This window comes from Luteimonas viscosa (assembly GCF_008244685.1).
GTDB lineage: Bacteria > Pseudomonadota > Gammaproteobacteria > Xanthomonadales > Xanthomonadaceae > Luteimonas > Luteimonas viscosa.
Window position 1 is genome coordinate 1310865 of record NZ_VTFT01000001.1, and the last position, 56760, is coordinate 1367624.

Annotated in this window: 49 protein-coding genes, 2 tRNA genes and 3 rRNA genes (2 of these 54 running past the window's edge); 19 read left to right on the top strand and 35 right to left on the bottom strand. The window is 68.6% G+C overall.

Annotation, left to right across the window (positions count from 1 at the left end):
* Window positions 1–89, bottom strand: the start of a protein-coding gene (locus FZO89_RS05935; protein ID WP_149102380.1) for a rod shape-determining protein. Its footprint begins 955 nt before the window's first position; 89 of the gene's 1044 nt are visible here — the first part of the coding sequence; its start codon is at window positions 87–89; its stop codon lies off the left edge, out of view.
* 210 nt (window positions 90–299) lie between these two features.
* Here FZO89_RS05935 and FZO89_RS05940 point away from each other — a divergent pair, with 210 nt between their 5' ends.
* A complete protein-coding gene (locus FZO89_RS05940; protein WP_149102381.1) occupies window positions 300–1232 on the top strand; it encodes a carbohydrate kinase family protein in 933 nt (310 codons plus the stop codon).
* A gap of 467 nt (window positions 1233–1699) precedes the next feature.
* On the opposite strand, the gene FZO89_RS05945 is transcribed toward FZO89_RS05940, so the two are convergent.
* The 6 genes from FZO89_RS05945 to FZO89_RS05970 form a co-directional block, all read right to left on the bottom strand.
* On the bottom strand, window positions 1700–2434 hold the full coding sequence (locus tag FZO89_RS05945; RefSeq protein WP_149102382.1) for a hypothetical protein: 735 nt from the start codon (window positions 2432–2434) through the stop codon (window positions 1700–1702).
* A gap of 202 nt (window positions 2435–2636) precedes the next feature.
* Window positions 2637–3602 (bottom strand): peptidoglycan-binding protein, encoded by a 966-nt coding sequence (locus FZO89_RS05950; RefSeq protein ID WP_149102383.1) that lies wholly within the window; start codon window positions 3600–3602, stop codon window positions 2637–2639.
* 212 nt (window positions 3603–3814) lie between these two features.
* A complete protein-coding gene (locus FZO89_RS05955; protein ID WP_262378544.1) occupies window positions 3815–4780 on the bottom strand; it encodes an alpha/beta fold hydrolase in 966 nt (321 codons plus the stop codon).
* Between the two features lie 9 nt (window positions 4781–4789).
* Window positions 4790–6805, bottom strand: a complete 2016-nt coding sequence (locus FZO89_RS05960) for a M1 family metallopeptidase (protein WP_149102384.1) — start codon at window positions 6803–6805, stop codon at window positions 4790–4792.
* Between the two features lie 74 nt (window positions 6806–6879).
* The gene (gene ubiE / locus FZO89_RS05965; RefSeq protein WP_149102385.1) at window positions 6880–7638 is read right to left on the bottom strand and encodes a bifunctional demethylmenaquinone methyltransferase/2-methoxy-6-polyprenyl-1,4-benzoquinol methylase UbiE; all 759 of its coding nucleotides are present in this window, start codon (window positions 7636–7638) and stop codon (window positions 6880–6882) included.
* Between the two features lie 66 nt (window positions 7639–7704).
* Window positions 7705–9189, bottom strand: a complete 1485-nt coding sequence (locus FZO89_RS05970) for a metallopeptidase domain-containing protein (protein ID WP_149102386.1) — start codon at window positions 9187–9189, stop codon at window positions 7705–7707.
* A gap of 136 nt (window positions 9190–9325) precedes the next feature.
* Here FZO89_RS05970 and FZO89_RS05975 point away from each other — a divergent pair, with 136 nt between their 5' ends.
* Both FZO89_RS05975 and FZO89_RS05980 read left to right on the top strand, forming a co-directional pair.
* Window positions 9326–9778, top strand: a complete 453-nt coding sequence (locus FZO89_RS05975; RefSeq protein WP_149102387.1) for a nucleoside deaminase — start codon at window positions 9326–9328, stop codon at window positions 9776–9778.
* A gap of 6 nt (window positions 9779–9784) precedes the next feature.
* Entirely contained in the window at window positions 9785–10609 is an 825-nt protein-coding gene (locus tag FZO89_RS05980; protein WP_149102388.1) for a D-hexose-6-phosphate mutarotase, read from the top strand.
* A 93-nt stretch (window positions 10610–10702) separates the two neighbouring features.
* Here FZO89_RS05980 and FZO89_RS05985 read toward each other — a convergent pair whose 3' ends face one another.
* From FZO89_RS05985 to FZO89_RS06060, 16 genes are all read right to left on the bottom strand, one after another.
* Window positions 10703–11137 (bottom strand): hypothetical protein, encoded by a 435-nt coding sequence (locus tag FZO89_RS05985; protein WP_149102389.1) that lies wholly within the window; start codon window positions 11135–11137, stop codon window positions 10703–10705.
* 138 nt (window positions 11138–11275) lie between these two features.
* A complete protein-coding gene (gene hslU / locus FZO89_RS05990; protein ID WP_484496927.1) occupies window positions 11276–12658 on the bottom strand; it encodes an ATP-dependent protease ATPase subunit HslU in 1383 nt (460 codons plus the stop codon).
* Window positions 12659–12810: 152 nt separating this feature from the next.
* Window positions 12811–13362: an ATP-dependent protease subunit HslV gene (gene hslV, locus FZO89_RS05995; protein ID WP_149102391.1), complete on the bottom strand. Its 552-nt coding sequence runs from the start codon at window positions 13360–13362 to the stop codon at window positions 12811–12813.
* Between the two features lie 85 nt (window positions 13363–13447).
* Window positions 13448–13912, bottom strand: coding sequence for a DUF1203 domain-containing protein (locus FZO89_RS06000; protein WP_149102392.1), 465 nt, complete (start codon window positions 13910–13912; stop codon window positions 13448–13450).
* A gap of 112 nt (window positions 13913–14024) precedes the next feature.
* On the bottom strand, window positions 14025–14903 hold the full coding sequence (gene xerC / locus FZO89_RS06005; RefSeq protein WP_149102393.1) for a tyrosine recombinase XerC: 879 nt from the start codon (window positions 14901–14903) through the stop codon (window positions 14025–14027).
* 99 nt (window positions 14904–15002) lie between these two features.
* Complete coding sequence (locus FZO89_RS06010; protein ID WP_149102394.1) at window positions 15003–15683, bottom strand: DUF484 family protein; 681 nt, start codon at window positions 15681–15683, stop codon at window positions 15003–15005.
* Window positions 15671–16486: a diaminopimelate epimerase gene (gene dapF / locus FZO89_RS06015; protein ID WP_149104065.1), complete on the bottom strand. Its 816-nt coding sequence runs from the start codon at window positions 16484–16486 to the stop codon at window positions 15671–15673. The genes FZO89_RS06010 and dapF overlap by 13 nt, the downstream gene beginning before the upstream one ends.
* 69 nt (window positions 16487–16555) lie before the next feature.
* Entirely contained in the window at window positions 16556–16837 is a 282-nt protein-coding gene (gene lptM, locus FZO89_RS06020; RefSeq protein WP_149102395.1) for an LPS translocon maturation chaperone LptM, read from the bottom strand.
* A 63-nt stretch (window positions 16838–16900) separates the two neighbouring features.
* Window positions 16901–17365, bottom strand: a complete 465-nt coding sequence (locus tag FZO89_RS06025; RefSeq protein WP_149102396.1) for a YbaN family protein — start codon at window positions 17363–17365, stop codon at window positions 16901–16903.
* 96 nt (window positions 17366–17461) lie between these two features.
* A complete protein-coding gene (locus tag FZO89_RS06030; RefSeq protein ID WP_149102397.1) occupies window positions 17462–19627 on the bottom strand; it encodes a S9 family peptidase in 2166 nt (721 codons plus the stop codon).
* Window positions 19628–19691: 64 nt separating this feature from the next.
* Window positions 19692–21809 carry a prolyl oligopeptidase family serine peptidase gene (locus FZO89_RS06035; protein ID WP_149102398.1) on the bottom strand — a complete coding sequence of 706 codons (2118 nt, stop codon included), beginning with the start codon at window positions 21807–21809 and terminating at the stop codon, window positions 19692–19694.
* A gap of 238 nt (window positions 21810–22047) precedes the next feature.
* Window positions 22048–22160: ribosomal RNA gene (gene rrf, locus FZO89_RS06040) — 5S ribosomal RNA — on the bottom strand.
* 146 nt (window positions 22161–22306) lie between these two features.
* Window positions 22307–25171, bottom strand: a 23S ribosomal RNA gene (locus FZO89_RS06045).
* 249 nt (window positions 25172–25420) lie between these two features.
* Window positions 25421–25496, bottom strand: a tRNA-Ala gene (locus FZO89_RS06050).
* A gap of 4 nt (window positions 25497–25500) precedes the next feature.
* Window positions 25501–25577 (bottom strand) — tRNA-Ile (locus FZO89_RS06055).
* A gap of 71 nt (window positions 25578–25648) precedes the next feature.
* Window positions 25649–27193, bottom strand: a 16S ribosomal RNA gene (locus FZO89_RS06060).
* The 16S, 23S and 5S rRNA genes sit together here with 2 tRNA genes alongside, the layout of an rRNA operon.
* Window positions 27194–27748: 555 nt before the next feature.
* Here FZO89_RS06060 and FZO89_RS06065 point away from each other — a divergent pair.
* Window positions 27749–28201 (top strand): DUF192 domain-containing protein, encoded by a 453-nt coding sequence (locus tag FZO89_RS06065; protein ID WP_149102399.1) that lies wholly within the window; start codon window positions 27749–27751, stop codon window positions 28199–28201.
* A 54-nt stretch (window positions 28202–28255) separates the two neighbouring features.
* A complete protein-coding gene (locus FZO89_RS06070) occupies window positions 28256–29101 on the top strand; it encodes a SirB1 family protein (RefSeq protein WP_149102400.1) in 846 nt (281 codons plus the stop codon).
* Between the two features lie 11 nt (window positions 29102–29112).
* Here FZO89_RS06070 and FZO89_RS06075 read toward each other — a convergent pair whose 3' ends face one another.
* Complete coding sequence (locus tag FZO89_RS06075) at window positions 29113–29292, bottom strand: rubredoxin (protein WP_149102401.1); 180 nt, start codon at window positions 29290–29292, stop codon at window positions 29113–29115.
* 78 nt (window positions 29293–29370) lie between these two features.
* Between FZO89_RS06075 and thiE the strand changes: the two genes are divergently transcribed.
* The 4 genes from thiE (at window position 29371) to FZO89_RS06095 (ending at window position 34419) form a co-directional block, all read left to right on the top strand.
* Window positions 29371–30024 carry a thiamine phosphate synthase gene (gene thiE / locus FZO89_RS06080; protein ID WP_149104066.1) on the top strand — a complete coding sequence of 218 codons (654 nt, stop codon included), beginning with the start codon at window positions 29371–29373 and terminating at the stop codon, window positions 30022–30024.
* A gap of 94 nt (window positions 30025–30118) precedes the next feature.
* Window positions 30119–31414 carry a glutamate-1-semialdehyde 2,1-aminomutase gene (gene hemL, locus FZO89_RS06085; protein WP_149102402.1) on the top strand — a complete coding sequence of 432 codons (1296 nt, stop codon included), beginning with the start codon at window positions 30119–30121 and terminating at the stop codon, window positions 31412–31414.
* A complete protein-coding gene (locus FZO89_RS06090; RefSeq protein ID WP_149102403.1) occupies window positions 31411–32025 on the top strand; it encodes an HAD-IA family hydrolase in 615 nt (204 codons plus the stop codon). Before hemL ends, FZO89_RS06090 begins: the two co-directional genes overlap by 4 nt.
* A 144-nt stretch (window positions 32026–32169) precedes the next feature.
* Window positions 32170–34419, top strand: coding sequence for a TonB-dependent receptor family protein (locus FZO89_RS06095; protein WP_149102404.1), 2250 nt, complete (start codon window positions 32170–32172; stop codon window positions 34417–34419).
* A 150-nt stretch (window positions 34420–34569) separates the two neighbouring features.
* Here the strand turns inward: FZO89_RS06095 and FZO89_RS06100 are convergent, their stop codons facing one another.
* The 7 genes from FZO89_RS06100 to FZO89_RS06130 all read right to left on the bottom strand — a co-directional run bounded on the left by FZO89_RS06100 (window position 34570) and on the right by FZO89_RS06130 (window position 40445).
* The gene (locus FZO89_RS06100; protein WP_149102405.1) at window positions 34570–35790 is read right to left on the bottom strand and encodes an acetylornithine transaminase; all 1221 of its coding nucleotides are present in this window, start codon (window positions 35788–35790) and stop codon (window positions 34570–34572) included.
* Window positions 35791–35885: 95 nt separating this feature from the next.
* The gene (locus tag FZO89_RS06105) at window positions 35886–36554 is read right to left on the bottom strand and encodes a hypothetical protein (RefSeq protein WP_149102406.1); all 669 of its coding nucleotides are present in this window, start codon (window positions 36552–36554) and stop codon (window positions 35886–35888) included.
* Between the two features lie 74 nt (window positions 36555–36628).
* On the bottom strand, window positions 36629–37726 hold the full coding sequence (locus FZO89_RS06110) for a FecR family protein (RefSeq protein ID WP_149102407.1): 1098 nt from the start codon (window positions 37724–37726) through the stop codon (window positions 36629–36631).
* Window positions 37723–38268: an RNA polymerase sigma factor gene (locus FZO89_RS06115; protein WP_149102408.1), complete on the bottom strand. Its 546-nt coding sequence runs from the start codon at window positions 38266–38268 to the stop codon at window positions 37723–37725. Before FZO89_RS06115 ends, FZO89_RS06110 begins: the two co-directional genes overlap by 4 nt.
* A 62-nt stretch (window positions 38269–38330) precedes the next feature.
* On the bottom strand, window positions 38331–38768 hold the full coding sequence (locus FZO89_RS06120) for a VOC family protein (RefSeq protein WP_149102409.1): 438 nt from the start codon (window positions 38766–38768) through the stop codon (window positions 38331–38333).
* 110 nt (window positions 38769–38878) lie between these two features.
* Window positions 38879–39697 (bottom strand): SDR family oxidoreductase, encoded by an 819-nt coding sequence (locus tag FZO89_RS06125; protein ID WP_149102410.1) that lies wholly within the window; start codon window positions 39695–39697, stop codon window positions 38879–38881.
* An 85-nt stretch (window positions 39698–39782) separates the two neighbouring features.
* Complete coding sequence (locus FZO89_RS06130; RefSeq protein WP_149102411.1) at window positions 39783–40445, bottom strand: protein kinase family protein; 663 nt, start codon at window positions 40443–40445, stop codon at window positions 39783–39785.
* A gap of 47 nt (window positions 40446–40492) precedes the next feature.
* Between FZO89_RS06130 and FZO89_RS06135 the strand changes: the two genes are divergently transcribed.
* Window positions 40493–42505, top strand: coding sequence for a bifunctional DedA family/phosphatase PAP2 family protein (locus FZO89_RS06135; RefSeq protein WP_149102412.1), 2013 nt, complete (start codon window positions 40493–40495; stop codon window positions 42503–42505).
* Here the strand turns inward: FZO89_RS06135 and FZO89_RS06140 are convergent.
* Complete coding sequence (locus FZO89_RS06140; RefSeq protein ID WP_149102413.1) at window positions 42488–43060, bottom strand: LON peptidase substrate-binding domain-containing protein; 573 nt, start codon at window positions 43058–43060, stop codon at window positions 42488–42490. The genes FZO89_RS06135 and FZO89_RS06140 overlap by 18 nt on opposite strands.
* Before the next feature lie 177 nt (window positions 43061–43237).
* Window positions 43238–44599, bottom strand: a complete 1362-nt coding sequence (gene mpl / locus FZO89_RS06145) for a UDP-N-acetylmuramate:L-alanyl-gamma-D-glutamyl-meso-diaminopimelate ligase (RefSeq protein ID WP_262378546.1) — start codon at window positions 44597–44599, stop codon at window positions 43238–43240.
* Window positions 44600–44730: 131 nt separating this feature from the next.
* Between mpl and FZO89_RS06150 the strand changes: the two genes are divergently transcribed.
* Window positions 44731–45237: a DUF411 domain-containing protein gene (locus FZO89_RS06150; protein ID WP_187471053.1), complete on the top strand. Its 507-nt coding sequence runs from the start codon at window positions 44731–44733 to the stop codon at window positions 45235–45237.
* A 111-nt stretch (window positions 45238–45348) separates the two neighbouring features.
* Here the strand turns inward: FZO89_RS06150 and FZO89_RS06155 are convergent, their stop codons facing one another.
* Window positions 45349–45927, bottom strand: a complete 579-nt coding sequence (locus FZO89_RS06155) for an adenylate kinase (protein WP_149102414.1) — start codon at window positions 45925–45927, stop codon at window positions 45349–45351.
* A 128-nt stretch (window positions 45928–46055) separates the two neighbouring features.
* Here FZO89_RS06155 and FZO89_RS06160 point away from each other — a divergent pair, with 128 nt between their 5' ends.
* Window positions 46056–47312, top strand: coding sequence for a 6-phosphofructokinase (locus FZO89_RS06160; protein WP_149102415.1), 1257 nt, complete (start codon window positions 46056–46058; stop codon window positions 47310–47312).
* A gap of 127 nt (window positions 47313–47439) precedes the next feature.
* Here FZO89_RS06160 and ilvD read toward each other — a convergent pair whose 3' ends face one another.
* On the bottom strand, window positions 47440–49281 hold the full coding sequence (gene ilvD / locus FZO89_RS06165) for a dihydroxy-acid dehydratase (RefSeq protein WP_149102416.1): 1842 nt from the start codon (window positions 49279–49281) through the stop codon (window positions 47440–47442).
* 372 nt (window positions 49282–49653) lie between these two features.
* On the opposite strand from ilvD, the gene ilvC reads away from it, so the two are divergent.
* From ilvC to leuB, 7 genes are all read left to right on the top strand, one after another.
* Complete coding sequence (gene ilvC / locus FZO89_RS06170) at window positions 49654–50646, top strand: ketol-acid reductoisomerase (RefSeq protein ID WP_149102417.1); 993 nt, start codon at window positions 49654–49656, stop codon at window positions 50644–50646.
* The gene (gene ilvG, locus FZO89_RS06175) at window positions 50646–52415 is read left to right on the top strand and encodes an acetolactate synthase 2 catalytic subunit (protein ID WP_149102418.1); all 1770 of its coding nucleotides are present in this window, start codon (window positions 50646–50648) and stop codon (window positions 52413–52415) included. The genes ilvC and ilvG overlap by 1 nt, the downstream gene beginning before the upstream one ends.
* A complete protein-coding gene (locus FZO89_RS06180) occupies window positions 52399–52635 on the top strand; it encodes an ACT domain-containing protein (protein ID WP_149102419.1) in 237 nt (78 codons plus the stop codon). The genes ilvG and FZO89_RS06180 overlap by 17 nt, the downstream gene beginning before the upstream one ends.
* Before the next feature lie 110 nt (window positions 52636–52745).
* Window positions 52746–53678, top strand: coding sequence for an aminotransferase class IV (locus FZO89_RS06185; RefSeq protein ID WP_149102420.1), 933 nt, complete (start codon window positions 52746–52748; stop codon window positions 53676–53678).
* On the top strand, window positions 53678–54793 hold the full coding sequence (locus tag FZO89_RS06190; RefSeq protein WP_149102421.1) for a threonine dehydratase: 1116 nt from the start codon (window positions 53678–53680) through the stop codon (window positions 54791–54793). The genes FZO89_RS06185 and FZO89_RS06190 overlap by 1 nt, the downstream gene beginning before the upstream one ends.
* Window positions 54790–56340, top strand: a complete 1551-nt coding sequence (locus FZO89_RS06195; protein ID WP_149102422.1) for a 2-isopropylmalate synthase — start codon at window positions 54790–54792, stop codon at window positions 56338–56340. Before FZO89_RS06190 ends, FZO89_RS06195 begins: the two co-directional genes overlap by 4 nt.
* A gap of 114 nt (window positions 56341–56454) precedes the next feature.
* Window positions 56455–56760, top strand: the beginning of a protein-coding gene (gene leuB, locus FZO89_RS06200; RefSeq protein WP_149102423.1) for a 3-isopropylmalate dehydrogenase. Its footprint extends 753 nt past the window's final position; 306 of the gene's 1059 nt are visible here — the first part of the coding sequence; its start codon is at window positions 56455–56457; its stop codon lies beyond the right edge, outside the window.

Consider the following 56760-nt stretch of genomic DNA (forward strand, 5'->3'; position numbering starts at 1 on the left):
CCCTGCCCGCGGACGAAGATGAGGGTATTGGCCGTGCCCAGGTCGATGGACAGGTCGTTGGAGAACATGCCGCGGAACTTCTTGAACATCGGGGGCCGGCGTCCGTCAGGGAATGTCACAGGGGCGGCTAGCCTAGCAAAAAAGCGCTTTCGCGCGGCTTTCGGCGCGAGGATCCGGATCCATCGAAGCTTCCCGTACAGCTCGCCGCGCCCCGGGCATGCGCGCCCGGCCCGGCGCCGCTGGCCTGCCTCCCTCGACCCGGCTACCCTAACCGCCATTTTGACTGCCCGAGACGCCCGATGTCGGCCCTGATCTGCGGTTCCCTGGCCTACGACACCATCATGGTGTTCCCCGACCAGTTCAAGAACCACATCCTCCCGGACAAGGTGCACATCCTCAACGTCTCGTTCCTGGTGCCGCGCATGCGCCGCGAGTTCGGCGGCTGCGCCGGCAACATCGCCTACAACCTCAAGCTGCTGGGTGGCGACCCGATCCCGATGGCCACCGTCGGCCAGGACTTCGGCCCCTACCGTGAATGGTTCGAGGAGCACGGCATCACGCTCGACCGGGTCAAGGTGATCGAAGAGCTGTTCACGCCGCAGGCCTTCATCACCACCGACCACGACAACAACCAGATCCCCGCCTTCCATCCGGGCGCGATGATGCGCAGCTACGAGAATCACGTACGCGACGTGCCGGGCGTCACCATCGGCATCGTCAGCCCCGACGGCTACGAGGGCATGCTGCAGAACGCCAAGGAGTTCGCCGAAGGCGGCATCCCCTTCATCTTCGACCCCGGCCAGGCGATGCCGCTGTTCAATGGCGAGGAACTGCGCGCCTTCATCGAGCAGGCCGACTACGTCACCGTGAACGACTACGAGTCCAACCTGCTGCAGGAGCGCACCGGCTGGACCGAAGCCGACATCGTGCAGCGGGTCAAGGCCTACATCACCACCCAGGGCCCGAAGGGCGCCGTGATCCACACCCCGGGCAAGACCTACACGGTGCCGCCGGCGCACGAGCGCCGCATCACCGACCCCACCGGCTGCGGCGACGCGTTCCGCGCCGGCCTGATCTTCGGCATCGAGAAGGGCTGCGACTGGATGACCATCGGCCGCATCGGCAACCTGATGGGGGCGCTGAAGGTCGAGCACCCCGGCACCCAGAACCAGCGCTTCGACTACGAAGAGTTCAGCGAGCAGTTCCGGCAGCAGTTCGGGTACGCGCTGTAGGAGCCCATCGCGCGATCGTCGACGTGAGCTTCGCGGACAATGCTTCGGATTCGCCGCGTGGCAGTTACTGATTCCTTTTCCTCGGGCCACCGTCGCAAGCGTAGACCCGAAGGCCGCCGCACAGGATGTGCGGCGTTTTCCGACCGAGCCATGGATCGCGAGTCGGAAAATCACGAAACAGAATCAGGTCGCGAGCTTGCACTTTTGCCAGGACGCGGCTTTTCTTTGGTTCGCTTCTTTGACTCGGCCCGAGGCCTCGCCCTTTGGCCAGCTTCGCTGTTCGCGTGCAAGGGGCGCACGCAGTGGCGCCTTCAAAAGAAACGAACCCGGCCGCCGCGGGCGGTCGGAACGCTTCTGATCTTCTGATCTCGAGTCGCAGCCCAATCCGGCTGCAAGCAAAACTGCAAGACTCTTTGACGCGGGGGAAGGTCGGGCGGGTGCGCCTGGCGATCGCATCCGTCGGGCGGTCAATCCCAGCCCGGCATCTTCCCCCGCTCCAGCCCCGCGACTTCGAACTCAGCGACCCTGTTGCCGACGTCGCGCGTCGGGAATTCGATGCGCAGCAGTTTGGCGTCCTTCGTCAGTCGCCACAGCGTCTTCTCGTCGTCGATGAACATGGCGATCGCCTCGTCCGTCTTCGGGCGGTTCGCGGCCATGCGCCGCGGTTCGGCATCGTCGACCGTCACGGTCACGCGGCAGCTTCCGTAGCAGGCCTTCGCGAAATCGCCAGCCGGCAGCACCAGATAACTGCTGCGGCCCCAGTCGGGATGGTCGCGGAAGATCAGGCGCACCGGTTTGGCGCCGCTGCCGTCCACGTCCAGCGGGTCCTTCGCGTAGATCGCCGCGGACAACTGGCGGCCGCCTGCCACGGGCTGGGTCTGGTACGCCCACAGCGCGGCGGCGCGGCGCGCCTCGTTCTCGGCATCGCCTTTCGCCCTCGCCTCCTCGTGCCTGGGGCGCACGCGATCGGCGGCCTCGGTGGTCGGCCACTTCGCCAGCAGGAGGTCGCCCTGGGCCTTGGCCAGGGCCCAGTTGCCGTCGGCGACCGCGGCCTCGAAGGCGCGCTCCGCCTCGGCGGCGGCCTGTTCGTTGGCGGCGGCAAGCGCAGCCGCCTGGGCGGCGGCCTCGGCCTCGCGGTCCTTGCACGCGGCCAGCAGGAGCATCGACAGCAGCAGGATCGCGGCGAGCGGGAACAGCTTCATGGCGCGGCATCTCCTCGAGCGGGGCCGGCGCGATGGAGGGATCGCGGCGGCGATGCCGGACAGTGTCGTGCGCGGCGCGCGGCGTCGCAACCGGGGCCGTCGAGCACCGATGTTCCGCGCGGGGAGGCCATCACGATCGCGTGGCCGTGAACCGCCCGGGCCGCGCCGGGACCTTGCGCCCCGAATGCCGAGCGGAACCGGATCAGTCGAGGTTGACGAAGCCGTCCGCGCGCAGGTTTTCGCTGTTCACGCGTTCGCGAAGCTGCGCGGTGCTGAGACCATGGTCCAGCTGGAAGTGCGGCCGGTCGACCAGGCCGGTCCAGCGTCCGCCCCACTCCAGCCCCATGGCCTCGCCGATCCGGCCGATCCCCTCCCAGTCGGTGTCCCAGCTGACGTTTCCGTCGGGACGCAGTTCGACCACGTCGAAGGCGAGCCCGTAGTTGTGGTAGCTCTGCCCGCCCCGCGCATTGGTCACGATCGGACCCGGATTGCCGTTGCGGCCCTGCGCGTAGAGCGCGTCCTGCTCGTCGAAGGAGCGGAAACCGTCGGTGACGCGCAGCTGGATGCCCAGTTCCTGCTCGACCCGCTGGACGAACTGCGAAGCCACCGCGCGCACCTCCGGGTGCAGGCCGTCGATGCGGCGGTCCGTCAGCGCGTCGCCGGTCGCCACCACGTCGCCGGTGACCGGCTCCACCGGACGGTCCGCGCTGCGTCCGAGCGCGCCCCAGGTATCGCGCCCGACGATGCCGTCGACATCGAGGTCGCGGCTGGCCTGGAAGGCACGCACCGCCTGTTCGGTGCGGGCGCCGAAGATGCCGTCGACCGTGCCCGGATCGAACCCGGCGCTGTGCAGCCCCTCCTGCAGCTGCGTCACCACGGGACCGCGGTCCGTGCGTTCGAGGGTCGGCGTCGGCCCTGCCGGATCGACGAAGGCCGGCGTCGGCGGCACGGCGCCCTCGGGCAGGTTCAGGGTCTGGCCCGGATAGATCACGTCCGGGTTGAGTACCTGCGGGTTGGCATCGCGTATCGCCTGCAGGCTGACGCCATGGTCGCGTGCGATGGTGGACAGCGTCTCGCGCTGCCGCACGGTGTGGCCATCGGCCTCATGGAGGAGGGGCTCGTGACCCTGGCCGGGGCCGTTGTCGGCGGAAACAGCGGTAAGCGCCATGTGGACTCCTTGTCGCGCATCGATCCGGACTCGACGTCCATTGATTCCATGGACGAAGCCGAGGTGCCACCCGGGCCTGACCCTTGCCCGGGTTCGCCCGGGGTTGCATGCGCCGGATCCCGGCTTCGGCCTGACGACGATCACGCAGACGGTGTGATAGGCCGCAAGCACCTCGTCGAAGACCGTGCGACGGCCCGCCGACGGTCGCGCGGTCAGGCGCGCGCCGTGCCTTCGACGAGCGCGACGATCGCGGCGGCGACCTCGTCGGGCTGCTCCATCAGCGTCATGTGTCCGCTCCGTGCCAGCAGGTGCCTGTGCGCGTGCGGGATGCGCTGCGCGTAGAGGTCCATTGCGCCGGGATCGATCACCCGGTCGTGCGCGCCCCAGACCAGCAGCGTCGGCTGCCGGATTGCGCCGGCTTCCTGCCAGGGCAGGAATCGCTCGTCGCTGCGACCGATGCGCTCGAGCACCGCCTGCTCGAACGCCGCCTCGCGCCGCCGCCACGCCACGTAGGCGCGCGAGGCCGGCCAGGGCAATGGCGGGCGTGACCGGGGATCGTGGAACACCACGCCGAGATAGCGTTCCAGGGACGCCGCGTCCGCGACCTCGAACGGATTGCGACCCTCGAGCACCTCGAGGCCGAAGGGATTCTCGGGGAATTCCACGCCCGCGGCGTCGAGCAGCACCAGTTCCGACACGCGCCGGGGATGGCGCGCAGCGACCAGGGCGGCGATGCCGCCGCCCATCGAGTGTCCCACCAGCACCACCGGGCCGCCGATGTGGTCGATGAACGCGGCGACGCGCTCCGCCTGCGCGGCGAATCCGTAGTCGCCGTCGGAGTCGCGCTCGCTGTCGCCCCAGCCCGGCAGGTCGGGCAGCACCAGCCGGTAGCGGCGACCGAAGCGCGCGCACAGCCGGTACCAGTTTTCCTTGCCGCCGGTGTAGCCGTGGATCATCAGCAGGGTCGGCGTAGCGGCGGTCGCGGCGGCGCGCTCGACCCAGCACCAGCGGATGCCGTCGATCGTCGCCTGCCGCGCCGTGAACCCCGCGGCGAGGCGTTCACGGACGAATTCGGCGCGGATCAGCCGGCGGGGATCGCGCCACGCTGCGATGCAGAGCAGCGCGGCCGCGAGCAGGCCGAGGATCGCAACCGCCAGCAGCAGCGATCCGATCGACACCGACCTGCGTCAGTTCGCGGGCGCAGCGGCGTCTTCGGCCGGCGGCGCCGACGCTGCATCGGGCGTCGCGGGCGCGGGCGTCGGAGACGGGGCGGGTTTCGCCTCGGCGATCACCTGCTCCACCGATGCCGTCGTGATCGGGTGGTAACCCGGGCGCGCCCGTGCGAACGCTTCCCTGGCGAGCGCCATTCCGGCCTCGGTCTCCACCAGTGCCTCGTACACCGGAATGATCAGCTTGCGCCGGCCGATCTTCTCGACGAACGCCGATGCCGCCTCGTTCGCGGGCACGTAGCCGCTGCGGATCGCCAGCGGGTACCAGCGCATCGCGATCTCGCCGTTGGCGGTGCCGGTGAAGCGGTAGGCGGCATCGAGCTGCTCCAGGTCGGCCACCGGTAGCGTCTCCGGCATGCCTTCGAGGAAATGCAGCCATTCCTGGGTGCTCCACGGGCCGGTGATCGAGGTCGGCGGCAACTGCTTGCTGCCACGCCAGCCCAGCCGCGCAGAATCGACGATCCCCAGCCGCGGCGACAGCACCTGCGGCGCGCTGGCCGGGATACCCGGCCCGTAGATCCATTCCTGGATCTCGGCATCGGTCACCTTGCCCGGGTTCGGATCGAACAGGTGCTCCTTCGCATACGCGAGGAAGGCCCCGGTGGGAATGCTCTGGAACGCGAAGTGGTCGAAGTAGCCGCGCAGGAACGGGTCGAACACCTCGCGCCCGAAGCGCTCCTCGAGAAACTGCAGGAACCACGCGCCCTTGTCGTAGGACACCTGGCTCAGCGCATCGTCGGCATCGATCTGCGTGCCCGGCCTGATCGCCAGCGCCTGGGTCGCCTCGGGCATCTCCCCGATTTCGCCCTTGAGCGCGTCGCGCGCGATCACCCACTCCATGTCGCTGAACTCCTCGCCGTAGAGCGCCTCCACGATGCGGTTCTCGACGTAGCTCGTCACGCCTTCGTTCATCCAGCCGTGCTTTGCGCTGGAGAAAGTCACCAGGTTGCCCGACCAGCTGTGCGCCAGCTCGTGCGCGATCAGCGACACCAGGGATTTGTCGCCGACGATCACCGTGGGCGTGATGAACGACAACCGCGGGTTTTCCATGCCGCCGAACGGGAACGACGGCGGCAGCACCAGCAGGTCGTAGCGCTCCCAGCGGTAGGGGCCGTACAGCGCCTCGGTGGTGGCGATCATCTTCTCGGTGTCGGCGAACTCGGCCACCGCGCGGTCTACCATCGTCGGCTCGGCCCACACGCCGCTGCGCGCCGAGATCGGCTTGAACACCAGGTCGCCGGCCGCGATCGCCATCAGGTAGGACGGGATACGCTGCGGCATCGAGAACGCGTAGTCGCCGTCGCGAGCGGCCTGCGGATCGTTGTCGGCGCTCATCAGCACCATCACGTCCGGACGCGAGCGCACCCTGGCGCTGTAGGTATAGCGCACCTGCGGCGTGTCTTGCAGCGGCACCCAGCTGCGTGCGTGGATCTGCTGCGACTGGCTGAACATGAAGGGCAGTTGCCCGCCTTCGGTCATGGCCGGGTCGAGCCACTGCAGGCCCGATGCCGCCGGCGAGGTGCGGTAGCGCACGCGTACCTTCGCCGGGCGCTGCGGCGTCTCGATGGTGAGCTTGCTGCCAAGGCTCGGATCGGCCTCCGCCAGGGCGAACTCGAGCGGCTGCCATGCGCCAGCCGCCTCGGCTTCGACCGCTTCGATCGCCAGGTCGCGGGTATCGAGCACCAGTTGCGTCGCGGCCTCGTCCTTCCACTGCAGCGTGTAGGTGGCGGTGCCGGCGAGCGTCCTCGCGTCGAAATCGAGGTCCAGGTCGAGCGCCAGGTCGTCGATCGCCACCCGGGACGGCTCTGCGTACGAATGTTCGTCGGTGTCGACCATGGCGTCCGGCCTGGGTGCGGGGGTATCCGCGGCTTGCGGATCGGCGGCTTCGCGATTGCAGCCGGCGGCCAGCAGGCACGACAGCAGGAGCGCAGCGAAGACGGGGAGGCGCGGAATGCGCGGGGAACGGTCGGGCATGGCCGGGGGGAGCCTCTGCGGAACGGGAACCCCGGATTGTAGCGCCTGCAACCGTTGCCGCTCCCCGGCGAGGGTCACGTCTTCCAGCCGTCGTGGATCGCGACGATCCCGCCCGACAGGTTGCGGTAGCGCGCGCGGGCGAACCCGGCCGCGTCCATCATCGCCTTCAGTGCCTCCTGCGGCGGATGCTTGCGGATCGACTCGGCGAGGTAGCGATAGCTCTCGCCGTCGTTCGCGAACAGCCTGCCCAGCCGCGGCAGCACGTTGAACGAGTGGAAGTCGTAGAGCGGCCTGAACCAGTCGGCCTTCACTTCCGAGAACTCGAGCACCCGCGCCTGCCCACCGACCTTGAGCACGCGCAGCATCTCGCGCAGCGCCGCGTCCTTGTCGGTGACGTTGCGCAGGCCGAACGCGATCGTGACCAGGTCGAAGCTGGCATCCGGGAACGGCAGCGCCTGCGCGTTGCACTGCACGTAGCGGAACCCGCGCACGTGGCCGCGGTCGGTCATGCGGTCGCGGCCGGTGCGCAGCATCTGTCCGTTGATGTCGCCCAGCACCAGTTCGCCGGACTCGCCGACGCGGTCGCGCAGCAACGCGGCGATGTCGCCGGTGCCGCCGGCGAGGTCGAGCACGCGGTCGCCCTTCTTCACCTGCGCGGTGGCGGCGAAGTATCGCTTCCAGACCCGATGGATGCCGAGGCTCATCAGATCGTTCATCAGGTCGTAGCTGCCGGCGACCGACGAGAACACTTCGCCGACCAGCTTCTGCTTCTCGCCGACCGGAACCTCGCGGTAGCCGAAATGGGTGGTGCCGGACTCGTCGGATGCGCTCATGCGCGCATTATCGCATCGCTGCGGGCAGGCCGCGTCACGGCGCTGCGATGCAGGTGCGCGCCACCCCTACCTGCTGCGTCGCGGCCCCCTGCCACCGGTCTGCCGCGGTCTGCCGCCGACGACCACGACGAAGCCGGTGGCGGTCTTCGATTCCACCAGGACGTTGAACAGGTGGTCGGGCGACGTCCAGGACTCCCCCACCTTGAACATCGAGCCCTCGTTGTCGGCGCGGTCTGCGGGCGGCGAGTCGCTGTCCTGGCTCTCGGCCTCGTAGCGGTAATCGCTGCCCACCTGGTGGATGATGATCGCGTCGCCGGCAAGCGCGCCTTCGTAGTCGCCGGTCGGGCGCCGCGCTTCGATGGTGTAGAACGTGCCACGATACGGATCCGGCGACTGCGGCGTCTGCAGCACCAGCATGCGGATGTTGTCCGCCAGGCCGTTGTCCTCTGTGGGCAGCGGCAGGCTGGCGTAGTCCACCGCCAGCCGCGTGCGTGCCGACCCGGCGGCGATCGTGCGCTTGTGCACGGCATCCACCCAGCCCAGGCGGTCGCGCTGCAGGATGTTGATGTGCTTCGGCCGCGCGCCGTAGGTCGTGTCCACGACCGCATTGCTCCAGCTGTCGCTCATCACGTCCCACGGGTTGTCGTAGGTGTCGTCGTCGCCGTCGGAATTGTCCGAGTGCGGCAGGCCGTAGCCGTGCCCCATCTCGTGCGCCAGCGGCGCGAGGTTGTTGAACGACCACGGCGGGTTCCACGTGCTCGACCAGCACCGGTCGGCGCCATCGAGCGTGGTGCAGCGGCCACCGCCCCAGGCGTAGCCATCGAGATTGGCGTTGAACATCAGGTTGATGCCGACGACCTGGCTGAAGTCGACCTCTGCATCGGCCGCGGCGGTGCAGTCGTTGAACAATGCGGTCAGGTCGGCCTCGTCCTCGCCGTCCTCACCGTCTTCTTCGGTCACGTAGTGCGAGCGCGGGTGCGGCAGCGCGAACCAGCCGTACGCATCGCTCCCGGTGAGCTGGATCCCGTCGTAGGAAACCTCGCGCCAGTAGTGCCCCAGTTCCCCTGCCCCCTCTCCGTACTGGTCGCGGAAGAACCCGACCGGCTTCTGTTCCTCGGCGATGTCGCTGAAACGGCAGGCCACCGTGACCCAGCGGGTTGCACCCAGCGTGGCCTTGGCCACGCCGTCCGACTTGCCGGTCAGGCCATGCGCGCGTGCGCTGTCGGGCGTATCGGCGGGCACGATCGCCTCGATCCTGCGACCGCCGGCCGACGACTTCGCGCCGGAGAACTGCACGGCCACCCGCCGGTTGGCGAGCGCGTACAGGTCGCCGGCGCCGCGGCGCGCCTGGTCCGGATCGAGCGGGATCCGCGCGCCGCCGTCCAGCACCAGGGCAGCCTGGAACTTCGCCGGCCCGCGCCTGTCGCCGGGCCCCGGCGCCGGATCGCCCCAGCGCAGTTCCAGCCCGCCCTGGACCACCTGCGCCTGCGCGGAGACGCTGGCCATCCAGCCGGCGAGCGCCAGCACCGCGATTGCGAATCGGATCCCCATCTGCCCCCCCGGCGCGTCGAGTGCCGTCCGCCCGATTCTGGGTCAGCCCGCGGAACGGGACAAGGCCGGGCGTCACGATCCGCGCAACGTCGGCGAAGCGCGATATCGTGCGTGCTTGCCGTCCGGAGAACCGAAGATGCCGACCCCCGACCACCGCGCCATGCTCGAAACCGCGATCGCCGAGGCGCGCCAGGGCCTGGCCGAAGGCGGCATCCCGATCGGCGCCGCGCTGTACCGCAACGACGGCACCCTGCTCGGGCGCGGCCGCAATCGTCGCGTGCAGGAGGGCGATCCGTCCGTGCACGGCGAAACCGACGCCTTCCGCAAGGCCGGCCGCCAGCGGCGCTATCGCGACACGATCATGGTCACCACCCTTTCGCCGTGCTGGTACTGCAGCGGCCTGGTGCGGCAATTCGGCATCGGCACCGTGGTGATGGGCGAATCGGTGAACTTCCACGGCGGTCACGACTGGCTGCGCCAGCATGGCGTGAACGTGGTCGACCTCCGCGATCCCGGCTGCATCGCCATGCTCGGCGACTGGATCGCGGCCAATCCGGAGGTCTGGAACGAGGACATCGGCGAGGACTGACGCGGCATGTCCCTGCAGCACGAGGCATGCGAGTTCCGCGGCACCGCCTGTCTGCGCCTGCGCCACGAAGGCGCCACCGCGGTCGTCGCGCTGCACGGCGCCCAGGTGCTCTCGTGGCTCCCCGCGGACGGACGCGAGCGCCTGTTCCTGGGCGAATGCGCGAACTTCGCGCCCGGCAGCGCCGTCCGCGGCGGCATTCCCGTGATCTTCCCGCAGTTCTCCGGCCGTGGCCCGCTCCGCAGGCATGGTTTCGCGCGGGCGCTCGACTGGTCGTTCGACGGCATCGAGGACGGCGCGGCCGCGTTCGTCCTGGAACAGGCTCCCGGTACTGCGGAATGGCCGCATGCGTTCGCCTGCCGGCTGACGGTCGCGATCGGCGCCAAGCGGCTCGCGGTCGCGCTGGAGGTCGAGAACCGCGACACCGCACCGTTCGCCTTTACCGCCGCGCTGCACACCTACCTGCGCGTGAATGACATCACGCAGGTGGCGCTGGAAGGCCTGCAAGGCTGCGACTACGAAGACAGCACCGGCGGCGGCAACCTGCATCGCGACTCCGGTCCCGCCGTCGCGTTCATCGGCGGGATCGACCGCATCTACCGCGCTGTCGGCGCGCCGCTGGCGCTGGCCGATGGCGGGGATCGCCTGCGGATCGAGCAACGCGGCTTCCGCGACACCATCGTCTGGAATCCCGGCGAAACGCTTGCCGCGCGCATCGGCGACCTCGCATCCGGCGAGTATCGCAAGTTCGTGTGCGTGGAGGCCGGGCAGGTGCTGGTGCCCGTCGCACTGCGGTCCGGCGAGCGTTGGTGCGGAAGCCAGGTGCTGGGCTGAAGCGGTCCTGACGCGGCGCGCATGGCGGGCGGTCGCGCGTCGTCGCGGATCCACCAGGCGACGCGCGCGGACCTGCGCCCGCGCCCGACGCGCTCAGCGCGCCTCGATCGTGAACGCGCCGAATGCCACGCCCAGATCCCAGCCCTCGCCGGTGCCGGCCAGGGCCAGCGACACCTCGCCTTTGGTCATCGCCTGCGCCTTGCTCGACTTCACCGCGCCGGCATGCGCCTCGGCGGCCACGTAGGTGCCCAGCACCTCGCCGATGCCCCGGACGGCGGAAAACTCGCCGCGGCCGCCGCGGATTTCGGACTTGCCGAAACTCAACCCGCCGCCCTTGGCGTCGATGCGCACCGCCATCGCCTGGCCGTTGTCGCAACGCACGCGTCCGGTGCCGGACGCGGTCTTGTACAGCGCCGACCAGCCGGCCATGTCGAAGTCGAGCCGGCACGACACGTCACGTGCCGCGACGGGGGCGGATGCGAGAAGCAACAGGACCGCCATGGCGGCCGGCAGCGAGGATCGGGACATCGGGCTGGTCCGGGTCGGTGGGCGGAGCGGAGCATACGGCGGGCGAACGTGCCGCGTCAGCCGCAGGCGCCCGCGGCGTTCACGCGCGGTACGGGCGGCACCGGCGCGCGGCGCCTGCCGGGCGCACTCGGCCGGGGCTCAGAGGATGTAGCGACTCAGGTCGGGATCCTGCACCAGTTCGCCCAGGTGCTTGTCGACGTAGCCGCTGTCGATGCGCACGCTGCTGCCGCCCTTGTCGGGCGCCTCGTAGCTGAGCGTGTCGAGCAGCCGCTCGAGCACCGTGTGCAGGCGGCGCGCGCCGATGTTCTCCTGGCGCTCGTTGACCTGCGCGGCGATCTCGGCGAGGCGCTCGATCGCATCGTCGGAGAACGACAGCGCCACGCCCTCGGTCCGGAGCAGCTCGACGTACTGTTTCGTCAAAGCCGCCTTCGGCTCGGTCAGGATGCGGACGAAATCGTCCTTGCTCAGCGCCGCCAGTTCCACCCGGATCGGGAATCGACCCTGCATCTCGGGAATGAGGTCGCTCGGCTTGGCGAGGTGGAACGCGCCCGAGGCGATGAACAGGATGTGGTCGGTCTTGATCGAGCCGTACTTGGTGCTGACCGTCGAGCCTTCCACCAGCGGCAGCAGGTCGCGCTGCACGCCCTCGCGGCTGACGTCGGCGCCCATGCCCTCGCTGCGCTTGGCGACCTTGTCGATCTCGTCGATGAACACGATGCCGTGCTGTTCGCAGGCTTCGATCGCCGCCTCGCGCACGTCGTCCTCGTTGACCAGCTTCGCCGCCTCCTCCTCGACCAGCTGCGGGCGCGCCGCGCGGATCGTCAGCTTGCGGGCCTGGGTCTTGCCGCCGCCGAGGTTGGCGAACATCTGCCGCAGCTGCTGGCCCATCTCCTCCATGCCCGGCGGGGTCATGATGTCGAGGTTCCCGGCGTTCGCCGACAGCTCCAGCTCGATCTCGCGCTCGTCGAGCTCGCCCGCCCGCAGCTGGCGCCGCAGCTTCTGCCGCGTTTCCGATTCCTTCGGGGACGGTTCCGCTCCGATGTCGACCGTGGCCTGGCTGCCGAATCCGAATGCCGGCGACGGCGCCTCGCGCCGGGGCAGCAGCGCATCGAGGATGCGGTCCTCGGCGCGCTCCTCGGCCTGGGTACGGACTTTCTTCTTGGCCTGCTCGCGATGCAGCTTGACTGCCGTGTCTGCGAGGTCGCGGATGATCTGCTCGACGTCCTTGCCGACGTAGCCGACCTCGGTGAAGCGGGTCGCCTCCACCTTCACGAACGGCGCGTTGGCGAGCGTCGCCAGCCGGCGCGCGATCTCGGTCTTGCCGACGCCGGTAGGACCGATCATCAGGATGTTCTTCGGCATCACCTCGTTGCGCAGCTCGTCGGCCAGCTGCGCACGGCGCCAGCGGTTGCGCAGCGCGATCGCGACCGCGCGCTTGGCCGCCTGCTGGCCGATGATGTGGCGGTCGAGCTCCTGCACGATCTCGCGCGGGGTCATTGAGGATTCGTGATTGGTCGGCATTTGCGGTTCGTGATTGGTGATTCGTGGTTGGTGACTGGGGATTGGCGACTGGAATTCGTGACTCGTGGGTGCTGCTTCGTGAAAGCGGTCGGCCAGCTTGATCGACGGTATCGCCGACCTGCCCTTTCGAATCACCAATCACGAATCACCAATCACAGCTCTTCGACTACCACGTTGCGATTGGTGTAGATGCAGATGTCGCCGGCGATGGCCAGCGCCTCGGTGGCGATGGCGCGGGCATCGAGTTGCGTGTGCGCCATCAGCGCGCGGGCGGCGGACAGCGCGTAGGAGCCGCCGGATCCGATCGCGATCAGGCCGTCCTCGGGCTCGATCACGTCGCCGGTGCCGCTGATGATCAGCGAGGTGTCCTTGTCGGCCACCGCGAGCAGCGCCTCGAGCTTGCCGAAGCGGCGCTCGGTGCGCCAGTCCTTGGCCATCTCCACCGCGGCGCGCTGCAACTGGCCGTGTTTTTCCAGCTTCGACTCGAACAGTTCGAACAGGGTGAAGGCGTCGGCCGCGGCTCCGGCGAATCCGGCCAGCACCTGGCCGTCCTTGCCGAGCCGGCGCACCTTGCGCGCATTGCCCTTCATCACCGTGTGGCCGAGCGTGACCTGGCCATCGCCGGCGACGGCCACCTTGCCGTCGCGGCGCACGGACAGGATCGTGGTGGCGTGGAACACGTTGGGATTCTGGCTGGGGTCCATGCGGCCTCCGGGACGGTTCTCCCCGGGATGGGGGCGCCGGCGCCACGATCAACCCCCGCCCGATGCAGCCGCCGCGCCCAGCGCGTCAGGCGCGCTCGGCGACGCAGAAGAAGCAACCATACCTGGCGTTGTGCAGGTGGACATAGGCCACGGCTTCGTTGCCGAACATGTGAACGAGTTCGCGGGCGACATCGTCTCCAGGGTGCACGGCGGCATGCACCAGCATGTGCACGGCATCGTAGGCGCGCATCGAGACCAGGCGGGTGGTGACGTACGGTGGAACCACACCCGGTGGCAGGTCCCGCCGGATCGCGCCGCGGCGAATGAAGATCGGGCCCGATGCCCGGTAAGGCGGATGGGGCTGGTGCTCGTAGGACAGCAGCAGCACTTCCTCACCGACCTTCGCGTCCTCGAGGCTGACGCGGCAGGGAAAGCCGTGTTCCCGGTCTGCGATGCAACGCCTGGCGCCGAGACGTTGCAATGCCTCGTCATCGAGGGCGAACAGCGCTTCGTGGTCGGCGGGATCGATCGCGGAGAGTCGGAACGTCATGGGAATGCCTTGTGCGTGCGCGGGACACGCAGCATGCAGGGGCATGCGCACCGATACTGGCCGGATCCGGACATCGCATCGGGACCACGCAACCGCGTGCCCGCACTACCCGCTAGGTCGAGCCGCGCCGCTTGGCCCTGGGGTGCGCCGCGTCGTACACCTTGGCCAGGTGGCCGAAATCCAGGTGGGTGTAGATCTGCGTGGTGGCGATGTCGGCGTGACCGAGCAGTTCCTGCACGCCGCGCAGGTCGCCGGAGGATTCGAGCACGTGGCTGGCGAAGGAATGCCTTAGCAGGTGCGGGTGGACGCGCTTGAACAGGCCCTGCCGCTGCGCGAGCTGGCGCATCCGGATCTGCACTGCACGCGGGCTGATCGGCTTGCCGCCACGCCCGGGAAACACCGGCGCGTCGTCGGCGGCGGCGTTGTCGCTGCGCCAGTCGCGCAGCGCGTTGCGCGCGTGCGAGCCGACCGGCACGATCCGCTGCCTGCCGCCCTTGCCGAGCACGGTCACCAGGCCCTCGTCGAGGCGCAGGTCGCGCCAGCGCAACGCGCACAGTTCGCTCACGCGCAGGCCGGAGGAATAGAACAACTCGAGCATCGCGCGGTCGCGCAGCCCAAGCGGCACGTCGGTCGGGACTTCCACCAGGGCCTTGGCCTCGTCCGGATCGAGCACCTGGGGCAGCTTGCGCGGCGCTTTCGGCGCGCGGATGCCGTCGGCGGGATTGGCGGCGACGCGTCCATGCCTGAGCAGCCACCGGTAGAAACTGCGGACCGCGGACAGGCGCCGCTGCAGGCTCCTGGGCGACAGCCCGCGGCGATGCTCGGCGGCGATGAAGGCGCGGAGCTCGGTCTCGTGCAATGCCGCGACCTCACCGCCCGCGGACTTCTCCGCCCATGCGGACAAGGTTTCGAGATCGCGCCGGTATCCATCCAGCGTGTGCGGCGACACCCGGCGTTCGACCCGCAGGTAGGCCAGGAAGTCGTCGATCATCGGCTGGACCCAGGCGGTAACGGATGCGCATCCGCGGGCCGCCGCACATCCATGGAACCCCGCCGCCGGGGAGCAGGCGACATCGCCGATGCGATCGCGTCAGCCATCGAACCTGCGCAGCGCGACCTCGAACGCCTCGCCCATCATGCGCAGGAACAGCGTGCCCATGCCGGGGTAGAAACGGTTCGGATCGCTGCTGCCGACCGCCACCAGGCCGGTGCCCTCGAGCGCCAGCAGCGCACTGGACTGGACCTCGTCGACGCGCGCGCCGTAGAGCAATGCCTGCTTGTCCGGATGCAGCCGGCCGCACAGGGGATCGCCCGCCTTCAGCGCATCGGCGAAGGGCGCCAGCACCGGCTCGTCGCGGTCGACCACCTGCAGCCAGGGCTCGCCGCCCAGGCCCTCGACCGCGCCGAACAGCACGATGCGCACGAGGTCGCCGGCAAAGTCCTCCTCGAGGGTCGCCGCCATCGCACGCACCACGCCGGCGCGGTCGGGCTGGCGCATCAAGGCCAGCGTGAGCTGGTGGGTGCGCACCGCAAGCCGTTCGTTTTCCTGCGAGATCGCGAACAGGTCGTGCAGCCGGCGCGAGAGCTCACGGTTCTTGTCGCGCAGCACCTCGAGCTGGTAGCTGGCCAGCGATGCCGCAGGACCGTCCTCGCGCGGTACCACCAGGGTCAGCGCAAGGTCGGGGAACTGCTGCAGGAATTTCGGCTGGCGCCTGAGCCAGGCCGCCACTTCGTGTGCGCCGAGGCGCTCGGGATTGCTCATGCGGTCCATTCCCCCTCGAATACGAATGCCGTCGGGCCGGTCATCGCCACCTGCGCCGCGTCGTCGGGCCACGCGATGTGGAGTTCGCCGCCCGCAAGCGCGACGACGACCTCGCGGTCCACGCGCCCGCGGCGCGCGAGCACCGCGACCGCTGCGCAGGCACCGCTGCCGCAGGCCAGTGTTTCCCCGACGCCACGCTCGAACACGCGCAGGCGGATGCGGCCGCGGTCGACCACCTGCGCGAAACCGATGTTCGCCGACTGCGGGAACAGGGGCGAGACCTGCAGTGCCGGTCCGAGCGTGCGCACCGGCGCGGCGTCGACATCGTCGACCTCGATCACGGCATGCGGATTGCCCATCGACACCGCGCCGAAACGCACGTGTTCGCCTTCGTCGAGCGCCGTTTCGTAGAGCGCCTGCGGTTGCGCGACGCCGAGCATGGGGACCTGCGCCGGATCGAACCGCGGCACGCCCATCGCCACGCGATAGCGGCCCCCGCCAAGCACGTCCACGACGTGGGTGCCGGCGGGACTGTCGAGATGGAAACGTGGCTCGCGCGTCGCGCCGGCCCGGACCAGCCAGGCTGCGACACAGCGTGCGCCATTGCCGCACTGCGCCGAAGCCGAGCCGTCGGCGTTCCAGATGCGGTAGCTCGCCAGCGAGCCCGCGCCGGCCGCCGGTTCGATGGTCAGGATCTGGTCGCAGCCGACACCGGTGTGGCGATCGGCCAGGGCGCGGCAGAGATGCGGCGCGGGCGGTGACGCGCCGTCGCGCAGGTCGAGCACGACGAAGTCGTTGCCGGCGCCATGCATCTTGCTGAAACGCAGCACCTGCTGCTGCCGTTCGCGGACAAGCGGTTGCGGAGCGGACACGGCCAGGACTCAGCCGGGACCGGCGTCCGCGGGAGGCGGCGTGTCCACGTCGGCGTCCTCGTCGGCCTCTTCGACCGGGACGTCGTCGATCGGGATGTCCTCGACCGGCGTCGTCTCGTCCGGATCCGCAACCGGCGCATCTTCGGCCGCCGGTTCCACCGCCTCGACGTCCTCCACATCCTCGACCTCGTCCGCGCTCGGCCGTACCAGCGGCCCCTTGTTGCCGCAGGCAGCGAGGTTGAAGGCGAGCAGCAGCGCCAGGGGCGCGAGGATCGACGTGGATATGCGCATGGCGGAAGTGTAGCCCGCCCCGCGATGCAGGACGAGGTCCTGTGCCGGCGCGCGCCCGCCGGTTCAGTCCTCGGCCACGTCCGGTCGCGCCGTCTCCGGCTTCGGCTCCGGCCGGAACCACAGCCAGGTGCCGACCGTGGCCATGCAGGCGATCGGCAGCGCGATCATCCACCAGCGGTGACCGCCGCCCAACGCCATCACCGCGACCAGGACCCCCGCCGAAAACAGCATCGCCCAGGTCGCCAGCCACTTCGCCCGCCGGCTCACCGCCCCGTGCAGTTCCCAGTCCCGGATCGCCGGTCCGAAGCGCGGATGCGCATGCAGCCAGCGGTGCAGGCGATCGGAGCCGCGCGCCGCGGCCCAGGCCGCGATCAGCACGAACACGGTGGTGGGCATGACCGGCAGGAACGCACCGATGATGCCCAGGCCCAGGCTGACATAGGCGAGCAGCCACCAGGCCCAGCGGAAGCGGCCATAACGCTGCGCCTCGCAGTCGGGCGGGGGCCGGTGCGGGGCGTCGCGGTTCATGCGGGAATGCTCAGGCCCACGGGGCGCGAACGTCCGTGACCGGGACGCACGGCATGCCTCCGCTCCGCAGCGGCCTCCCGGCGGGAGGCCGCCGGCTCACTTCCCGGCCAGGCCCAGCTGGTCGAGCATGAACGCGTACATCTCCGCCTGCTCGCGATAGCGCCGGAACCGACCCGACTTGCCGCCATGCCCGGCCTCCATGTTGGTGCGGAACACGAGCGGGCCCGCACCGGTGTCGACGTCGCGAAGCCGCGCCACGTATTTCGCGGGCTCCCAGTACTGCACCTGCGAATCCCACAGACCGGTGCCCACGAACATCGCCGGATACGCCTGGGCCCGGAGGTTGTCGTACGGCGAGTACTTCATCATGTACGCGTAGTACGGCGCCTGCTCGGGGTTGCCCCACTCGTCGTACTCGTTGGTGGTGAGCGGAATGCTCGGGTCGAGCATCGTGGTCACCACGTCGACGAACGGCACCTGCGACAGGATGACCCGGTAGCGGTCCGCTGCCATGTTCGACACCGCGCCCATCAGCAGGCCGCCGGCGCTGCCACCGAACGCCGCCACGCGATCCTTCGCCGCATAGCCCTGCGCGACCAGGTGGTCGGTGACGTCGATGAAGTCGGTGAAGGTATTGATCTTGTTGAGCAGCTTGCCGTTGTCGTACCAGCGGCGGCCCAGTTCCTGGCCGCCGCGGATGTGCGCCAGCGCATAGACCATGCCGCGATCGAGCAGGCTGACCGTGGTCACGCTGAAGCCCGGGTCCATCGACATGCCGTAACTGCCGTAGGCGTACTGCAGCATCGCCGCGCTGCCGTCCTTCTCGAACCCCTTGCGGTAGACCAGCGAGACCGGGATCTTCTCGCCGTCGCGGGCGGTGGCCCAGACGCGCTCGGTGACGTACTGCGACGGATCGTAGCCGAGCACCGGCTGCCGCTTGAGCACGATGCGCTCGCCGGTGGCGGTGTCGAGCTCGTAGGTGGTCGCCGGCGTGGTCAGCGAGGTGTAGGTGTAACGCAGCTTCGTGGTGTCGTGCTCGGTGTTGGCCGAGAGACCCATCGAGTAGGCCGGCTCGTCGGCCTGCACGTACTCCTCCCTGCCGCCCGTGCCCAGGATGCGCACGCGTTCGAGCGCGTCGGAACGCTCGCCGATCGCGATGAATCCGTCGAACAGTTCGAAGGTCTCGAGGAAGACGGCGTCGTCGTGGGCGACGATGTCCTTCCAGTCCCTGCGCGACGTCGTACCGCTCGGCGCCTCGACCAGCTTGAAGTTCTTCGCGCCCTCGGCATTGGTGAGGATCACCCAGCGCCCGTCGAGGTGATCGGCCTGGTACTCGACGTCGCGCTCGCGGCTTGCCAGCACCGTGAACGCCGCCGGGTCCGCCGCGGGCGCGTAGCGCAGCTCGTCGGACACGGTGCTGCTGACCGCGATCACGATGTACCTGTCGTCACGGGTACGGTCGATGCCCATGTAGAAACTGTCGTCTTCTTCCTCGTAGACGACCACGTCGTCCCTCGGATCGGTACCGATGACGTGGCGCTTCACCCGCTTGGTGAGCAGCGTCTCCGGGTCGTTCTCGACGTAGAACACGGTGCGGTTGTCGTCGGCGAACACCAGATCGCCGGAGGTGCCGCGAAGCTCCTCCGGGTAAGCCTTGCCGGTGGCGAGATCGCGGAAGCGGAAGGTGTACTGGCGGCGGCCGTTGGTGTCGTCGGCCCAGGCCAGCACGTTGTTGTCCTGGCTGACCTCGTAGGCGCCGACGGCGTAGTAGTCCTTGCCCTCGGCCAGCACATTGACGTCGAGCAGCACCTGTTCGCCTGCGAAATCGCCGCGCTCGTTGGCCTGCTGGATCGAGAGCGCGTCGACGCCGCGCCCGTCCTTGCGCCGGGCGTGGATCGGGTAGTCCTTGCCGGTCTCGTAGCGGGCGTAGTACCACCAGCCGCGCTCGCGCGCGGGAATGGAGCTGTCGTCCTGCTTGATGCGGCCGACGATCTCCCCGTACAGCGCGTCCTCGAGCGGCCTGAGCGGCGCCATCACTTGGTCAGCGTAGGCATTCTCCGCCTCCAGGTAGGCGAGCATCGCCTTGTCCTCGCGCTCGTCGTCGCGCAGCCAGTAGTACTCGTCGTTGCGTTCGGCGCCATGCGGGGCCTTGACCACATGCGGGCGCTTCTCGGCGTCTGGCGGGGTGACGTCTGCGGCGATGGCGGAGCTGGCGGGAAGCGTCATCAGGATCGTGGTCGCGAGGATGAGGGCCGATTTCATGCGGAAATTCCGGCGGAAGGAAGGGGATCCCCGCGTTCCGGCACGGCCGGTACGCGGATCGGGGTCAGGGCTTTGTGAGCTGCTGCCACAGGAAGGTCAGATACAGTGCGTCCATGTGTGCGGCCTGGCGGTTGTCCGCGGCACCGCCGTGGCCACCCTCGATGTTCTCGTAGTAGCGCACGTCCTTGCCGGCCTCGGACATCCTGGCGTGCATCTTGCGCGCGTGGCCGGGATGCACGCGATCGTCGCGGGTCGAGGTCAGCAGGATCGTGGCCGGATAGTCCTTCGCCGGATCGAACAGGTGGTAGGGCGAGAACGTGCGGATGAACTCCCACTCCTCCGGCTTGTCCGGATCGCCGTATTCGGCCATCCACGATGCCCCGGCCAGCAGCTTGTTGTAACGCTGCATGTCGAGCAGCGGCACCTGGATCACGATCGCGCCGAACAGTTCCGGGTAATGCACCAGCATGTTGCCCGTGAGCAGGCCGCCGTTGCTGCCGCCGCGGATGCCGAGGTGCGCGGGCGAGGTCACCTTGCGGTCGATCAGGTCCCGAGCGACCGCGGCGAAGTCCTCGTAGGCCCTGTGCCGGTTCGCCTTCAGCGCCGCCTGGTGCCAGCGCGGACCGTACTCGCCGCCGCCGCGGATGTTGGCGACGGCATAGGTCCCGCCCTTCTCCAGCCAGCCCTTGCCGACGCCGCCGGAGTATCCGGGAGTCAGCGAGATCTCGAAGCCGCCGTAACCGTAGAGCAGCGTGGGGTTGCTGCCGTCGTAGGCGGTATCCTTCGGGCGCACCAGGAAGTACGGGACCCTGGTGCCGTCCTTCGAGGTGGCGAAATGCTGCTCGACGACGTGTTTCGAACCGTCGAAGAATGCCGGCTGGGTCTTGAGCACTTCCGGCATCGGCGCATCCTCGCCGGCGTCGCCCAGCATCAGCGTGGTGGGAGTAAGGTAATCGGTGACGGTGAGCCACAGGGCGTCGGATTCGTCGCTGTCCACCGCACTGGCGCCGATCGTGCCGAACTCGGGCACGCCGTCGAGCGATCGCCTCGTCCATCCGTCCGCACCGGGTGTCAGTACGAACAGGCGATTCTTGACGTCGTCCAGCACGTTGATCACGAGATGATTCTTCGTGAACGACGCACCGGCCAGCGAGGTGGTCCCGGTCGGCTCGAACAACACGTCGAACGCGCGCTTGCCGGCCATGTAATCGTCGAACCGGGCTGCCAGCAGCGAGCCGGCCTGATAGGTCCGGCCATCCACCGTCCACGGTTCGCGCAGTTCGAGTCCGAGCCATTCGCGCTGCACGGACTTCTGCGCCGAATTCGGCACGTCGACCCTGGTCAGCGAGCCGTCCGCGTTGCGCAGGTAAAGCTCGTCGTTGTAGAAGGCGATCGTGCGGACCACGAAATCACGCTCGTAGCCGGGGGTATGGTCGTGGCCGGCGGAGATGTACATGTCCTCCGGCGTGCCCTCGTAGACCACCTTCGCCGAAGACAGCGGCGTGCCGCGCTTCCATTCCTTGACGATGCGCGGATATCCCGAACTGGTGAGCGAACCTTCGCCGAAGTCCGTGAATGCGTACACGGTGTCTCGATCGATCCAGACCAGCGCGCCCTTCGCCTCCTCGCGGAAGAACCCGCCCTCGACCCAGGCCTTGTTGTCCAGGTCGAACTCGCGGGTGACATCGGCGTCCGCGCCGCCGCGCGAGAGCGCGACCAGGCAACGCCGGTAGTCCGGCCGCAGGCAATCGGCGCCGTGCCAGACCCAGTTCTCGCCTTCGGCCTTGTTCAGCGCGTCGAGGTCGATCAGCACCTCCCACTGCGGCCGCGGCTTGCGGTACTCCTCCAGGGTGGTGCGACGCCAGAGGCCACGCGGATTCTGCTTGTCCTTCCAGAAGTTGTAGTACCACTCGCCCTGCTTGTAGACACCGGGGATCTTGTCGTCGGAGTCGTAGATCGCCAGCAGTTCGGACTCCAGCGTCCTGAAAGCCGGCGTGGCGGCGAGCTCCGCCTCGGCTTTGGCATTCTGGGACTTCACCCATTCGAGTGCCTTCGGGTCTTCCACCCCTTCGAGCCACTGGTGCGGATCGGACACCGCGTTCTCCTCGTTAGCGTGGGCCACGCCTGCAGACAGGCCGATCGCGAGCGCAAGGACCGCGGCGGCGGGAATGCATTTCGACATGCGCACATCCGTCTTGAAAAGGTGCCCGAACGCTAGCACAGGCCCGCATGGGACCGCAGTGCCGGAAGTCGATCCGACCCCTCGCGTTCGCCCCCAATACGCGGTCGACAAGACTGTCAAACGCGGTCGTCTGGTGACGGCCCAAGCCAGCAGAACCATGGATCGGCGCGGCGACGGCAGCCGCTACCGCGCGCAAAGAAAAACCCCCAACCGCGAGGCTGGGGGTTTTGGGTAAAGACCCTGGCGATGACCTACTCTCGCATGCGGATGCACACTACCATCGGCGCATAAGCGTTTCACTTCCGAGTTCGGAATGGGATCGGGTGGTTCCACTCAGCTATTGTCACCAGGGAGACCGTGGAGGGTCGCCAGTCCCGTCGGCGGACGAATCCGCATGGACGAGCAGCGCTCACGCTCTCATTGGGTAGGGAAGTAGCGAACTGGTTTGGTCCGAACGTCCGCGACGTATCGCAGAGTCCAAGGCCACTTGAGGTTATATGGTCAAGCCGCACGGATCATTAGTACTGGTTAGCTCAACGCATTACTGCGCTTACACACCCAGCCTATCAACCACCTGGTCTTGATGGTTCCTTTAGGGGGCTTGTGCCCCGGGAGATCTCATCTTGAGGCGCGCTTCCCGCTTAGATGCTTTCAGCGGTTATCGCTTCCGAACATAGCTACCCGGCAATGCCACTGGCGTGACAACCGGAACACCAGAGGTTCGTCCACTCCGGTCCTCTCGTACTAGGAGCAGCCCCTCTCAAATCTCCAACGCCCATGGCAGATAGGGACCGAACTGTCTCACGACGTTCTGAACCCAGCTCGCGTACCACTTTAAATGGCGAACAGCCATACCCTTGGGACCGACTACAGCCCCAGGATGTGATGAGCCGACATCGAGGTGCCAAACACCGCCGTCGCTATGGACGCTTGGGCGGTATCAGCCTGTTATCCCCGGAGTACCTTTTATCCGTTGAGCGATGGCCCTTCCATACAGAACCACCGGATCACTAAGTCCTACTTTCGTACCTGCTTGATCCGTCGATCTTGCAGTCAAGCACGCTTATGCCTTTGCACACAGTGCGCGATGTCCGACCGCGCTGAGCGTACCTTCGAGCTCCTCCGTTACTCTTTGGGAGGAGACCGCCCCAGTCAAACTACCCACCATACACGGTCCCCGACCCGGATTACGGGCCCAGGTTAGAACGTCAAGCACGACAGGGTGGTATTTCAAGGATGGCTCCACCCCAGCTAGCGCCAGGGTTTCACAGCCTCCCACCTATCCTACACAGACGAACTCAACGTTCAGTGTAAAGCTATAGTAAAGGTTCACGGGGTCTTTCCGTCTTGCCACGGGAACGCTGCATCTTCACAGCGATTTCAATTTCACTGAGTCTCGGGTGGAGACAGCGCCGCTGTCGTTACGCCATTCGTGCAGGTCGGAACTTACCCGACAAGGAATTTCGCTACCTTAGGACCGTTATAGTTACGGCCGCCGTTTACCGGGGCTTCGATCAAGAGCTTCGCCTTGCGGCTGACCCCATCAATTAACCTTCCGGCACCGGGCAGGCGTCACACCCTATACGTCCACTTTCGTGTTTGCAGAGTGCTGTGTTTTTGATAAACAGTCGCAGCGGCCTGGTCACTTCGGCCTCCCCCAGCTATTCACCAGAAGAGGCGCACCTTCTCCCGAAGTTACGGTGCTATTTTGCCTAGTTCCTTCACCCGAGTTCTCTCAAGCGCCTGAGAATTCTCATCCTACCCACCTGTGTCGGTTTACGGTACGGTCTGCGTAAGCTGAAGCTTAGGAGCTTTTCCTGGAAGCGTGATATCGGCAGCTTCGTCCTGATGGACTCGTCCTTAGTCTCAACGTTGCGCCCCCGGATTTGCCTAAGGGCACCGCCTCAACTCTCTCACCGGGACAACCAACGCCCGGCCTGCCTAACCTTCTCCGTCCCTCCATCGCACTTACGCGAGGTGCTGGAATATTAACCAGCTTCCCATCGACTACGCATTTCTGCCTCGCCTTAGGGGCCGACTCACCCTGCGTCGATTAACGTTGCGCAAGGAAACCTTGGGCTTTCGGCGTGCGGGCTTTTCACCCGCATTATCGTTACTCATGTCAGCATTCGCACTTCCGATACCTCCAGCAGACTTCTCAATCCACCTTCGCAGGCTTACGGAACGCTCCTCTACCGCACATCACAAAGTGATGCACCCCAAGCTTCGGTTCTGTGCTTAGCCCCGTTAAATCTTCCGCGCAGACCGACTCGACCAGTGAGCTATTACGCTTTCTTTAAAGGGTGGCTGCTTCTAAGCCAACCTCCTGGCTGTCTGTGCCTTTCCACATCGTTTCCCACTTAGCACAAAATTTGGGACCTTAGCTGTGGGTCTGGGTTGTTTCCCTTTTCACGACGGACGTTAGCACCCGCCGTGTGTCTCCCATGCATTCCGTCTCGGTATTCGGAGTTTGCAATGGTTTGGTAAGTCGCAATGACCCCCTAGCCATGACAGTGCTCTACCCCCGAGAGGATTCACATGAGGCGCTACCTAAATAGCTTTCGAGGAGAACCAGCTATCTCCGGGTTCGATTAGCTTTTCACTCCTAATCACACCTCATCCCCTACCTTTGCAACGGGAGTGGGTTCGGGCCTCCAGTACCTGTTACGGTACCTTCACCCTGGGCATGACTAGATCACCCGGTTTCGGGTCTATTGCCTGCGACTATGCGCCCTTATCAGACTCGGTTTCCCTTCGCCTCCCCTATACGGTTAAGCTCGCCACAGACAATAAGTCGCTGACCCATTATACAAAAGGTACGCAGTCACCCCGAAGGGCTCCTACTGCTTGTACGCACACGGTTTCAGGGTCTATTTCACTCCCTTCACCAGGGTTCTTTTCGCCTTTCCCTCACGGTACTGGTTCACTATCGGTCGGTCAGGAGTATTTAGCCTTGGAGGATGGTCCCCCCATGTTCAGACAGGGTTTCTCGTGCCCCGCCCTACTCAATTTCATCGAAATGGCCCTTTCGCATACAGGGCTGTCACCTTCTATGGCCGGCCTTTCCAGGCCGTTTTGCTAAAACCAAATCGACTTTTGGGCTAGTCCCCGTTCGCTCGTCACTACTAAGGGAATCTCGGTTGATTTCTTTTCCTACGCTTACTTAGATATTTCAGTTCACCGCGTTCGCCTCGTACAGCTATGTATTCACTGCACGATACCCCTTGCGGGGTGGGTTTCCCCATTCGGACATTGCCGGATCAAAGCTTGTTGCCAGCTCCCCGACACTTTTCGCAGGCTACCACGTCCTTCATCGCCTCTGACCGCCAAGGCATCCACCGTGTGCGCTTATTCGCTTGACCATATAACCCCAAGTCGCCTCGGAGTTAGCAAGTGCCCGTGGTTACAAGCCACGGACGCGAATATTGCAACGACTCAAATATAAGGAATCTTTCGATTCCCGCCTTAGCCTCATACGACACGTTTTGGACAATCGTCTCAAACGCTCGCTACTTCCCTATTTTTCAAAGAACGCGACACCGGCTTCAACGCCGGAGTCGCTTCAATCTTTATGTGTGCGCGCAATCCGTCCATCTGACGCTTACAGAACCTGGTGGAGCCTGTCGGGATCGAACCGACGACCCCCTGCTTGCAAAGCAGGTGCTCTCCCAGCTGAGCTAAGGCCCCGAAGTGGTGGGTCTGGGAGGACTCGAACCACCGGCCTCACCCTTATCAGGGGTGCGCTCTAACCACCTGAGCTACAGACCCGGTCTGTTTGTGCGGATTGTGCAGGTTACTTGTGCGGACGCCTGACAGGCAATTAGCTGTCTTTAGTCTCAAAAGGAGGTGATCCAGCCGCACCTTCCGATACGGCTACCTTGTTACGACTTCACCCCAGTCATCGGCCACACCGTGGCAAGCGCCCTCCTTGCGGTTAGGCTACCTGCTTCTGGTGCAACAAACTCCCATGGTGTGACGGGCGGTGTGTACAAGGCCCGGGAACGTATTCACCGCAGCAATGCTGATCTGCGATTACTAGCGATTCCGACTTCACGGAGTCGAGTTGCAGACTCCGATCCGGACTGAGAGAAGGTTTCTGGGATTGGCTTGCCCTCGCGGGTTTGCTGCCCTCTGTCCTTCCCATTGTAGTACGTGTGTAGCCCTGGCCGTAAGGGCCATGATGACTTGACGTCATCCCCACCTTCCTCCGGTTTGTCACCGGCGGTCTCCTTAGAGTTCCCACCATTACGTGCTGGCAACTAAGGACAAGGGTTGCGCTCGTTGCGGGACTTAACCCAACATCTCACGACACGAGCTGACGACAGCCATGCAGCACCTGTCTCACGGTTCCCGAAGGCACCAATCCATCTCTGGAAAGTTCCGTGGATGTCAAGGCCAGGTAAGGTTCTTCGCGTTGCATCGAATTAAACCACATACTCCACCGCTTGTGCGGGCCCCCGTCAATTCCTTTGAGTTTCAGTCTTGCGACCGTACTCCCCAGGCGGCGAACTTAACGCGTTAGCTTCGATACTGAGTTCCTAGTTGAACCCAACATCCAGTTCGCATCGTTTAGGGCGTGGACTACCAGGGTATCTAATCCTGTTTGCTCCCCACGCTTTCGTGCCTCAGTGTCAGTACTGGTCCAGGTGGCCGCCTTCGCCACGGATGTTCCTCCTGATCTCTACGCATTTCACTGCTACACCAGGAATTCCGCCACCCTCTACCGTACTCTAGCCCGCCAGTATCCAATGCAATTCCCAGGTTGAGCCCAGGGCTTTCACATCAGACTTAACGAACCACCTACGCACGCTTTACGCCCAGTAATTCCGAGTAACGCTTGCACCCTTCGTATTACCGCGGCTGCTGGCACGAAGTTAGCCGGTGCTTATTCTTTGGGTACCGTCAGAACAATCGGGTATTAGCCGACTGCTTTTCTTTCCCAACAAAAGGGCTTTACAACCCGAAGGCCTTCTTCACCCACGCGGCATGGCTGGATCAGGCTTGCGCCCATTGTCCAATATTCCCCACTGCTGCCTCCCGTAGGAGTCTGGACCGTGTCTCAGTTCCAGTGTGGCTGATCATCCTCTCAGACCAGCTACGGATCGTCGCCTTGGTGGGCCATTACCCCGCCAACTAGCTAATCCGACATCGGCTCATCCAATCGCGAGAGGTCTTGCGATCCCCCTCTTTCACCCGAAGGTCGTATGCGGTATTAGCGTAAGTTTCCCTACGTTATCCCCCACGACAGGGTAGATTCCGATGTATTCCTCACCCGTCCGCCACTCGCCGCCCAGGGAGCAAGCTCCCCTGTGCTGCCGTTCGACTTGCATGTGTTAGGCCTGCCGCCAGCGTTCACTCTGAGCCAGGATCAAACTCTTCACTTAAATTTTTCGGACTTGCGTCCAATACTTCGAGTGCAGTCGTCGACCTGAGCTCCAATTACTCGCTTGCATCTGCATGCATTTGAATCTTTGTTGCTCTTGGTACGAACGTCTGCTAGATGGACAGTCATCCACCGGCCAGACGCCCGCACAAGTTACCTGCGCACACTGTCAAAGATCTTCGGAAGCAGGCCTCAGCGCCTCGCCTCCACCCCGTCGGCGTTTCGCCTCAGGGAGCCGCACATGATAGCGCGGTTTTTGCTTTCGTCAACACCTCGTGAAGAGGTTTTTTGACTTCCCTTCAGCTTCGGCCCGAAGGCTTTCCGTCGAAGGGAGCCGCACATTCTAGCCCGTTTTTTTGGGCCGTCAACACCCTCGAAACGAGGATTTTGCGGTCCGCAGGGCGTTGGTTCGTTGCCGACTCCAGCGCCCCTGGCAGTGCGGGGGCGCGCATTCTGCACGTTCGCCGCGGCCTTGCCTAGCCCCCGGCTCCGGCCACCTTGACGTGGCCCGCCAGCCTGGCCGATGTTGCGTCCGGTCGCCCCCAGGAAACCTGCCATGCGGCTCATATCACACGTCGCCGTTCTCCTCCTGCTCGCATCGGCGGCAGGCTGCGCCAGCGCGGATGGCGCGTGGGTGGAGCTGGGCGGACAGCGCTATGTCGTCGAGGTCGCCGACGACGACGCGGAACGCGCGCGCGGGCTGATGTTCCGCGATTCACTCCAGCATGGCCACGGGATGCTCTTCATCCACGACCGCGAGGAGCCCCTGGCCTACTGGATGAAGAACACCCGGATCGCGCTCGACATCCTCTACTTCGACGACGAACTGACCCTGGTGTCGCAGCGCCGCGACGTGCCGCCGTGTTCGGCGGGCAATGCGTGCCCGACGTATCCGAGCAGCGCGCCCGCGCGCTACGTGCTGGAACTGAATGCGGGCGAGGCCGCGCGTCTGCAGCTGAACGACGGCGCGCGGATGCGCGTCTCGCCGGCCCTGCAGGATGCGCCCTGAATCCAGGACCGGCAAGCCTTGCACACGTGGCGCACGCAGCGCAGTCTTGCCTGTATGGACGCGATCGACCCACTGCCCGCCTGGTCCGCGCTGGCCGCGCTCGATGACGAGGCTCTGCCGCTGCTCGACGTCGCCCTGCTGATCGCGCGCGACGAATACCCGGACCTCGAGCCGCGACGCTACGTGCTGCAGGTCCAGGGCCACGCCTCGCACCTGCGCAACGTGCTGGACCGCGAGTCGCACCCCGCGCTCAAGATGCGCGCGATCAACCAGTACCTGTTCGAGGAAGTGGGCTACGCCGGCAACCACGACGAGTACTACGACCCGCGCAACAGCTACCTCAACGAGGTGTTCGAACGGCGCCTGGGCAACCCGATCTCGCTGGCGCTGGTGCAGATGGCGGTCGCGCGGGAAGTGGGCCTGCCGCTCGACGGAGTCTCGTTTCCAGGCCACTTCCTGGTGCGCCTGCCGGTGGACGACGGGGTGCTGGTGATGGATCCCTTCAACCGCGGACGCCCGCTCGACGTGGACGAGCTGCGCCAGCGCGCACGCGCGCACCTGGGCGGCGACGTGCCCGACGACGATGCGCTGTCGCAGATCCTGTACCCGGCGTCGAACCGCGCGATCCTGGTGCGCGTGCTGCGCAACCTGCACGGCGTCTACCAGGAGCGCGGCGACTGGGACCGCGCCACGCGCAGCGCCGACCGCGTGCTGAGCCTGGTGCCGGACAACCCGGAGGCGCTGCGTGACCGCGGCATCGGCTACCTCGAGCTGGGACACGTCGCAGGGGCGCGCGAGGACCTGGGTCGCTACCTGCTGCGCCATCCGCGCGCCGACGACGCCAGGGACATCCGGCTGCGCCTGATCGAGACCGGCCAGCGCACCGCGCGGCTGCACTAGCCGGGCGCTGGCTAGAGCGTCACCATCTCGAAATCGTCCTTGGTGACGCCGCAATCCGGGCACGTCCACGTTTCCGGCACATCTTCCCAGCGGGTGCCGGGCGCGATGCCGTCGTCGGGCAGGCCGGCGGCCTCGTCGTAGACGAAGCCGCAGACGACGCACATCCAGCTGCGGTAGGGCGAGTCGTTCATCGGATAATGGGACGTGCATCAGGAGGATTCATGCCATTGTCCCATCCCGCGCAGCGGGGCGAAACCGAGGCGGCCGCGATGCACCCGACACGCGCGGGCGATGCGCGCGGCCTGTATGCGATCACCCCCGACATGACCGACACCGGCGCGCTGCTGGCGCGCGTGGCCGGCGTGCTGCCGTACGCGACCTGGCTGCAGTACCGGAACAAGGCCGCCGGCCGCGCGCTCAGGCGCGAACAGGTCCGCGCCCTGCTGACGGTATGCCGCGCGCAACGCGTGCCGCTGATCGTCAACGACGACTGGCGGCTGGCTGCCGAGTGCGGCGCCAACGGTGCCCACCTGGGTGAAGACGACGGCGAACTGGCCGCGGCTCGCGCCGCACTGGGCCAGGGGTCGATCCTCGGTGCGTCCTGCTACGACTCGCTCGAGCTCGCGCGCCAGGCCGTGGCCGCGGGCGCGAGCTACGTGGCGTTCGGCGCGTTCTTCCCGACATCGACCAAGGCCACGACCCGACATGCGCCTCCCTCGCTGCTGCGCGAATCCGCGGGCCTCGGCGTGCCCCTGGTGGCCATCGGCGGCATCACGCCCGACAATGCGGCGGCGCTGGTCGCAGCCGGCGCCGACCTGCTGGCGGTGGTCGGCGGCGTGTTCGGCGCCGATGATCCGGCCGGCGCGGCGCGGGCCCTTCTTCGCGCGTTCCCGCCACCGGCTCCCGGCGCGACCGGTGCCTGACCGGCCCGGCGGCCCGCTCTCCCGCAGATGCCGCGCGCGATGAAGGCATGCCGTGCGTATGCCCCCGACGATCGAACCCAGGGATTGAACCAGCATGAACCATGACCGCTCCCACGCCCTCTTCGAGCGCGCCCGCACGCTGTTGCCCGGGGGCGTGAACTCCCCCGTGCGGGCCTTCAAGTCGGTCGGCGGCGAGCCGTTCTTCGTCGACCGCGCGGACGGCCCCTGGCTCTACGACGTCGACGGCAACCGCTACATCGACTACGTGGGCTCGTGGGGGCCGATGATCGCCGGCCACAACCATCCCCGGGTACGCGAAGCGGTGCAGGAGGCGATCGGCCAGGGCCTCTCGTTCGGCGCGCCCTGTGCGGCGGAGGTGACCATGGCCGAGACGATCACACGCCTGGTGCCCTCCTGCGAAATGGTGCGCATGGTCAATTCCGGCACCGAGGCGACGCTGTCGGCGATCCGGCTGGCGCGCGGCGCCACCGGGCGCATGAAGATCGTCAAGTTCGAGGGCTGCTACCACGGCCATGGCGATTCGTTCCTGGTCAAGGCCGGCAGCGGCGCGCTGACACTCGGCGTCCCCACCTCGCCCGGCGTGCCGAAGGCGCTGGCCGACCTGACCATCACCCTCCCCTACAACGACTTCGACGCCGCAAGCGCGCTCTTCGACGAGGTCGGCGGCGAGATCGCCGGCCTGATCATCGAGCCGGTGGTCGGCAACGCCAACTGCCTGCCCCCTCGCGAGGGCTACCTGCAGCACCTGCGCGCGTTGTGCACCCGGCACGGCGCGTTGCTGATCTTCGACGAGGTGATGACGGGATTCCGGGTGGCACTCGGGGGCGCGCAGGCGCGCTATGGCGTGATCCCGGATCTGACAACCTTCGGCAAGATCATCGGAGGCGGCATGCCGGTGGGCGCCTATGGTGGCCGCCGTGCGCTGATGGAACGGATCGCGCCGGCGGGCCCGATCTACCAGGCCGGGACGCTGAGCGGGAACCCGGTGGCCATGGCCGCGGGGCTGGCGATGCTGGATCTCGTGTCGGCGCCGGGTTTCCATGACCGGCTGGAAGCGGCGACGCACGCGTTGTGCGACGGCCTCGAAGCGGCGGCGCAGGACGCCGGCGTTGCGTTCACGACCACCCGCGTCGGCGCCATGTTCGGCCTGTTCTTCACCGACGCGCCGCAGGTCGACACCTATGCGCAGGCGGTGGCCTGCGACACCGCGGCGTTCAACCGCTTCTTCCACGCCATGCTGGCGCGCGGCGTGTACCTCGCCCCCTCCGCGTTCGAGGCGGGCTTCATGTCGGGCGCCCATGACGGGGCGGTGATCGACGCCACCCTGGCGGCCGCGCGGGAGGCGTTCGTCGCAGTCGCCGCGGGATGAGGCCGCGCATTCGCCAGCTGCTGTTCGACTTCGACGAAGTCCTGGCGAAGTACCACCACGAAGCCCGCATCGCATTCCTGGGGCGCCACGCCGGTTGCGCCCCCGAACGCGTGCGCGAGGTCCTGTTCGCCTCCGGACTGGAACGCGAGTACGACGGCGGGCGGATCGATACCGCGACCTACCTGGCACGGCTGGGCGACGGCGTCGGCAAGGTGATCGACGAGGCCACGTGGATCGCGTCGCGCCTGGCCGGCAGTCGCGCCGACCCCGCGCTGCTGGCCCACGTCGCCGCGCTGGACGCGTCGTTGCCACTGGCGGTGCTGAGCAACAACGGGGCGCTGATGGCACGCGCCATCCCCCGGGTCCTCGGGACGGCTGCCGATCGCTTCGAGGGCCGCGTGCTGTGCAGTGGCGGATTCGGGCTGCGCAAGCCCGACCCGGCGATCTTCACGGCAGCACTGGTCCACCTGGGCTGGGACGCGGGCAGCACGCTGTTCGTCGACGACAGCTTCCGCAACGTGCAGGGTGCGCGCCACGCCGGCATGCACGCCGACACGGTCACCGACCTTCGCTCGCTGCGCCGGGTGCTGAGGCGCTTCCAGCTGGCCTGAACTCTTGCGCGGCGGGTGAACCAGGCGATGCGCAGCGGCACGAGCGCCCGGTAGGCGGGGCCATTGTTGTAATGGGAATCAATATCATTACAATTTCATCTACTTTTAACGCCGCGGCCCCGCCGCACCTGCTGGAGAACCCTGATGCCCGGAGCCGGCCCGCACCACCCCGCCCCCCTCGCCGCCGCGCTGCTGTCCGCCCTGGCCATCCTGGCCAGCACGGCGCAGGCCGAAACCTCGTCCGCGGCCGAAGCTGAAGCCGCACGCATCAAGGAGGTCGACGCGGTGCGCGTGATCGGCCACCCCGAGGATCCGCAAAGCTCGACCGGTTCGGCCTACGTGCTCACCCCGCGCGAGCTCGACAAGTTCGAACGCGGCAACGTCAACAACGTGTTGCGCAGCGTGCCGGGCGTGTACACGCGCGAGGAGACCGGCGAAGGCGTGTTCCCGCGGATCAGCATCCGCGCCTCGTCGTCGGGTCGCAGCGACCGGATTTCGGTACTCGAGGACGGCGTGCCGGCGGCGATGGCGCCGTACGCCAATACCTCCGCCTACTACTTCCCCAACATCGGCCGCATGAACAGCGTGGAAGTGCTGAAGGGGCCGGAAATCCTGCTGCACGGGCCGCACACCACTTCGGGCGTGGTCAACCTGCTGTCGACGCCGATCCCCGAGGACGCCGCCGGCAGCCTGAAGGCGGAGATCGCCTCGTTCGACACCCGCAGGCTGCATGCGCACTATGGCGCCACCGCAGGCCAGTGGGGTTTCCTGCTGGAGACCTACCAGAGCGATGGCGACGGCTTCCACCAGATCGACCGCTCCGACCTCGGCGCCGGCCACGACATCGACGAGTACGTCGGCAAGCTGCGCTGGAGCAGCGCGCCGGGCGCCACGTACTCGCAGCAGATCGACCTGAAGCTCGCTTACGGCGAAGAGACCGCACGCGTCAGCTACCTGGGCCTGACCGACGCCGACTTCCGCGAGGACCCGGACCGCCGCTACGGACTGAGCGAACTCGAACGCATGGACCGCGGCCGCAAGTCGGCCAGCCTCCAGCACCAGATCGGCTTCAGCGAGAGCACGTGGCTCACGACCACCGCTTACCTGGTCGACACCTACCGCTATTACGACCGCCTCAACCAGATCAACGGCATCGGGCTCGGCGGCGTCACCGGCATCGTCAATACCGGCGGGACGGACGCGGACCTCGTCCAGGGCATCCTCGACGGCACCGCCGATACCACGCACGCCAACGGCGTGCGCTACGGCCACAACCACCAGGCGTTCGAATCCAGGGGGCTGAAGGTGGAACTCGAGCACGCCTTCGCCACCGGCAACGTGCAGCACACCCTGATCGCGGGCACCCGCTATCACGAAGACACCACCAGGAACGCCGACAAGGGGCGTTCCAACAGCTACTACCAGCAGGTCAACGGCGACCTCGTGTACCAGGGCACGGATCTCGTCACTCCGCAGCGCGGCGATGCCGAGGCGTGGTCGGCGTGGGTCGCCGACCGCATCCAGCTCGGCGACTGGAGCCTGCTGCCGATCGTGCGCCACGAACGCATCCGCACCCGGGCCAATCTGGCCACCGATGCCACCCCGGCACAGATCGCCGCACGCAGGGCCAACAGCATCGACAAGACCACGGCCGGCTTCGGCGCCAACTACGCGGTCAATGCCGAGTGGACGCTGCTGGCTGGCGTGCACCAGGGCTTCGCACCTCCGGGCAACGGTTCGGCGCAGGGTACCCGCGGCGAGGAAAGCACCAATGTCGAGGGCGGCGTACGCTACCGCAACGGCCGCTTCGGGATGGACGCGATCGGCTTCCTGACCGACTACAAGAACGCGATGCGCACCTGCCTCGTCGCCAACCCCTGCTCCGGCGGCGTTGTGGACGGCAGCGAGCAGACCGGCGCGAAGGAAGTCCATGGCCTCGAACTCGGCCTGTTCGCGGAGCTGTATTCCACCGGCGCGATCAGCGTACCGCTGCGCCTGGCCTACACCTGGACCGACGGCGAATACACCCGTGACTCGGACACCGGCAGCGTGCTCGACGGCGATGTGATCGAGTACACGCCCAGGCAGATCGGCCAGGTGCAGCTCGGCGTCGAAGGCGGAGGGGGCTGGAATGCCTACGCCGCGCTCAGCTATTCCGACGGTGCGTACACCAGCAATACCGCGGGACGCGCCGGCGTGGACGACACCTACCTGCGCACCGAAAGCCTGTTCACCGTGGACCTAGCCGCGACGTATCCGCTGTCGCCGACCGCCGAGGTATATGCACGCATCGACAACGTGCTTGACGAACGCAGCATCACCCACCGCGGGGCCGATGGTGCGCGCGGCAATGCACCGCGCGGTTACGCAGTGGGTCTGCGGCTGGACTTCTGAGCCCGTCCATCCGGCCTGCCGCCTGGCGGCCTAGCCTGTCTCCAGCCCCGGCGCGTTGGCGCACGCCGGGGCGTTTGCGTCGCCACGTCTGGGGGAACGAGTCCGGAGTCAGGAGGCCGTCACGGACTTCGCGCCGCCTGGTGTCGAACTTCAGCGGGGAAAGGCGCACAGCGCCAGGTGCAGGCGCTTCAGCCCTTCGCCCAGCTCCTCGTCACTGATGTTCAGCGGCGGCACGAAGCGCAGCACGTCGGGGCCGGCCTGCAGCAACAGCAGGCCCTGCGCGGCGGCGAGGTCGAGGATCTCGCCCGCGCGCCCGGCATGGGCGGGCGCGAGCACCGCGCCGAGCATCAGGCCGCGGCCGCGGACCTGCGCGAACAGGCGCAGCTCGCCGTTGATCGTGTCCAGCCCGGCGCGCAAGGCCGCCGCCTGGCGCGCGACGTTGTTGGCGATCTGCGGCGACGACAGCTTGCGCAACGCGACCCGCGCCACCGCCGCGGCCAGCGGGTTGCCGCCGAACGTGGTGCCGTGGGCACCGAACTGCATCGCTTCGGCGGCCCTGTCGCCGACCAGCATCGCGCCGATCGGGAAACCGCCGCCCAGCGCCTTGGCCAGGGTGACCACGTCCGGCACCACCGCATCCTGCCAGTGGGCGAACAGCGTGCCGGTGCGGCCCATGCCCGACTGGATCTCGTCGAGCACCAGCAGCGCGCCGTGGTGGTCGCACAGCTCGCGTACGGTGCGCAGGAAGCCAGGCGCGGCAGGCATCACGCCACCCTCGCCCTGGACCGGTTCGACCATGACCGCGGCCACGTCGCCGGCGGCCATCGCGATCTCGAGCGCGACGACGTCGTTGAAATCGACGTACCGGAAGCCGCCGGGCAACGGTTCGTAGCCTTCCTGGTACTTCGGCTGCGCGGTCGCGGTGACCGCGGCCAGCGTGCGTCCGTGGAAGCTGCCGCGGAACGTGACGATCACGCGCCTGTCCGGCGCGCGTCCCTGCGACGTCGCCCACTTGCGCACCAGCTTGATCGCCGCCTCGTTGGCCTCGGCGCCGGAGTTGCACAGGAACACGCGTTTCGCGAAGCGCGAAGCGGCCACCAGTTCCTCGGCCAGCCGCAGCGGCGGCTCGCTGTAGAACACGTTGCTGGTGTGCCACAGCTTGCCGGCCTGCCCGGTCAGCGCGGCGACCAGGTCCGGGTCGTTGTGGCCGAGCCCGCAGACGGCGATGCCGGCCGACAGGTCGATGTACTCGCGCCCTTCGCTGTCCCAGACGCGCGCGCCCTGCCCGTGGTCCAGGATCACCTCGCGCTGACGGTAGACCGGCAGGTAGACGTCGCGGCCGAGGGCGAGAAGGTGCGGCAGGTTCGACATGGCACGGGGATCGGATCGGCGGGAGCGCCATTGTGCGCATGCGGGGCGCCGATCGCACGCCCCGCCCGCGACGCTACCGCGGGCGGGGCAGGACCTCAGTTCGCGAGCAGCGCCATGTTCCCCGCCGGCAACCGGTCGCCATCGCCACCCGCCCGTGCAAGCCGTGCATGGCGCACGGCATCGTGGCGGCGACCGTCCGCCCTGGCGACCAGCGCGGCGGCGAAGTGCATCGCCGCATCGCCTGGCCGCAGCGCCAGCGCCCGGGCGATCTCCTCACTGCCCTCCCTGCCGTCGAGCAGGACGCGCAATGCCGCCGCGTCCACCTCGCCGAACCCGGGCATGTCGTAACCCTGCAGCCGCACCACGTCCTCGAACGTTTCGCGCAGGTAACCCGCATCGAACAACGCGAGCGCCCTCGCGTCGTCGTCGCCTGCGGTGGCGACGCGCGCATCCAGTGCCCGCGCCAGCGCGCGGGCGATCCCGCCATCGCGGCTGGCGTACATCGCGGCGCGGCGCAGGGTTTCCATGCGCGCAATCACCGGGGTCTGTGGCGTGAGCAGGGCCTGGGTGCCTTCGACGAGTCGCGTGCGGTCGTAGCCGGCCAGGGGCTGGTTCCAGCGGTCGCCGCCCCAGGGCAGCGACGGCGCGCCTGCCGTGTCGAAGGGGTCGCACAGCAGGGGCGGGCCGGCGAACGCGGGGGCGGTGAGCAGCAGGGCCGACAGGCCCATGCGGCGCAACCGGCTGGCGATGGTGCGATGGTCCATGGTCGTTCTCCGTTCGATGCGCGGATTGCGCCATGGCAGGACGCCACCGCGGCGCGAGGCGTTAACCGCCGCGCTCACCGTCGATCCTCGCGCAGCAGGATCCGGGCGTCATCGCGCGCGGCGAACGCATCCGGCCACTGCATCCACCAGCGCTTGATCCGCGGATACGGCAGCGCGTCCCACCATGGCGACAGCGCGTGTGCGCCACGCTCGCGCAGCGCGGCGCGGGTGACCCGCGCATCCGCCGGCATGATCGCCTGCGCGCGCTCGTAGAGGGGGCCTTCGGCCAAGGCCGGATAGGCATGCAGCAGCGCCACCAGGCTGATCGCATCCTGCGCGCGGGACTCGGCCAGCAGCGCGCGCATCGCCACACCCCCGGGATCGGCGTCGCGACCCTGCGCATCCAGCGTGCGCAATGCGGACAGGAAACCGTCGCTGGCGCCGAGGTCGTACGGGATGCCCGGCTCGCCGCCTTCGCCGAAGTCCACGCGCGTGCCCTGCGGCACCAGCACTTCGCGCCAGCGGCTGTCCACCTGCACCCAGCCGCTGCGCACGGTCAGCGATCCACGTCCCCCGCCATCGGCGCGCAATACGAATTCGCAGCCGAGGTCGAACACGTCGCCGGCCGGCGTGGACACGCCGAAGGCGCCGGGCGGCGCCCACACTCGGGCCCAGAGCGTGCCCTGCTGCAACTGCGTGCGATGGCGGCCGCTGCGGGTCTCGACCAGCCGGAACCGCGAGCGGGGGCCGACGACGACCTCGCCGATGCGCGCCGCGCGCAGGCGCACCGTGGCATCGCCGGTTTCGAGCAGCGCGCGCGGTGGCAGCGCGTCGAGCGAAGCCACCATGGCCCCGTCGATGCGCACGTGGCCTTCCAGCCCGGCCACCTGCCACGCGCGCGCTTCCGGCCAGGCCATGCGATGCGCATGCCAGCCGTACAGGCCCGCGGCGGCGAGCGCCAGCGCCGCCGCAACGGCGTACGCGCCCCGCCGCCGCGACCCACGCTTGCGAAGGCGCGGAACCGGCACCGCCACCTCCGCGCCACGGCGGGCGCTGTCCTGCCAGCGCAGTGGCGCCAGCAGGCGTTCGAGCCCGGCGACATCGGCATCGGGTTCGCCGCTGCGGTCCCAGAGGTACTCGCCGTCGCGTGCGTGCTCGAACGGAGGCTTCATGCGCTCTCTCCTTGCGTTGCCATCGACAGCGCCTCGCGCAGCATCGTCATGCCGCGATGCAGGTTCACGCGCACGCTGCCCGGCGTCAGCCCGGTGCGTTGCGAAATCTCCGGCCCGCTCAACCCCTCCACCAGCCGCAGCATCAACATCTCGCGATACGCCTCCGGCAAGGCGCGGATCGCCTCCAGCGCGCGCGCCGCATCCAGCCGGACGCCGGCCTCGTCGCCGCTGCCGACGCGTTCGAGCGCGTCTTCGCCTTCGACCACCGGACCGGCGCGGCGATGCCTGTCGATCGCGGCACGCCGCGCGATGCTGACGATCCAGCCCGGGAACGCGGCATCCTCGCGCAACTCGGGCAACCGCCTGAGCGCGGTCTCGAAGACGTCCTGGGTCAGGTCGTCGGCGTCGAACCGGGGGACGCGGCCGAGCAGCACGCCATGGACCACGGGCGCGAAGCGGCGGAACAGGCGGTCCAGCGCACCCGCGTCGCCCCTGCGCGCTGCGGCGACCGTCGCGGCCGTGCTGTCATCGGGTTCGGCCACGCGTTCCTCGCAACGGGTTCCACGGACAGGACGTGCCGGTGGCGCGTGGTGTTAACCCGGTTTCACCAGGAGCCGGTGTTCGGCATCGACGCCCAGGGCTCGGCCGGCGGCAGCGCAGGGCCCTTCTGCAGGAGTTCGATCGAGATCAGGTCCGGCGTGCGCACGAAGGCCATGCGGCCGTCGCGCGGCGGGCGGTTGATGGTGACGCCCATCGACTGCAGGTGCGCGCACAGCGCGTAGATGTCGTCGACGGCGAAGGCGAGGTGGCCGAAATTGCGCGCGCTGCCGTAGTCTTCGGGCGGCGAACCGTCGGCCGGCGGCCAGTTGTAGGTCAGCTCGATCTCGGCCTCGGGGTTGTCCGGCGCGCCGAAGTAGACCAGGGTGTAGCGACCGGCGTCGTTGTCCATGCGCCGGGTCTGGCGCAGGCCGAGGCCTTCGGTGAAGAACCGGCTGGTGGTCTCGAGGTCGTGGACGCGGATCATCGCGTGCAGGTATTTCATGTCGTTGCCTCCGGGAAGATCGGCCACGATGCACGCGTCCATCCCGGAACGCCACCGGCGACGCGCGGGATGTGGCCTCGAACGGGATCGGCAGCGCGTGGTCCCCGCCGCTAGTCCAGGAAGAGGTCGGGCAGCAGCGGTTGCGACGGATCGAGGACATAGCGCGACAGATCGGTGACACCGGCCCCGGCGAGCACCTCGTCGTCGATCAGGAAGTTGCCTGTGAACCCCGCCGCAGGCCGGCACAGGATGGCGTGCGCCGCGTCGGCCATGATCTCCGGGGAACGGCCATTGCCCGGCTCGACGCCCGGGATCATGTTCAGCGCGTCGGTCGCGATCAGGGTGCGCGGCCACAGCGCGTTGATCGCGATGCGACGTTCGCGGAACTCCTCGGCCAGGCCCAGCGTGACCAGGCTCATGCCCGTCTTCGCCAGGGTGTAGCCGGTATGCGGCCCCCACCACTTCGGGTCGAGAGACGGCGGCGGGCACAGCGTGAGGACGTGCGGGTCCGGCGCCTGCAGCAGCTGCGGCAGGCAGGCCTGCGCACAGAGGAAGGTGCCGCGCGCGTTGACCTGCTGCATCAGGTCGAAGCGCTTCATCGGCGTGTCCAGCGTGCCGCGCAGCCAGATGGCGCTGGCGTTGTTGACCAGGATGTCGAGTCCGCCGAACGCGGCGACGGTCTTCGCCACCGCCTCCCTCACCTCGGCCTCCTCGCGGATGTCGCACTTCAGCGCCAGCGCGCGGCCGCCCGCCTCCTCGACCGCTGCCGCAGCGGTATGGATCGTGCCGGGCAGCTTCGGGTTCGGCACGTCGGACTTGGCCGCGATCGCGACGTTGGCACCGTCGCGCGCCGCGCGCAGCGCGATCGCCAGGCCGATGCCGCGCGAGGCGCCGGTGATGAACAGGGTCTTGCCGGTCAGAGCAGGCATTGGGGATTCGGAATTCGGGATTCGGGGAGCCTACTCCACCTGCCCGCCCTTCGAATCCCCAATCCCGAATCCCCAATCCCCGCGTTCAAGGCTTCGGCCCCTGCCCCTCGTTGTCCTCCCACTTCAGCAGCCGCCGGGTCACGAACCGGTACACCGGCTTGCCGGTACGGAACCACAGGTCGCGCACCCAGGAGTTGCGCCTGAGCACGCGCTTCTCCACCGGGGTGAGCGACTCGCGGCAGTACATGCGCTTGTGCTTGAGCAGGTGGCGCAGATCCTCGCGGAACAGCAGGCGCATCCAGCGCGAGCGCGGGTCGCCGCGGGCGGCGAGCTGGAAATCGATGATCGCCGGCCGGCCGTCCTCCAGGACCAGCCAGTTGGCCTCCTTGGCCAGGTCGTTGTGGGCCACGCCGCGCCGGTGCAGGGCCTGCAGCAGGCGCCGGGCGGCACGGAAGTAGGCGACGTCGCCGCGCGGCGGCCGCTGGTACATCGCCGCGCCGGCCATGAAGCTGCGGTCGAGCCGGCGCCCGTCCCAGGCCAGCAGTTGCGGCACGTCGGCCAGGCCGGCCACCCGCTGCAGTGCCCGCGCCTCGCGCCGCGCCAGCCACCAGGCCGGCAGCCGCAGCCAGGCCGGCACGTGGGCGAGGTCGCGACGCACGAATTCGCCCCCGGCCCCGCGCATCAGCGAGATCCGGCCGAAGCTGTCGGCCTTGAGCGCATGGGTCTCGATGGCGGCGTCGCGGTCCATGACGCCAGTGTAGGCGAGCGCTCAGCGACGGCTGCCATAATTCGCGGATGGACTCCGGCTGGTTCGACGCCACGCTCGCCTGGATCAGCGCACACCCGGTCGCCGCCGGCGGCCTGATCTTCCTCATCGCGCTCTGCGACGCGATCATCGTGCTCGGCATCGTGGTGCCGGCGCTGCCGCTGCTGTTCGCGATCGGCGCGCTGATCGGCCTGGGCCACATCGATGGCACCTATGCGGTCACGTGCGCGGCGCTCGGCGCGTTCCTCGGCGATGGCATCGGCTACTGGGTCGGCCACCGCTGGGGGCCGCAGTTGCGCGAGCACTGGCCGTTCCGCCGCTACCCGCAACTGCTCGACCGCGGCGAGCTGGTGTTCCGCCGGCACGGCGCGAAGAGCATCCTGATCGCACGCTTCGTCGGCGCGATCCGGGCCTTCGTGCCGGCGATCGCGGGCATGCTGCGGATGCCGCTGCGGCGCTACGTGCCGATGAGCCTGCTGGCCTGTTTCCTGTGGGCCGGGATCTTCCTCGCGCCGGGCTGGATCTTCGGTGCCTCCTACGACGCCGTCGCGGCGGTGGCGGACCGGCTGGTGCTGGTGTTCGCCGGGCTGTTGCTGGTGCTCGCGCTGGCCTGGGCCGGGGTGGTGTACAGCTACCGCTGGTTCGACCGTCATGCCAACGACCTGCTCGCGCGCGCCCTGCGCTGGACCCGGGCGCACCCGCGCCTGGGCCGCTACGCCGCGGCGCTGATCGACCCCAACCGCCCCGAGTCTGCCTCGCTGGCGATCCTGGCCGCCTGTCTGCTCGCGATCGGCTGGGCCTGGTTCGCGCTGATGGGCACGGTATGGATGCGCGGCGAGCCGCTGGCGCTGGACCTGACCGTGTTCCAGGCCATGTACGAACTGCGCAACCCGCTGGCCGACCGGCTGATGGCGGGACTGGCCTCGATCGGCGACTGGGAGGTGCTGCTGCCGGCGTCGACGCTGGCGCTGGGCTGGCTGCTGTGGCGGCGCCGCTGGATCGCCGCCGCACACTGGGTGGCCGCACTGACCTTCGGGCTGGTGTTGACCACCGGGCTGGCGAAGCTGATCGACATGCCGCTGCCGCCCACGGCCCACAGCGGCTTCGGCTTCCCGTCGGTGTCGGTGACGATGGTCACCGTCACCTTCGGCTTCTTCGCGGTGCTGATCGCGCGCGAGCTGCCGGGGCGCTCGCGGGTGTGGCCCTACATGGTCGCCGGCCTGGTCGGCGCGCTGCTCGGATTCGCCCGCCTGTACCTGGGCGCGCACTGGCTCAGCGACGTGGTCGGCGGGATGCTGCTGGGCATCGTCTGGCTGCTGGTGCTCGGCATCGCCTACCGCCGGCATGTGGCGCGCTCGTTCTGGATGCGGCCGCTGGCGGCGATCTTCTACTTCACGTTCGCGATCGCGGCGATCTGGCACGCGCCGAAGGCCGTCGACCCGCTGCTGCAGCGGTTCAGCGCCCCCGAACCGGCGATGGTCCTCGATCGCGAGACCTGGTGGAACGACGACTGGGCGCGGCTGCCCGCGCAGCGCCGCGAGCGCGACGCCAGCCGGCGCTGGGCGCTGGAGGTCCAGGTCGCCGGCGAGCTGGCACCACTGCAGGGCCACCTGCGCACCCTGGGCTGGAGAACGCAGGCGCAGGCCGACTGGACCGCGACCCTCGGCCTGCTCGACGACGACATGCCCCCCGGGATGCAGCCGGTATTGCCGGCCACGCTGGGCTCGGAGGCCGAATCCCTGCTGCTGCGCCGCCCGGCCGCGGATGGCCGCGTCCACGCGCTGCGGCTGTGGCGCGCGCCGGCACGACTGGCCGACGGTACGCCCCTGTGGATCGGCGCCACCCAGACCCTGGCGTTCGAACGTCCGCTGTACGGCCTGTTCGGCATCTGGCTGCCGGTGACCGACGACGGTGCCGCCTATGTCGAACTGCGCCGGGCGCTGACCGGATTCCCGGTGCGCGAGGCCCCGCATCCCCACTCCGGCGCCCCGGTGCTGCGGGTGCGGACCGACCCCGTCGCCCGGTCAGGACAGCAGCGCTAGCAGCTCGTCCAGGCGCTGGTCCGGATCGTCTTCCTGCAACAGGCGCTGGCGCTGCGGCAGGGTCAGCGGCAGCAGTTCGGCCAGGCGCCAGCCGACCCAGGCGGCATCGTCGAAATGCGGCTCCGGGATCCGCACGTCGGCTTCGCCCAGTTGCTCCAGGATCCGGCGCAGCACCTCGCCCAGCAATGCGTGCTGGGGCTGCAGCTCGGCCACCGGGTCCGGATCGCACCAGTCCACCTCGGCCACCACCAGGCCGTTGTCCCGCACCCGGGTGCGGGCGACGTGGAACCGCCGGCCGCCGCGCAGGCGCAGGTGCAGCAGCCCGTCGGGGCCGTTGTCGAAATCCTCGATCCGCGCTTCGGTGCCCCAGGCCATGGGCATCGCGGGCGCGCCCGCCTCATCGCCCTGCGCGATCAGGCACACGCCGAAGCCGCTGCCGCTGCGGCCGCAGTCGCGCACCAGGTCGAGGTAGCGCGGTTCGAACACGCGCAGGCCCAGCGCCGCGCCGGGAACCAGAACGGCATGCAGCGGGAACAAGGGCAGGGAGTCGGACATGGAGGGAAGTCTAGGCCGGTGCCCGGTGTCGGGGGTGCAAATCCCAAGTGAGGGAGAAATGGTCCGCGATGGAAAGGTTCCTGTCAGGACTTCGGATGGACGCCGCGCCCGGGCGCCCCGGGATCGCTTTCCGCTCGGTCAAGGCATCGTGCCCTGACCCGCGCGCAAAACCGCGGCTTACGCGGCCTTGAGCGAGGCGAGGAACCGCGACGGCGCGCCGTCGAAGCCGCCGTTGGACATGAAGACCACATGGTCGCCGGCGAGCGCGATTTCCCGCAATGTCGCCAGCAGCGCATCGGCGTCCGGCACCGCGCGTGCGTCGCCGCGCACCGCCGAGACCACGGCCGCCGCCTCCCAGGGCAGTTCCGGCCGCGCCAGGAACACCACCGCATCCGCCCCGTCCAGCGAGGGTGCCAGTGCCTCCGCGTGCGCGCCCAGCCGCATCGAATTGCTGCGCGGCTCCATCGCCACCACGATCCGCGCCCCACCGACCTTCGCGCGCAGGCCCGCGAGGGTGGTCGCGATCGCGGTCGGATGGTGGGCGAAATCGTCGTAGACGGTGATGCCCTGCGCCTGCCCCAGCAGTTCCATCCTGCGCTTGACGCTGCGGAACCGGGCCAGTGCCGGGATCACGGCCGCCACGTCCACGCCCACCGCCGCGCACGCGGCCAGCGCCGCAAGTCCGTTGAGCACGTTGTGGTCGCCCAGCAGCGGCCATTCGACCGTGCCCAGCACCTGGCCGCCACGCTGCACCGCGAACGCGCTGCCGTCGTCGCGCAGCTTGCGCGCGCTCCACTCGAAGCCGTCGTCGAAGCCGAAGCGCTCGACCGGCGTCCAGCAGCCCATCTCCAGCACCTCGCGCAGCCGCGCGTCGTGGCCGTTGACCAGCAGCCGCCCGCGCGAGGGCACCGTGCGCACCAGATGGTGGAACTGGCGCTGGATCGCGGCCACGTCGGGGAAGATGTCGGCGTGGTCGTACTCGAGGTTGTTGAGGACCGCCACCAGCGGCCGGTAGTGCACGAACTTGCTGCGCTTGTCGAAGAAGGCGGTGTCGTATTCGTCGGCCTCGACCACGAACTCCCGCCCCGCCCCCAGCCGCGCCGACACCCCGAAATCCTCCGCCACCCCGCCGATCAGGAAGCCGGGATCGCGCCCCGCGGCCTGCAGCAGGAACGCCAGGATCGTCGTGGTCGTGGTCTTGCCGTGGGTGCCGGCCACCGCCAGCACGTCGCGCCCGGGCAGCACCGCCTCGCGCAGCCACTCCGCGCCCGAGGTGTAGGCGCGGCCGCCGTCGAGCACCGCCTCCACCGCCGGGTTGCCGCGCGAGAGCGCGTTGCCGATGACCACGGTGTCGCAGTCGGGCGACAGGTGCTCCGCGCGATAGCCCTGCTTCAGGGCGATGCCGAGGCGTTCGAGCTGGGTCGACATCGGCGGATACACCGTCTGGTCGCTGCCCTCGACGGCGTGGCCGAGTTCGCGCGCGAGCGCGGCGACACCGCCCATGAAGGTGCCGGCGATGCCGAGGATGTGCAGTTTCAAGCGCTGGGCTGCCGTTGCGGGACCGTCGCGCACTTTACCCAAAGCCGCGCCGGCGCGGCGCCTGATCCCGGTCAAGGCCGGTTGCGGGCGGACCGGTAGACTGACCGTATCGTCCGCGCCGAGGAGCCGCCATGCCCCGCCTGCTGTCCGCCATCGCCACCCTGTCGCTGCTGCTCTCCGGATGCGCCGCGGCGGAATCCGCCGCGCCCGGCGAGCCCGCCGCGGCGATCCCGGCCACGGTGGCCGATGCCGCGCTGCCGCTGCTGACCGTCCACAAGCACCCGAGCTGCGGCTGTTGCGGGCTGTGGATCGAGCATATGCGCGAGGCCGGTTTCGAGGTCGACGCGCGCGACAACACGGACATGGCGGCGGTGAAGGACGCCGCGGGCGTGCCCCACGCGCTCGGTTCGTGCCATACCGCCGAGGTCGCGGGCTATTTCATCGAAGGCCACGTGCCGGCGGCGGACGTGCTGCGGCTGCTGCGCGAGCGCCCGCAGGCCCGCGGCCTGGCCCTGCCCGGCATGCCGCTGGGATCGCCGGGCATGGAGCATCCGGACGGCATCGTGCAGCCCTACACGGTCTCGCTGGTTCTGGAGGACGGCAGTACCCGCGAATTCGGCCGGCACCCGCGCGACTGACCGGGCGCCTCGCCGCGCCTCGGCCGCTCGGGAGTCGCGTCCGTCCGGCCCGACCAGTCCGAACCCCTTGCTGGGCGAATGCCTCGCCGCCGCCGCACGCCGCGATGCCGCTCAGCCGACCGCCTTCTCCGGCGCGATCGCCTCGACGATCCGGGTGAAGACCTCGTCCAGCGTCCCCACGCCGTCGACCACGGTCAGCTGGCCATGCTGGCGGTAGAAGTCGATCACCGGCGCGGTCTGCTGGTCGTACACCTGCAGCCGCTTGCGCACCGCTTCGGGAGCGTCGTCTGCGCGACCCTCGGCCTGGGCGCGGCCGGCCAGGCGCTCGACGATCTGCTCGTTGTCTACCGCCAGTTGCACCGCCGCGTCGAACTTCTGGCCGAGGCTGTGCAGCAGTTCGTCCAGCGCCGCCGCCTGGGCGAGGTTGCGCGGATAGCCGTCGAGGATGAAGCCGGCCTTCGTGTCGTCGCGCGAGAATCGGTCGCGCAGCATGCCCAGCAGGATCCCGTCGCTGACCAGGTCGCCGCGGGCCATGACTTCCTTGGCCTGCAGCCCCAGCGGCGTTCCCGCCGCCACTTCGGCGCGCAGCAGGTCGCCAGTGGAGATGTGCGGTACCTGCAGGTACTCCTTGAGGCGAGCCGCCTGCGTGCCCTTGCCCGAGCCGGGCGCTCCCAACAACACCAATCGCATCGAGGACTCCCCACCAGATCGAAACCGGAGGCGGTCGCGGGCGGTTGCTACACTCCGGCCGGAACCGCGGATTCAGCCGCCAGCTTAACCCATCGACCCGACCCCCCGACCTCATCCCAAGGGCGCATATGGCTTCCGGAACCCTGCTCTACTCCCAGTCCGGCGGTGTCACCGCCGTCATCAACGCCACCGCCTCGGGGGTGATCTCCGAGGCCCGCGCGCGCAAGGTGAAGGTATTGGCGGCGCGCAACGGCATCCTCGGCGCGCTGCGCGAGGAGCTGGTGGACACCTCGAAGGAGTCGGCGGCGGCGATCCGCGGACTGGCGCACACCCCCGGCGGCGCGTTCGGCTCCTGTCGCTACAAGCTCAAGTCGGTCGAGGCCGATCGCGCGAAGTACGAGCGTCTGCTGGCGGTGTTCAAGGCCCACGACGTGCGCTGGTTCCTCTACAACGGCGGCAACGATTCGGCCGACACCGCCAACAAGGTCTCGAAGCTGGCGGCCGAGTTCGGCTATCCGCTGACCTGCATCGGCGTACCGAAGACGATCGACAACGACCTGGCGGTGACCGACTGCTGTCCGGGGTTCGGCTCGGCCGCCAAATACACCGCGGTCTCCGTGCGCGAGGCCGCGCTGGACGTGGCGGCGATGGCCGAGACCTCGACCAAGGTGTTCGTGTACGAGGCGATGGGCCGCCACGCCGGCTGGCTGGCCGCCGCCGCGGGCCTGGCCGGCAAGGGCCCGGACGAGGCGCCGCACCTGATCCTGTTCCCAGAGCGCCCTTATGACGAGGCCGATTTCCTCAAGCAGGTGAAGAAGGTGGTCGCGCGTGTGGGTTATTGCGTGGTCGTCGCCAGCGAGGGCATCCAGACCGCCGACGGCCGCTTCGTCGCCGACTCCGGCGGCGGCAAGGACTCGTTCGGCCACACCCAGCTCGGCGGCGTGGCCTCGTACCTGGCCGGCAAGGTCAAGGACGAACTCGGCTTCAAGGTCCACTGGACCCTGCCCGACTACCTGCAACGCTCCGCGCGCCACCTCGCCTCGAAGACCGACCTGGACCAGGCGGTGGCCGTCGGCAAGGCCGCGGTGCAGTTCGCGCTGAAGGGGCAGAACGCGACCATGCCGGTGATCGTGCGCAGCTCCGACTCGCCGTACCGCTGGAAGATCGGCAGCGCGCCGCTCGACAAGGTCGCGAACCACGAGAAGAAGTTCCCTGCCGGCTTCATCCGCCGCGACGGTTACGGCATCACCGACAAGGCCCGCGCGTACCTCGAACCCTTGATCCGCGGCGAGGCGCCACCGCCCTACGGCAAGGACGGGATCCCGGCCTATGTCACGCTGAAGAACGTAGCGATGAAGAAGAAGCTCCCCGGATGGGACGGCTAGCACGCGCTGCGCGCTGCGCCGTAACGTAGCCCGGGTAAGCGAAGCGCACCCGGGAGGACGTCGCGCAAAACCCCCGGTGCGCTTCGCTTACCCGGGCTACGCGTCTATGCGGTTGCAGCGCGGACGATCAGCCCGCTTCCAGCAGCGCCAGGTTGCGCACCGCGCCCTTGTCGGCGCTGGTGGCCAGCAGGGCATAGGCCTTGAGCGCGGCGCTGACCTTGCGTGCGCGCGGCTGCGCGGGTTTCCAGCCCTTCGCATCCTGTTCGGCGCGGCGCCCGGCCAGCTCCTCTTCCGGCACCATCAGGTCGATCGTGCGCGCGGGGATGTCGATGCGGATGCGATCGCCGTCGCGGACCAGGCCGATGCTGCCGCCGGCCGCCGCCTCGGGCGATACGTGGCCGATGGAGAGGCCGGAGGTGCCACCGGAAAATCGTCCGTCGGTCAGCAGCGCGCACTGCTTGCCCAGGCCTTTCGACTTGAGGTAGCTGGTGGGGTACAGCATCTCCTGCATGCCGGGGCCGCCCTTCGGACCCTCGTAACGGATCACCACGATGTCGCCGGGCTTCACCTCGTCGCCGAGGATGCCCTGCACCGCAGCGTCCTGGCTCTCGTAGACGCGCGCGCTGCCTTCGAAGAGGTGGATCGATTCGTCGACGCCGGCGGTCTTCACCACGCAGCCGTCGACGGCGATGTTGCCGTGAAGCACGGCCAGGCCGCCTTCCTGCGAGTAGGCGTGTTCGACGCTGCGGATGCAGCCTTCGCTGCGATCGGTATCGAGCGTCGCCCAGCGCGTGGCCTGGCTGAAGGCGGTCTGGGTCGGGATGCCGGCAGGACCGGCGCGATAGAAGGTGGCCACGGCCTCGTCCTCGACCGTGGCGACATCCCACTTCGCGATCGCCTCGGCCAGGCTCGGGGCGTGCACGGTGGGGACGTGGGTATGCAGCAGCCCGCCACGCGCGAGTTCGCCGAGGATCGCCATGATCCCGCCGGCGCGGTGCACGTCCTCGATGTGGTACTTCTGCGTGTTCGGCGCGACCTTGCACAGCTGCGGCACGCGACGCGAAAGGCGGTCGATGTCGTGCAGGGTGAACGGCACCCCGCCCTCCTGCGCCGCGGCCAGCAGGTGCAGGATGGTGTTGGTCGAGCCGCCCATCGCGATGTCGAGCGTCATCGCGTTCTCGAACGCCTCGAAGGTGGCGATCCCGCGCGGCAGCGCGCCGGGATCCTCCGCGCCGTACCAGCGATGGCACAGTTCCACCGCGGTGCGGCCGGCGCGCAGGAACAGCTGCTCGCGGTCGGCGTGCGTCGCCAGCACCGTGCCGTTGCCAGGCAGCGACAATCCCAGCGCCTCGGTCAGGCAGTTCATCGAGTTGGCGGTGAACATGCCGCTGCACGAGCCGCAGGTCGGGCAGGCGCTGCGTTCCACCGCGGCCACCTGCTCATCCGACGCCGAGGGGTCGGCCGCCATCACCATCGCGTCGACCAGGTCGAGCTTGTGGTCGGCCAGCGCGGTCTTGCCCGCCTCCATCGGCCCGCCGGAGACGAACACCGTGGGCACGTTGAGCCGCAGCGCGGCCATCAGCATGCCCGGCGTGATCTTGTCGCAGTTGGAGATGCACACCAGCGCGTCGGCGCAGTGGGCGTTGACCATGTATTCGACCGCGTCGGCGATCACCTCGCGGCTGGGCAGCGAGTACAGCATGCCGTCGTGGCCCATCGCGATGCCGTCGTCGACGGCGATCGTGCTGAACTCCTTGGCCACGCCGCCAACGCGCTCGATCTCGCGCGCGACCAGCTGGCCGAGGTCCTTCAGGTGCACATGGCCGGGCACGAACTGGGTGAAGGAGTTGGCGATGGCCACGATCGGCTTGTGGAAGTCGTCGTCCTGCATGCCGGTGGCACGCCACAGCGCGCGGGCGCCGGCCATGTTGCGGCCGTGGGTGGAGGTCCGGGAACGGTATTCGGGCATGGAACTTCGCGGGGAGCGGGATGACGCAATGCGTCAAAGCGACATTCTCGGCAGTTTTCGCGGTTTCAGTTGCAACGATTTCCGCCGCAACGAACCTCACCGGGTATTTTTGCCCATGTCGCTTGACAAGGCCGGAAAGCCCGGTTTAGTTTGCGTGAATGCTGCAACGCCACACCAGCCCGAAGAACGCCTGCGACGCCGCCGCGTCGTCGCTTCTCGTAGTCGTCCTTATTACCTCGCCAACAGGTGCGGGACGATCGGGCGCGTAAGCAGCAGGCGCCGAATCGCAAAACCCCGCACCGCAAGGGCGGGGTTTTTTGTTGCCCACCACATTCCCTTCCATCCACCCGGATCCACAGCAGAGAGCCCCAGATGACCCAGTCTTCCCTTCCCAAGCCCAGCATCGCCATCGTCGGCTACGGCAGCCAGGGCCGCGCGCATGCGCTGAACCTGCGCGATTCGGGCTTCGACGTGACCGTCGGCCTGCGTCCGGGTGGCCCGACCGAAGCCAAGGCCAAGGCCGACGGTTTCACCGTCAAGGCACCTGCAGAAGCGGTGAAGGAGGCCGACCTGGTGGCGGTGCTCACGCCCGACATGGTGCAGCGGAAGGTCTACGCGGACGCGCTCGCGCCGAACATGAAGCAGGGCGCCTGCCTGCTGTTCGCGCATGGGCTGAACGTGCATTTCGGCATGATCGCCCCGCGCGAAGATCTCGACGTGATCCTGGTCGCGCCCAAGGGGCCGGGCGCGCTGGTGCGCCGCGAATACGAGATCGGCCGCGGCGTGCCCTGCATCTGGGCCGTGCACCAGGACCGCAGCGGCAAGGCGAAGCAGCTGGCGCTGGCCTACGCCGACGGCCTCGGCGGCGCGCGCGCCAACCTGATCGAGACCACCTTCAAGGAAGAGACCGAGACCGACCTGTTCGGCGAGCAGGCGGTGCTGTGCGGCGGCGCCTCGTCGCTGGTGCAGGCGGGCTTCGAGGTGCTGGTGGAAGCCGGCTACCAGCCGGAGATCGCCTATTACGAGGTCCTGCACGAGCTGAAGCTGATCGTCGACCTGTTCTACGAAGGCGGCATCACCCGCATGCTCGAGTTCGTCTCCGAGACCGCGCAGTACGGCGACTACGTCAGCGGCCCGCGCGTGATCGACGCTTCGGTGAAGGAGCGCATGCGCGACGTGCTCAAGGACATCCAGGACGGCACCTTCACCCGCAACTGGGTGGCCGAGCACGAAGCCGGCCTGCCGAACTACAACAGGTTCAAGCAGGCCGACCTCGACCACCCGATCGAAGTGGTCGGCAAGCAGCTGCGCGCGAAGATGGTGTGGCTGGACAACTCCCCGAAGGAACAGAAAGAGGCCGCGTGATGAACGGTGCGCACTGGCTGGTGCAGGCCCTGGAGGCGGAAGGCGTGGACGCGCTGTTCGGCTATCCGGGCGGGACGATCATGCCCTTCTACGACGCGCTCCACGGCGCGTCGCTGAAGCATGTCCTGGTACGGCACGAGCAGGGCGCGGCGTTCGCCGCGAACGGCTACGCGCGCGCCAGCGGCCGCGTCGGCGTGTGCGTGGCGACCTCCGGCCCGGGCGCATCGAACCTGGTGACCGGCATCGCCGATGCGATGTTCGACTCGGTGCCGATGGTGGTCCTCACCGGCCAGGTGCCCACCTTCCTGATGGGCACCGACGCGTTCCAGGAGCTGGACGTGTTCGGCATGACCATGCCGATCGTCAAGCACAGCTTCCTGCCGCGCAGTGTCGACGACCTGCCGCGGATGTTCGCCGAGGCCTTCCGCATCGCCCGCAGCGGGCGCCCGGGACCGGTGCTGATCGACCTGCCCAAGGACGTGCAGATGGCCGACGCCTCGCACCTGCCGGTGCATTCGCCGCTGCCGGTCGAGCCGGTGCCGAATCCGCCCGACGCCGCCTTGCACGAGGCCGCCGCGCTGATCTCGCAGTGCCGCAAGCCGGTGGTGTACGCCGGCGGCGGCGTGGTGCTGGGCGATGCGGTGGAAGCGTTCCGCGAGTTCGTCGACCTCACCGGGCTGCCGACCGTGCTCACCCTCAAGGGCCTGGGCGCGCTGCCGGCGAACCATCCCGGCAACCTGGGCATGCTCGGCATGCACGGCAGCCGCGCCGCGAACATGGCGGTGCAGGAGGCGGACCTGCTGTTCGTGGTCGGCGCGCGCTTCGACGATCGCGCCACCGGCAAGCTCGCCGAGTTCGCCCCCAACGCGCGCGTGGTGCACCTGGATGGCGATTGCTGCGAGATCAGCAAGCTGCGCGCCGCCGATGTCGCGGTTCCGGGCGACCTCGCCGCCAGCCTGTCGCGGCTGGCCGCGCCGCTGGCCGCGCAGATGGAAGGCCGCCACGCGGCCGCGCGCAAGGCCTGGCGCGATACCTGCCTGCAGCGCAGCCAGCGCCACGCCGCGCGCTACGACGCGCCCGGCGAGACCGTGTACGCGCCGGCGCTGCTCAAGCGCCTGAGCGAACTGGCGCCGAACGCGATCGTCTCCTGCGACGTCGGCCAGCACCAGATGTGGGTCGCGCAGCACTGGCGCTTCAACCACCCGCGTCAGCACCTGACCAGCGGCTCGCTCGGCGCGATGGGCTTCGGCCTGCCGGCGGCGATGGGGGCGCAGATGGAAAACCCGGAGGCGCAGGTGGTCTGCGTCAGCGGCGACGGCTCGTTCATGATGAACATCCAGGAGCTGGCCACCATCCGCCGCTACCGGCTGCCGGTGAAGATCGTGCTGCTCGACAATTCCGCGCTGGGCATGGTCCGTCAGTGGCAGGAGCTGTTCTTCGAGAAGCGCTATTCGGAGATCGACCTGTCCGACAATCCGGACTTCGCCGAGGTCGCGCGGGCGTTCGGTATCCAGGCGCTGCACGTGGACAAGGCCGCCCACGTCGACGATGCGCTGCGCGCGCTGCTGGCGGCCGACGGCCCGACCCTGCTGCACGTCGCGATCGACACCGCCGCCAATGTCTGGCCGCTGGTGCCGCCCAACCACAACAACGCGCAGATGATGGATCCGGACGACGCCGGCACGCTCGACATCGGCGAACCCGCCGCGACCCAGCCGCCGTCCGCATCGTCGGCCTCCGAGGAGCCCAGCAATGCGCTACCAGCTTGACTTCACCCTGCGCAGCGCCGAGGGCGTGCTGGCGCGCGTGCTCGGCGCCACCGAGCGCCGCGGGTTCCGGCCACTGTCGGTCGACGGCCAGGCGCAGCCAGAGGGCGACCGCTTCCACCTGCGCATGACGGTCGAGGGCGATCGTTCAGACGCCTCGCTGCAGCAGCAGCTAGCGAAGATGTACGACTGCCTGTCGGTATCGGTACAGCCCTGCCCGTAGGGCGATCCGCGCAGCCATCGCTTCGTTCCGGCTTCGCCCCGCTCCCAGGATTCGCCGCTTTTCTCCGCCCTCCACCCTACTCGCGGGCCAGCCCGCATACCGGACCCCACATGAGCGCCACCGTCACCCCGATCGCCGAAGCCGCCCACGCCCGCCACGCCACGCAGCCGCGCGCGGACGCCGCCACCGTGTTCGCCTGGTTCGACGGCGCGCTGGTCGACGCCGGGGCGATGCAGGCCGGCCTGACCACGCACGCCATGCACTACGGCAGCGGCGTGTTCGAGGGCATGCGTGCCTACGCGACGGAATCCGGCGCGGCCGTGTTCCGCCTGCCCGAGCACCTGGAGCGCATGCGCCGCGGCGCGGAGATGTTCGGACTGCCGTTCGACCCGGCGCTGTGCGCCGAGGCCACGCTCGCCACCCTGCGGGCCAACCGCCACGCCGACGCCTACATCCGGCCGCTGGCATGGTTCGGCGAAGGCGGGTTCGGGCTCGACGTCGAGGGCCACGTGCCGCACATGATGGTGGCCACCACCGCCACCAGCGTGCACCTCAACGGCAGCCGCGCGCGCCTGGGCGTGGGCAAGTGGCGCCGCAACCCGGCCGACTCGCTGCCGCCGCTCAAGCTGTGCGGCAGCTATGTGAACTCGATCCTGGCCAAGCGCGAGGCCAAGGCGCGCGGCTTCGACGAGGCGCTGTTCACCGATCGCGAGGGGTTCACGGTCGAGTGCACCGGCGCCAACGTGTTCATGGTCAAGGACGGCCGCCTGACCGCCGTCGAACACCGCGATGCGCTGCCCGGCATCACCCGCGACACCCTGCTGCAGCTCACCGGGGCGCCGTCGCGCATGGTGCCGCTGGCCGAACTGATGGACGCGGACGAAGTGTTCGCCTGCGGGACCGCGGCCGAGGTCGCGCCGGTGGCGCAGATCGAGGAGCGGGAGTTCGGCGACAACCCGGTCACGCGTGAACTGGCCGAACTCTACGGCCGGGTGGTGCGCGGCCGCGAACCGGCCTGGCGCCACTGGCTCACGGACCTCTGATGGATCCTGCCGTAGCCAGCACCATCGACGTGACCGCCGGCGACGTGCTGGCGGCGCAGGCGCGGCTGCGCAGGTACCTCGACGTCACCCCCACCCACTACGCCGAACGCTTCGGCACCTGGCTGAAGCTCGAGAACCTGCAGCGCACCGGCTCGTACAAGGTCCGTGGCGCGCTCAACGCGCTGCTGGCGGCGCGCGAGCGCGGCGACGACCGCCGCGTCATCACCGCCTCGGCCGGCAACCACGCGCAGGGCATGGCCTGGGCCGCGTACCGCCTCGGCATCCCGGCGATCACGGTGATGCCCCGGACCGCGCCGGAAACCAAGGTGGCCGGCGTCGCCCACTGGGGCGCGACCGTGCGCCTGCATGGCGAGACCTACGACGAGGCCAAGGCCTTCGCCCGGGAACTGGCCGAGCAGAACGGCTTCCGGCTGCTGTCGGCCTTCGACGATCCCGACGTGATCGCCGGCCAGGGCACGGTCGGCCTGGAAATCGCCGCGGCAATGAACCCGGACGTGGTGCTGGTGCCGATCGGCGGCGGCGGGCTGGCCTCCGGCGTGGCGCTGGCACTGAAGTCCCAGGGCGTGCGCATCGTCGGCGCGCAGGTGGAAGGCGTCGACGCCATGACGCGGGCGCTCAGGGGCGACCGCACGCTGGTCGACCCTCGCGCCACCCTGGCCGACGGCGTGCGCGTGAAGGAGCCGGGCTATCTCACCGAACGCCTGCTGCGGGAACTGCTCGACGACGTGGTCATCGTGCGCGAGGCCGAACTGCGCGAGACCCTGGTGCGGCTGGCACTGGAGGAACACGTGATCGCCGAAGGTGCCGGCGCGCTGGCGCTGGCCGCGGGCAAGCGCGTGGCCGGCAAGCGCAAGTGCGCGGTGGTGTCCGGCGGCAACGTCGACGCCGCGGTGCTGGCGGCCCTGCTCTCCGAGGTGCGGCCGCGGCCGCCGCGCAAGCCGCGGCGCCGGGCCCGCGAGCGACTTCCCTCGCCGGCGACGAAGCAGCCACCGCTTCCCGCCGGCCTGCTCCCGGTCCATGACGCAGCGCAACCCCGGCCGCAACCGGCAACGGGTAACATCGACAACGAGCTTCCCGAGGAACTCCTCGCATGAACACCACCCCCGAGTTCGTACGCATCTTCGACACCACCCTGCGCGACGGCGAGCAGTCCCCCGGCTGCAGCATGACCCCGCAGCAGAAGGTGGTGATGGCGCGGGCGCTGGCGGAACTGGGCGTCGACATCATCGAAACCGGCTTCCCCGCCAGTTCCCAGTCCGACCGCGAGGCCACCGCGCAGATCGCGCGCGAACTGCGCGGCACCACACTGGCGGTGCTGTCGCGCTGCCTGCCCGGCGACATCGAGGCCTCGGCACGCGCGCTGGAAGGCGCCGCGAAGCCGCGCATCCACGTGTTCCTGTCCACCAGCCCGCTGCACCGCGAGCACAAGCTGCGGATGAGCAAGGCCCAGGTACTCGATTCGATCGGCACCCACGTGTCGATGGCGCGCGGCCACGTCGAGGACATCGAGTTCTCTCCCGAGGACGGCACCCGCACCGAGGAGGAGTTCCTGCACGAAGCCGTGGCCGTGGCCATCGCCGCCGGCGCCACCACCATCAACGTGCCGGACACCCTGGGCTACACCACGCCCGAGGAGATCCGCGGGCTGTTCGAGCGCATGATCGCGAACATTCCGGGCGCGCGCGACGTGATCTTCAGCGCCCACTGCCACAACGACCTGGGCCTGGCCGTGGCCAATTCGCTGGCGGCGATGGAGGGCGGCGCGCGCCAGATCGAGTGCACCATCAACGGCATCGGCGAGCGCGCCGGCAACGCCGCGCTGGAAGAACTGGTGATGGCGCTGAAGGTCCGCAATGCCTTCTACAACATCGACAGCCGGGTCGACACGCGCCGCCTGGTGCCGACGTCGCAGCTGCTGCAGCGCCTGATCGGCATGCCGGTGCAGCGCAACAAGGCGATCGTCGGCCAGAACGCGTTCGCGCACGAGTCCGGCATCCACCAGCACGGCATGCTGCGCAACCGCAGCACCTACGAGATCATGAACCCGTCCGACGTCGGCTGGCCCGACACCAAGATGGTGCTGGGACGCCACAGCGGCCGCGCCGCGGTCGGCCACCGCCTGCGCGCGCTGGGGTACACGATGGAGGACGAGCAGCTCGACCAGGTGTTCGTGCAGTTCAAGGCGCTGTGCGAGCAGCAGCGCGTGGTCGAGGACGACGACCTGGAGCGCCTGATCGACGGCGGCGTCAGCGGCATGGGCTATCGCCTGTCGTCGATGACCATCAGCGACCGTGGCCAGCGCGCGAGCGCGCAGGTCGAGCTGTCCGACCCCGACGGCAGGAAGATCAGCGAAAGCGCGCTCGGCGACGGTCCGGTCGATGCGCTGTTCGCGGCGCTCGCCAATGCCACCGGCGTGAAGCTGTCGCTGGAGAGCTACAGCGTGCACAGCGTCGGCCTCGGCACCGATGCGCAGGGCGAGGCGTCGCTGAGCGTCCACCACGAGGGCACCGAGTACCAGGGCAGCGGCACCAGCCGCGACATCATCGAGGCCAGCGCGCTGGCCTGGCTGGACGTCGCCAACCGGATCCTGCGGCGCACACCCGCCGGCACGCCCACGGTCGACGCGCGGGCGACGGCCTGAGGCCACGCGCGTCCCGATGCCGGCTGCGCCCCGGTGCGCGGCCGGCGCATCCGCACCCGCCAGGCCGGCCCCGATGCCGGCCGGTTCCCTTCTCCCTTTCCACGTTGCGAGTCCATGCACGCTGACATCGTCGTACTGCCCGGGGACGGCATCGGTCCCGAGATCGTCGCCGCCACCCTGCCCGTCCTCGAGGCCGTCGCTTCGCGCTACGGCCACGCGTTCTCCTTCGCCGAACACGACATCGGCGGCGTCGCGATCGACCGCCACGGCGAGCCGCTCCCGGCGGCGACGCTCGAGGCTGCGCGCAGGGCGGACGCCGTGCTGCTCGGCGCGGTCGGCGGTCCGAAGTGGTCCGACCCGAACGCGAAGGTACGCCCGGAGCAGGGCCTGCTCGCGATCCGCAAGGCGCTGGGCCTGTTC

Coding starts and splice junctions, on each gene's coding strand:
- hslV (WP_149102391.1), bottom strand. CDS start 13,362: ATGGACCCCAGCCAGAATCCCAACGTGTTCCACGCCACCACGATCCTG.
- FZO89_RS06075 (WP_149102401.1), bottom strand. CDS start 29,292: ATGAACGACTCGCCCTACCGCAGCTGGATGTGCGTCGTCTGCGGCTTC.
- FZO89_RS06140 (WP_149102413.1), bottom strand. CDS start 43,060: ATGTCCGACTCCCTGCCCTTGTTCCCGCTGCATGCCGTTCTGGTTCCC.
- FZO89_RS06155 (WP_149102414.1), bottom strand. CDS start 45,927: ATGCGATTGGTGTTGTTGGGAGCGCCCGGCTCGGGCAAGGGCACGCAG.
- FZO89_RS06150 (WP_187471053.1), top strand. CDS start 44,731: ATGCCCCGCCTGCTGTCCGCCATCGCCACCCTGTCGCTGCTGCTCTCC.
- FZO89_RS06190 (WP_149102421.1), top strand. CDS start 53,678: ATGGATCCTGCCGTAGCCAGCACCATCGACGTGACCGCCGGCGACGTG.
- FZO89_RS06105 (WP_149102406.1), bottom strand. CDS start 36,554: ATGGACCATCGCACCATCGCCAGCCGGTTGCGCCGCATGGGCCTGTCG.
- FZO89_RS05945 (WP_149102382.1), bottom strand. CDS start 2,434: ATGAAGCTGTTCCCGCTCGCCGCGATCCTGCTGCTGTCGATGCTCCTG.
- FZO89_RS06070 (WP_149102400.1), top strand. CDS start 28,256: ATGGACGCGATCGACCCACTGCCCGCCTGGTCCGCGCTGGCCGCGCTC.
- FZO89_RS05975 (WP_149102387.1), top strand. CDS start 9,326: ATGCCGACCCCCGACCACCGCGCCATGCTCGAAACCGCGATCGCCGAG.
- hemL (WP_149102402.1), top strand. CDS start 30,119: ATGAACCATGACCGCTCCCACGCCCTCTTCGAGCGCGCCCGCACGCTG.
- FZO89_RS06185 (WP_149102420.1), top strand. CDS start 52,746: ATGAGCGCCACCGTCACCCCGATCGCCGAAGCCGCCCACGCCCGCCAC.
- FZO89_RS05950 (WP_149102383.1), bottom strand. CDS start 3,602: ATGGCGCTTACCGCTGTTTCCGCCGACAACGGCCCCGGCCAGGGTCAC.
- FZO89_RS06025 (WP_149102396.1), bottom strand. CDS start 17,365: ATGAACCGCGACGCCCCGCACCGGCCCCCGCCCGACTGCGAGGCGCAG.
- FZO89_RS06125 (WP_149102410.1), bottom strand. CDS start 39,697: ATGCCTGCTCTGACCGGCAAGACCCTGTTCATCACCGGCGCCTCGCGC.
- hslU (WP_484496927.1), bottom strand. CDS start 12,658: ATGCCGACCAATCACGAATCCTCAATGACCCCGCGCGAGATCGTGCAG.
- FZO89_RS06160 (WP_149102415.1), top strand. CDS start 46,056: ATGGCTTCCGGAACCCTGCTCTACTCCCAGTCCGGCGGTGTCACCGCC.
- FZO89_RS06065 (WP_149102399.1), top strand. CDS start 27,749: ATGCGGCTCATATCACACGTCGCCGTTCTCCTCCTGCTCGCATCGGCG.
- FZO89_RS06090 (WP_149102403.1), top strand. CDS start 31,411: ATGAGGCCGCGCATTCGCCAGCTGCTGTTCGACTTCGACGAAGTCCTG.
- lptM (WP_149102395.1), bottom strand. CDS start 16,837: ATGCGCATATCCACGTCGATCCTCGCGCCCCTGGCGCTGCTGCTCGCC.
- FZO89_RS05985 (WP_149102389.1), bottom strand. CDS start 11,137: ATGTCCCGATCCTCGCTGCCGGCCGCCATGGCGGTCCTGTTGCTTCTC.
- FZO89_RS06120 (WP_149102409.1), bottom strand. CDS start 38,768: ATGAAATACCTGCACGCGATGATCCGCGTCCACGACCTCGAGACCACC.
- FZO89_RS06135 (WP_149102412.1), top strand. CDS start 40,493: ATGGACTCCGGCTGGTTCGACGCCACGCTCGCCTGGATCAGCGCACAC.
- FZO89_RS06195 (WP_149102422.1), top strand. CDS start 54,790: ATGAACACCACCCCCGAGTTCGTACGCATCTTCGACACCACCCTGCGC.
- ilvD (WP_149102416.1), bottom strand. CDS start 49,281: ATGCCCGAATACCGTTCCCGGACCTCCACCCACGGCCGCAACATGGCC.
- ilvG (WP_149102418.1), top strand. CDS start 50,646: ATGAACGGTGCGCACTGGCTGGTGCAGGCCCTGGAGGCGGAAGGCGTG.
- FZO89_RS05980 (WP_149102388.1), top strand. CDS start 9,785: ATGTCCCTGCAGCACGAGGCATGCGAGTTCCGCGGCACCGCCTGTCTG.
- FZO89_RS06110 (WP_149102407.1), bottom strand. CDS start 37,726: ATGAAGCCTCCGTTCGAGCACGCACGCGACGGCGAGTACCTCTGGGAC.
- dapF (WP_149104065.1), bottom strand. CDS start 16,486: ATGCATGGCGCCGGCAACGACTTCGTCGTGCTCGACCTGCGCGACGGC.
- FZO89_RS06000 (WP_149102392.1), bottom strand. CDS start 13,912: ATGACGTTCCGACTCTCCGCGATCGATCCCGCCGACCACGAAGCGCTG.
- FZO89_RS06030 (WP_149102397.1), bottom strand. CDS start 19,627: ATGAAATCGGCCCTCATCCTCGCGACCACGATCCTGATGACGCTTCCC.
- ilvC (WP_149102417.1), top strand. CDS start 49,654: ATGACCCAGTCTTCCCTTCCCAAGCCCAGCATCGCCATCGTCGGCTAC.
- xerC (WP_149102393.1), bottom strand. CDS start 14,903: ATGATCGACGACTTCCTGGCCTACCTGCGGGTCGAACGCCGGGTGTCG.
- ubiE (WP_149102385.1), bottom strand. CDS start 7,638: ATGAGCGCATCCGACGAGTCCGGCACCACCCATTTCGGCTACCGCGAG.
- FZO89_RS06095 (WP_149102404.1), top strand. CDS start 32,170: ATGCCCGGAGCCGGCCCGCACCACCCCGCCCCCCTCGCCGCCGCGCTG.
- thiE (WP_149104066.1), top strand. CDS start 29,371: ATGCACCCGACACGCGCGGGCGATGCGCGCGGCCTGTATGCGATCACC.
- FZO89_RS06100 (WP_149102405.1), bottom strand. CDS start 35,790: ATGTCGAACCTGCCGCACCTTCTCGCCCTCGGCCGCGACGTCTACCTG.
- FZO89_RS06180 (WP_149102419.1), top strand. CDS start 52,399: ATGCGCTACCAGCTTGACTTCACCCTGCGCAGCGCCGAGGGCGTGCTG.
- FZO89_RS05970 (WP_149102386.1), bottom strand. CDS start 9,189: ATGGGGATCCGATTCGCAATCGCGGTGCTGGCGCTCGCCGGCTGGATG.
- FZO89_RS05960 (WP_149102384.1), bottom strand. CDS start 6,805: ATGCCCGACCGTTCCCCGCGCATTCCGCGCCTCCCCGTCTTCGCTGCG.
- FZO89_RS05940 (WP_149102381.1), top strand. CDS start 300: ATGTCGGCCCTGATCTGCGGTTCCCTGGCCTACGACACCATCATGGTG.
- FZO89_RS06035 (WP_149102398.1), bottom strand. CDS start 21,809: ATGTCGAAATGCATTCCCGCCGCCGCGGTCCTTGCGCTCGCGATCGGC.
- FZO89_RS06130 (WP_149102411.1), bottom strand. CDS start 40,445: ATGGACCGCGACGCCGCCATCGAGACCCATGCGCTCAAGGCCGACAGC.
- FZO89_RS06010 (WP_149102394.1), bottom strand. CDS start 15,683: ATGGACCGCATGAGCAATCCCGAGCGCCTCGGCGCACACGAAGTGGCG.